The sequence below is a fragment of the Nonomuraea sp. WAC 01424 genome (genome assembly GCF_003947315.1).
In the GTDB taxonomy this organism is placed as follows: domain Bacteria; phylum Actinomycetota; class Actinomycetes; order Streptosporangiales; family Streptosporangiaceae; genus Nonomuraea; species Nonomuraea spiralis.
Genome location: NZ_QHHZ01000011.1, coordinates 227,340 through 282,283, shown reverse-complemented (window position 1 = coordinate 282,283; position 54,944 = coordinate 227,340). Strand labels below are relative to the sequence as shown.

55 protein-coding genes (2 of these 55 cut by a window edge) are annotated in these 54,944 nt (G+C 73.1%); 33 read left to right on the top strand and 22 right to left on the bottom strand.

Going from position 1 to position 54,944, the window contains the following annotated elements; genetic code table 11:
* The 3 genes from DMB42_RS29785 to DMB42_RS29775 all read right to left on the bottom strand — a co-directional run.
* A protein-coding gene (locus DMB42_RS29785; RefSeq protein ID WP_125638731.1) for a SpoIIE family protein phosphatase crosses the window boundary here: on the bottom strand, positions 1-137 show its start. The gene continues 1,984 nt to the left of window position 1, outside the view; the window shows 137 of its 2,121 coding nt (coding positions 1-137); its start codon is at positions 135-137; its stop codon lies off the left edge, out of view.
* 103 nt (positions 138-240) lie between these two features.
* On the bottom strand, positions 241-1,005 hold the full coding sequence (locus DMB42_RS29780) for an SDR family NAD(P)-dependent oxidoreductase (RefSeq protein WP_125638728.1): 765 nt from the start codon (positions 1,003-1,005) through the stop codon (positions 241-243).
* 110 nt (positions 1,006-1,115) lie between these two features.
* A complete protein-coding gene (locus DMB42_RS29775; protein WP_125638725.1) occupies positions 1,116-1,562 on the bottom strand; it encodes an ATP-binding protein in 447 nt (148 codons plus the stop codon).
* Between the two features lie 345 nt (positions 1,563-1,907).
* On the opposite strand from DMB42_RS29775, the gene DMB42_RS29770 reads away from it, so the two are divergent.
* Positions 1,908-2,288 (top strand): STAS domain-containing protein, encoded by a 381-nt coding sequence (locus DMB42_RS29770; RefSeq protein WP_125638722.1) that lies wholly within the window; start codon positions 1,908-1,910, stop codon positions 2,286-2,288.
* A 24-nt stretch (positions 2,289-2,312) separates the two neighbouring features.
* Here the strand turns inward: DMB42_RS29770 and DMB42_RS29765 are convergent, their stop codons facing one another.
* From DMB42_RS29765 to DMB42_RS29750, 4 genes are all read right to left on the bottom strand, one after another.
* Positions 2,313-2,705, bottom strand: a complete 393-nt coding sequence (locus DMB42_RS29765; RefSeq protein ID WP_125638719.1) for an STAS domain-containing protein — start codon at positions 2,703-2,705, stop codon at positions 2,313-2,315.
* A gap of 154 nt (positions 2,706-2,859) precedes the next feature.
* Positions 2,860-4,050 (bottom strand): alpha/beta hydrolase, encoded by a 1,191-nt coding sequence (locus DMB42_RS29760; RefSeq protein WP_125638716.1) that lies wholly within the window; start codon positions 4,048-4,050, stop codon positions 2,860-2,862.
* 23 nt (positions 4,051-4,073) lie between these two features.
* The gene (locus tag DMB42_RS29755; protein ID WP_125638713.1) at positions 4,074-4,871 is read right to left on the bottom strand and encodes an ABC transporter permease; all 798 of its coding nucleotides are present in this window, start codon (positions 4,869-4,871) and stop codon (positions 4,074-4,076) included.
* Positions 4,868-5,821, bottom strand: coding sequence for an ABC transporter ATP-binding protein (locus tag DMB42_RS29750; protein ID WP_125638711.1), 954 nt, complete (start codon positions 5,819-5,821; stop codon positions 4,868-4,870). Before DMB42_RS29750 ends, DMB42_RS29755 begins: the two co-directional genes overlap by 4 nt.
* A gap of 134 nt (positions 5,822-5,955) precedes the next feature.
* Here DMB42_RS29750 and DMB42_RS29745 point away from each other — a divergent pair, with 134 nt between their 5' ends.
* The 4 genes from DMB42_RS29745 to DMB42_RS29730 all read left to right on the top strand — a co-directional run bounded on the left by DMB42_RS29745 (position 5,956) and on the right by DMB42_RS29730 (position 9,078).
* Complete coding sequence (locus tag DMB42_RS29745; protein WP_125638708.1) at positions 5,956-7,287, top strand: sensor histidine kinase; 1,332 nt, start codon at positions 5,956-5,958, stop codon at positions 7,285-7,287.
* Positions 7,284-7,958 (top strand): response regulator transcription factor, encoded by a 675-nt coding sequence (locus tag DMB42_RS29740; RefSeq protein ID WP_125638705.1) that lies wholly within the window; start codon positions 7,284-7,286, stop codon positions 7,956-7,958. The genes DMB42_RS29745 and DMB42_RS29740 overlap by 4 nt, the downstream gene beginning before the upstream one ends.
* A 40-nt stretch (positions 7,959-7,998) precedes the next feature.
* Positions 7,999-8,595 (top strand): TetR/AcrR family transcriptional regulator, encoded by a 597-nt coding sequence (locus tag DMB42_RS29735; RefSeq protein ID WP_185844926.1) that lies wholly within the window; start codon positions 7,999-8,001, stop codon positions 8,593-8,595.
* Between the two features lie 120 nt (positions 8,596-8,715).
* Complete coding sequence (locus DMB42_RS29730) at positions 8,716-9,078, top strand: DUF1622 domain-containing protein (protein ID WP_125638700.1); 363 nt, start codon at positions 8,716-8,718, stop codon at positions 9,076-9,078.
* A gap of 48 nt (positions 9,079-9,126) precedes the next feature.
* On the opposite strand, the gene DMB42_RS53475 is transcribed toward DMB42_RS29730, so the two are convergent.
* Complete coding sequence (locus DMB42_RS53475) at positions 9,127-9,882, bottom strand: PASTA domain-containing protein (protein WP_185844925.1); 756 nt, start codon at positions 9,880-9,882, stop codon at positions 9,127-9,129.
* 121 nt (positions 9,883-10,003) lie between these two features.
* A complete protein-coding gene (locus tag DMB42_RS29720) occupies positions 10,004-10,756 on the bottom strand; it encodes a peptidylprolyl isomerase (RefSeq protein WP_125638696.1) in 753 nt (250 codons plus the stop codon).
* A gap of 174 nt (positions 10,757-10,930) precedes the next feature.
* On the opposite strand from DMB42_RS29720, the gene DMB42_RS29715 reads away from it, so the two are divergent.
* The 3 genes from DMB42_RS29715 (at position 10,931) to DMB42_RS29705 (ending at position 13,751) form a co-directional block, all read left to right on the top strand.
* Entirely contained in the window at positions 10,931-12,133 is a 1,203-nt protein-coding gene (locus DMB42_RS29715) for a sensor histidine kinase (RefSeq protein WP_125638693.1), read from the top strand.
* A gap of 18 nt (positions 12,134-12,151) precedes the next feature.
* The gene (locus DMB42_RS29710; protein WP_125638690.1) at positions 12,152-12,853 is read left to right on the top strand and encodes a response regulator transcription factor; all 702 of its coding nucleotides are present in this window, start codon (positions 12,152-12,154) and stop codon (positions 12,851-12,853) included.
* A gap of 385 nt (positions 12,854-13,238) precedes the next feature.
* A complete protein-coding gene (locus DMB42_RS29705) occupies positions 13,239-13,751 on the top strand; it encodes a DUF402 domain-containing protein (RefSeq protein WP_125638688.1) in 513 nt (170 codons plus the stop codon).
* Between the two features lie 818 nt (positions 13,752-14,569).
* Here the strand turns inward: DMB42_RS29705 and DMB42_RS29700 are convergent.
* On the bottom strand, positions 14,570-16,048 hold the full coding sequence (locus DMB42_RS29700; RefSeq protein ID WP_125638685.1) for an alpha/beta fold hydrolase: 1,479 nt from the start codon (positions 16,046-16,048) through the stop codon (positions 14,570-14,572).
* A gap of 175 nt (positions 16,049-16,223) precedes the next feature.
* Here DMB42_RS29700 and DMB42_RS29695 point away from each other — a divergent pair, with 175 nt between their 5' ends.
* Both DMB42_RS29695 and DMB42_RS29690 read left to right on the top strand, forming a co-directional pair.
* The gene (locus DMB42_RS29695; RefSeq protein WP_125638682.1) at positions 16,224-16,751 is read left to right on the top strand and encodes an adenylate kinase; all 528 of its coding nucleotides are present in this window, start codon (positions 16,224-16,226) and stop codon (positions 16,749-16,751) included.
* A 293-nt stretch (positions 16,752-17,044) separates the two neighbouring features.
* A complete protein-coding gene (locus DMB42_RS29690; protein WP_125638679.1) occupies positions 17,045-17,530 on the top strand; it encodes a hypothetical protein in 486 nt (161 codons plus the stop codon).
* Between the two features lie 148 nt (positions 17,531-17,678).
* Here the strand turns inward: DMB42_RS29690 and DMB42_RS29685 are convergent, their stop codons facing one another.
* The 4 genes from DMB42_RS29685 to pdhA all read right to left on the bottom strand — a co-directional run bounded on the left by DMB42_RS29685 (position 17,679) and on the right by pdhA (position 22,023).
* Positions 17,679-18,107: a GNAT family N-acetyltransferase gene (locus tag DMB42_RS29685; protein WP_260478023.1), complete on the bottom strand. Its 429-nt coding sequence runs from the start codon at positions 18,105-18,107 to the stop codon at positions 17,679-17,681.
* Positions 18,108-18,435: 328 nt separating this feature from the next.
* Complete coding sequence (locus tag DMB42_RS29680) at positions 18,436-19,902, bottom strand: dihydrolipoamide acetyltransferase family protein (RefSeq protein ID WP_125638673.1); 1,467 nt, start codon at positions 19,900-19,902, stop codon at positions 18,436-18,438.
* A complete protein-coding gene (locus DMB42_RS29675; RefSeq protein WP_125638669.1) occupies positions 19,899-20,915 on the bottom strand; it encodes an alpha-ketoacid dehydrogenase subunit beta in 1,017 nt (338 codons plus the stop codon). Before DMB42_RS29675 ends, DMB42_RS29680 begins: the two co-directional genes overlap by 4 nt.
* Position 20,916: 1 nt before the next feature.
* A complete protein-coding gene (pdhA, locus tag DMB42_RS29670; RefSeq protein WP_125638666.1) occupies positions 20,917-22,023 on the bottom strand; it encodes a pyruvate dehydrogenase (acetyl-transferring) E1 component subunit alpha in 1,107 nt (368 codons plus the stop codon).
* Positions 22,024-22,143: 120 nt separating this feature from the next.
* Between pdhA and DMB42_RS29665 the strand changes: the two genes are divergently transcribed.
* The gene (locus tag DMB42_RS29665) at positions 22,144-22,653 is read left to right on the top strand and encodes an Lrp/AsnC family transcriptional regulator (RefSeq protein ID WP_260478021.1); all 510 of its coding nucleotides are present in this window, start codon (positions 22,144-22,146) and stop codon (positions 22,651-22,653) included.
* A 42-nt stretch (positions 22,654-22,695) separates the two neighbouring features.
* Here the strand turns inward: DMB42_RS29665 and DMB42_RS29660 are convergent, their stop codons facing one another.
* Together DMB42_RS29660 and paaZ are read right to left on the bottom strand one after the other, a co-directional pair.
* The gene (locus DMB42_RS29660; RefSeq protein ID WP_125638663.1) at positions 22,696-23,487 is read right to left on the bottom strand and encodes an enoyl-CoA hydratase/isomerase family protein; all 792 of its coding nucleotides are present in this window, start codon (positions 23,485-23,487) and stop codon (positions 22,696-22,698) included.
* A gap of 1 nt (position 23,488) precedes the next feature.
* Positions 23,489-25,528 (bottom strand): phenylacetic acid degradation bifunctional protein PaaZ, encoded by a 2,040-nt coding sequence (paaZ, locus tag DMB42_RS29655; protein WP_125638660.1) that lies wholly within the window; start codon positions 25,526-25,528, stop codon positions 23,489-23,491.
* 91 nt (positions 25,529-25,619) lie between these two features.
* Between paaZ and paaA the strand changes: the two genes are divergently transcribed.
* The 7 genes from paaA to DMB42_RS29620 all read left to right on the top strand — a co-directional run bounded on the left by paaA (position 25,620) and on the right by DMB42_RS29620 (position 31,119).
* Positions 25,620-26,585 carry a 1,2-phenylacetyl-CoA epoxidase subunit PaaA gene (gene paaA / locus DMB42_RS29650; protein ID WP_125638657.1) on the top strand — a complete coding sequence of 322 codons (966 nt, stop codon included), beginning with the start codon at positions 25,620-25,622 and terminating at the stop codon, positions 26,583-26,585.
* Positions 26,582-26,875, top strand: coding sequence for a 1,2-phenylacetyl-CoA epoxidase subunit PaaB (gene paaB, locus DMB42_RS29645; protein ID WP_125638654.1), 294 nt, complete (start codon positions 26,582-26,584; stop codon positions 26,873-26,875). Before paaA ends, paaB begins: the two co-directional genes overlap by 4 nt.
* A gap of 15 nt (positions 26,876-26,890) precedes the next feature.
* Complete coding sequence (paaC, locus tag DMB42_RS29640; RefSeq protein WP_125638649.1) at positions 26,891-27,811, top strand: 1,2-phenylacetyl-CoA epoxidase subunit PaaC; 921 nt, start codon at positions 26,891-26,893, stop codon at positions 27,809-27,811.
* Positions 27,808-28,317, top strand: coding sequence for a 1,2-phenylacetyl-CoA epoxidase subunit PaaD (gene paaD / locus DMB42_RS29635; RefSeq protein WP_260478020.1), 510 nt, complete (start codon positions 27,808-27,810; stop codon positions 28,315-28,317). Before paaC ends, paaD begins: the two co-directional genes overlap by 4 nt.
* Before the next feature lies 1 nt (position 28,318).
* Positions 28,319-29,404 carry a 1,2-phenylacetyl-CoA epoxidase subunit PaaE gene (gene paaE / locus DMB42_RS29630; protein ID WP_125638646.1) on the top strand — a complete coding sequence of 362 codons (1,086 nt, stop codon included), beginning with the start codon at positions 28,319-28,321 and terminating at the stop codon, positions 29,402-29,404.
* Positions 29,405-29,527: 123 nt separating this feature from the next.
* Entirely contained in the window at positions 29,528-30,268 is a 741-nt protein-coding gene (locus DMB42_RS29625) for an enoyl-CoA hydratase/isomerase family protein (protein ID WP_125638643.1), read from the top strand.
* Positions 30,265-31,119: a 3-hydroxyacyl-CoA dehydrogenase family protein gene (locus DMB42_RS29620; RefSeq protein WP_125638640.1), complete on the top strand. Its 855-nt coding sequence runs from the start codon at positions 30,265-30,267 to the stop codon at positions 31,117-31,119. Before DMB42_RS29625 ends, DMB42_RS29620 begins: the two co-directional genes overlap by 4 nt.
* 7 nt (positions 31,120-31,126) lie before the next feature.
* On the opposite strand, the gene DMB42_RS29615 is transcribed toward DMB42_RS29620, so the two are convergent.
* Positions 31,127-31,756 (bottom strand): TetR/AcrR family transcriptional regulator, encoded by a 630-nt coding sequence (locus DMB42_RS29615; protein ID WP_125638637.1) that lies wholly within the window; start codon positions 31,754-31,756, stop codon positions 31,127-31,129.
* A gap of 136 nt (positions 31,757-31,892) precedes the next feature.
* On the opposite strand from DMB42_RS29615, the gene DMB42_RS29610 reads away from it, so the two are divergent.
* Positions 31,893-32,738 carry a PHP domain-containing protein gene (locus DMB42_RS29610; protein WP_125638634.1) on the top strand — a complete coding sequence of 282 codons (846 nt, stop codon included), beginning with the start codon at positions 31,893-31,895 and terminating at the stop codon, positions 32,736-32,738.
* A 13-nt stretch (positions 32,739-32,751) separates the two neighbouring features.
* Here the strand turns inward: DMB42_RS29610 and DMB42_RS29605 are convergent, their stop codons facing one another.
* The gene (locus tag DMB42_RS29605; RefSeq protein WP_125638631.1) at positions 32,752-33,492 is read right to left on the bottom strand and encodes a tyrosine-protein phosphatase; all 741 of its coding nucleotides are present in this window, start codon (positions 33,490-33,492) and stop codon (positions 32,752-32,754) included.
* A 163-nt stretch (positions 33,493-33,655) separates the two neighbouring features.
* Here DMB42_RS29605 and DMB42_RS29600 point away from each other — a divergent pair, with 163 nt between their 5' ends.
* The 3 genes from DMB42_RS29600 (at position 33,656) to DMB42_RS29590 (ending at position 36,465) form a co-directional block, all read left to right on the top strand.
* On the top strand, positions 33,656-34,810 hold the full coding sequence (locus DMB42_RS29600; protein ID WP_125638628.1) for an ROK family transcriptional regulator: 1,155 nt from the start codon (positions 33,656-33,658) through the stop codon (positions 34,808-34,810).
* A gap of 66 nt (positions 34,811-34,876) precedes the next feature.
* The gene (locus DMB42_RS29595) at positions 34,877-35,551 is read left to right on the top strand and encodes an alpha/beta fold hydrolase (protein ID WP_125638625.1); all 675 of its coding nucleotides are present in this window, start codon (positions 34,877-34,879) and stop codon (positions 35,549-35,551) included.
* Positions 35,552-35,610: 59 nt separating this feature from the next.
* Positions 35,611-36,465, top strand: coding sequence for a PhzF family phenazine biosynthesis protein (locus DMB42_RS29590; RefSeq protein ID WP_125639284.1), 855 nt, complete (start codon positions 35,611-35,613; stop codon positions 36,463-36,465).
* A 282-nt stretch (positions 36,466-36,747) separates the two neighbouring features.
* Here DMB42_RS29590 and DMB42_RS29585 read toward each other — a convergent pair whose 3' ends face one another.
* Both DMB42_RS29585 and DMB42_RS29580 read right to left on the bottom strand, forming a co-directional pair.
* Positions 36,748-37,965 (bottom strand): aminopeptidase, encoded by a 1,218-nt coding sequence (locus DMB42_RS29585; RefSeq protein ID WP_125638623.1) that lies wholly within the window; start codon positions 37,963-37,965, stop codon positions 36,748-36,750.
* Positions 37,962-38,522, bottom strand: a complete 561-nt coding sequence (locus DMB42_RS29580) for a transcriptional regulator (RefSeq protein ID WP_221762407.1) — start codon at positions 38,520-38,522, stop codon at positions 37,962-37,964. Before DMB42_RS29580 ends, DMB42_RS29585 begins: the two co-directional genes overlap by 4 nt.
* 125 nt (positions 38,523-38,647) lie before the next feature.
* Here DMB42_RS29580 and DMB42_RS29575 point away from each other — a divergent pair, with 125 nt between their 5' ends.
* The gene (locus DMB42_RS29575; RefSeq protein ID WP_125638620.1) at positions 38,648-39,676 is read left to right on the top strand and encodes an alcohol dehydrogenase catalytic domain-containing protein; all 1,029 of its coding nucleotides are present in this window, start codon (positions 38,648-38,650) and stop codon (positions 39,674-39,676) included.
* A gap of 24 nt (positions 39,677-39,700) precedes the next feature.
* Here DMB42_RS29575 and DMB42_RS29570 read toward each other — a convergent pair whose 3' ends face one another.
* Complete coding sequence (locus DMB42_RS29570) at positions 39,701-42,877, bottom strand: AfsR/SARP family transcriptional regulator (protein ID WP_125638617.1); 3,177 nt, start codon at positions 42,875-42,877, stop codon at positions 39,701-39,703.
* Positions 42,878-42,982: 105 nt separating this feature from the next.
* Between DMB42_RS29570 and DMB42_RS29565 the strand changes: the two genes are divergently transcribed.
* Positions 42,983-44,290, top strand: coding sequence for an FAD-binding oxidoreductase (locus tag DMB42_RS29565; RefSeq protein WP_125638614.1), 1,308 nt, complete (start codon positions 42,983-42,985; stop codon positions 44,288-44,290).
* A 23-nt stretch (positions 44,291-44,313) separates the two neighbouring features.
* Here the strand turns inward: DMB42_RS29565 and DMB42_RS29560 are convergent, their stop codons facing one another.
* Positions 44,314-44,760, bottom strand: a complete 447-nt coding sequence (locus DMB42_RS29560) for a hypothetical protein (protein WP_125638611.1) — start codon at positions 44,758-44,760, stop codon at positions 44,314-44,316.
* Between the two features lie 337 nt (positions 44,761-45,097).
* On the opposite strand from DMB42_RS29560, the gene DMB42_RS29555 reads away from it, so the two are divergent.
* The 9 genes from DMB42_RS29555 to DMB42_RS29515 form a co-directional block, all read left to right on the top strand.
* Positions 45,098-47,308: a fibronectin type III domain-containing protein gene (locus DMB42_RS29555; RefSeq protein WP_125638608.1), complete on the top strand. Its 2,211-nt coding sequence runs from the start codon at positions 45,098-45,100 to the stop codon at positions 47,306-47,308.
* 113 nt (positions 47,309-47,421) lie between these two features.
* Positions 47,422-48,537, top strand: a complete 1,116-nt coding sequence (locus DMB42_RS29550; RefSeq protein WP_221762406.1) for a GntR family transcriptional regulator — start codon at positions 47,422-47,424, stop codon at positions 48,535-48,537.
* 54 nt (positions 48,538-48,591) lie between these two features.
* A complete protein-coding gene (locus DMB42_RS29545; RefSeq protein ID WP_125638602.1) occupies positions 48,592-49,884 on the top strand; it encodes a sugar ABC transporter substrate-binding protein in 1,293 nt (430 codons plus the stop codon).
* Entirely contained in the window at positions 49,881-50,813 is a 933-nt protein-coding gene (locus DMB42_RS29540; protein ID WP_221762405.1) for a carbohydrate ABC transporter permease, read from the top strand. The genes DMB42_RS29545 and DMB42_RS29540 overlap by 4 nt, the downstream gene beginning before the upstream one ends.
* Complete coding sequence (locus tag DMB42_RS29535) at positions 50,806-51,618, top strand: carbohydrate ABC transporter permease (protein WP_125638599.1); 813 nt, start codon at positions 50,806-50,808, stop codon at positions 51,616-51,618. The genes DMB42_RS29540 and DMB42_RS29535 overlap by 8 nt, the downstream gene beginning before the upstream one ends.
* A gap of 34 nt (positions 51,619-51,652) precedes the next feature.
* Positions 51,653-52,660, top strand: coding sequence for a Gfo/Idh/MocA family protein (locus tag DMB42_RS29530; protein ID WP_125638596.1), 1,008 nt, complete (start codon positions 51,653-51,655; stop codon positions 52,658-52,660).
* A complete protein-coding gene (locus tag DMB42_RS29525) occupies positions 52,657-53,427 on the top strand; it encodes a sugar phosphate isomerase/epimerase (protein WP_125638593.1) in 771 nt (256 codons plus the stop codon). The genes DMB42_RS29530 and DMB42_RS29525 overlap by 4 nt, the downstream gene beginning before the upstream one ends.
* Complete coding sequence (locus tag DMB42_RS29520) at positions 53,424-54,863, top strand: beta-N-acetylhexosaminidase (protein WP_185844924.1); 1,440 nt, start codon at positions 53,424-53,426, stop codon at positions 54,861-54,863. Before DMB42_RS29525 ends, DMB42_RS29520 begins: the two co-directional genes overlap by 4 nt.
* A protein-coding gene (locus DMB42_RS29515) for an NAD(P)-dependent oxidoreductase (protein ID WP_125638587.1) crosses the window boundary here: on the top strand, positions 54,850-54,944 show its beginning. It continues 931 nt past the right edge of the window; the window shows 95 of its 1,026 coding nt (coding positions 1-95); its start codon is at positions 54,850-54,852; its stop codon lies beyond the right edge, outside the window. The genes DMB42_RS29520 and DMB42_RS29515 overlap by 14 nt, the downstream gene beginning before the upstream one ends.

The window sequence follows — 54,944 nt, the reverse complement described above, 5'->3', positions numbered from 1 at the left end:
CCCTCCTCGGCCAGGAGGAAGAGCACGCACACGTGCGCCTGCGCGGTGACGGCCGCGCCGAGCAGCAGCCTGTCCACGCGGGCGCCGCCGTCCGCGGGGCCGGGAGGTGGCGGCGGATGGCGGGGAACATCTCCCATGAAATCAGGCTATGAAGGCGCCTTGTACGGACATATTTACTCTCCGTAATGGATGAGCAAATTGTTCCTTGACGCTTCAGCCCGATCGTCGGACCGCCGGTGGTCAGACCAGCGGGCCGAGGTAGGTGCCGCCCGAGACGTCGATGGTCTGGCCGGTCACCCACCGCGCCCGCGGACCGGCCAGGAACCCGACCACGTCGGCGACGTCCTCGGGCTCGCCGAGCCGGCCGAGCGCGGTCATGGACTCCAGCCCGGCGACCACCTCGGGGATGGAGGTGTAGCCCGCCGTCATGTCGGTGCGTACGGCGCCGGGCGCCACGGTGTTCACGGTGATGCCGCGCCGGCCCAGTTCGTTGGCCAGCGTCGGGGCCATCGACTCCAGCGCCGCCTTGCTGATCGTGTAGCCGATCTGCGTGGTGACCGCGAACCGGCTGGCCGTCGAGCCCATGTTGATGATGCGGCCGCCGTCGTTCAGCAGCGGCAGCGCGCGCTGGATCACGAAGAACGGCGTGGTGACGTTGATCGACATCACCCGTTCGAACTCCTCCTGCGTCAGGTGCGCGACCGGGCTGGTCGAGGCGATGCCCGCGTTGTTGACCAGGATGTCCAGCCCGCGTCCGGCCAGTCCGGTGGTCAGGCCCTCGAACAGCCGGTCCACCGCGCCGTCCGTGCCGAACCTGGCCCGCACCGCGAACGCCTGGCCGCCGCCGTCCTCGATCAGGGCGACGGTCTGCTTGGCCGCCTCGTCGTCGCCGCCGTAGTGGACGGCCACCAGCGCCCCTTCGGCGGCGAGCAGCAGCTCCACCGCGCGGCCGATCCCCCGCGAGCCACCCGTCACCAGCGCCGTCCTGCCGTTCAGCATGCTCATTGTTCCGCTCCCCACCTGTGTGGCCTCTGCTCCGCGGTCGCGGAGACGGGTCAACAGTGGCGGGGGCCGCTCACCGCGCTCTCACCGGCGGCTCACCGGCCAGGGGGACGCTAGCTGACCGCGGGTGAGGAGTCGCCGCCCTCCCAGGGGCGCAGATGGGCGGCCAGGGGCAGGCGCATGCTCAGCCGCAGCCTGCTGCCTCCCTGCGGATGGTCGAGGCCGACCTCGTCGCACAGGTGGTGGATCAGCCACAGGCCGAGGTGCCGGGCCGAGGCCCCGGTACGGGTGAGGCGGGCGTCGGCCAGATGTTCGGGCCGCAGGCGGCCGGCGGCGTCGCAGACCTCGACCGTCAGGACGGCGGCGTCGGTGTAGGCGGTGACCGTGCCGCGGGCGCCGCCGTGCTCCAGGACGTTCGCGGCGGCCTCGTTGACGGCGAGCACCAGATGGTCGAGCCGCGTGCCGGACAGGCCCGCGTGGCGGGCGTAGACGCGGACCAGATCGCGGGTCAGCGCCAGATTGTTGGTGATGGTGCACCGCAGGTGGAAGGGTACGTGCATGCGCTGTCCCTACCTCGTACGGGGACGACGGCCGCGTAAAGCGCGCGAGCCGGGGCAGGGGGTAAGGCGACCGAGTAAACGAGCCGAGCCGGGCGCGCAGTGGGCGCACCCGATCAGATCACCGGCGGCCCCTGCCGCGGTGGCCTGACCGGTGACCGGCGGGGAAGGTTGATCGCCCGACATCTGTGTCTCCCCTCTGCCCGATGTGCCGACGCTGGACGGAAGCGCGGCGCGCCGGGCGCTCTTGTTTTCCGGCGATCTGTCAGGGACGCCCGTGCCCTCCCAATGACCGGTACGCGGCGTGGCTCGGCTCTCCCCTGAGACGACCGCATTGGTGTGAGAAACATGACCGACCGAACCGGCGGCCCTGCCGATGTGCTGCCCATGGTGCACCCCTTCGGCCTGCGCGTACGCGGCGAGCTCGACCACCATGGACGCCCCGCGCTGGCCCGGGCGCTGGCCTGGGCGTTACGCATCGGCGAGGCCGACATCCATCTGGACCTGTCCGAGCTTACCTTCATCGACGCCGGCGGGCTGCGGCTGATCATCGGGACGGCGACCGACCTGCCGCCGCCCCGCAGGCTGGTGCTCCAGCACGCCCCGGCCTCCGTGCGCGAACTGCTCGCGCTGCTCGGATGGCATCTGGGCCCCGGCCATCACCTGTATCCGGTGGCCGGCGAGTCACATCCGCACGGGCCCGACCCGGCGCCCTCGCCACCGTCCTGACGGCTCCTGAGGGGTCCTGACAGGTCAGCACGGCCAGCCGCGTGGCCTGGCTCTGGTCCTGGTCACGGCCCGGTCTGCGGCCTGGCCGGTGGCGTCGGCCGGGTCGGCGTCCGGCGGGAACAGGTGTGTCAGCCGGGTGAGGGTGAGCAGCCGCGCCAGCGGCCCGTGCACGCCCACCAGGCGGACCGTGCCGCCGCGCCGCTCGGCCTGCCGCCGGCCCACGACGAGGGCCCACAGGCCGCACGAGTCGCAGAAGTCCAGGTCGGTGACGTCGATCACGACCTTGGGACGGTCCGTCTCCAGGAGCCTCGCGAGGGTCCGGTCCAGCTGCATCCTGGTCACGCGGTCGAGCTCGCCGTCGAGGTGCACGACGTGACAGCCCGGCAGACGTTGGACGTTGATCGCTAACTCTGTCATGAGGGGATTCCAGAGCTCGGCGCCGCCCTGCCCACGTCCGGCACATCGACGGCGATATCGGACATCGCCCGTCCCTACCCCGCGACGACGCCCTTGTTCCTCCGTACGTCCGGGGTAAGCACGATGTGACCCCGCGGCGACATCTGGCGGTCGCTCAGGACCGGGGGGCGTGGAAGGCGATCTCGGGGTTGTCCGGCGTGGGCCCGTCGAGCAGCGGCCGCCTGCGGTCCTTGAGCTGCCGGTCGAAGAAGGCGGCGAGGTAGAGGCGGGTGAGCCCCAGGGAACGCCCCGGCGTCAGCATGCCCTCCCCCTGCCTGCCGAGTGCCTCCTGGATGACGGACAGGTCGGTGAAGCTCCCGTGGTTCGTACGGTCCATGGTCAGCCAGCGCTTCCAGCCGGTCATCCCGGACCAGCCCCGGTCCCACGTGTCGTCCTTGCCGGGGACGTGGTCGGCCTTGCTGCCCAGCAGCAGGAACGGACGGTCGAGCGTGACCTCCGGGTGGAAGGTGCCGTCCAGGTTCGCCCCCGCGCGTACGCGGCGGTCGGCGGCCATCGTGGCGGCGGCGGCGTCCCCGCCGAGGCTGTGGCCGGCCATGCCGATCCGGCGGGGGTCGATCAGGCGGGACCTCTTCCAGGCCGGGTGGCGGCCGGTCAGCTCGTCGATGACGAAGGAGACGTCCTTGGCGCGGCTGCGGGTGATGGTCGCCTGCCCGCCTTCCGGCGGTTTGGGCTGGTCGCACAGCGGGGCGCAGGTGATGGTCCGGCCGTCGGGGAAGGTCGTGCCGGAGGACTCGTAGGCGTGGTCGACCAGCGCGATGACGTAGCCGCGGCTGGCCAGGTCCTCGGCCAGGAAGGTGAGGCTGGCGCGGGGCAGGCCGAAACCGGGCGAGAGCACGATCAGCGGGAAGCGGCCCCGGCCGGTGGGGGCGTCCTCGCGGGCGTGCGTACGGATGGTGCTGACCAGCTCGGGCGGGACGTCGGCGCCGGGGGCCTTGCGCTGGAGCAGGGAGGCGGCCTCCGCGGTGGTCATGTAGGGGGCGGGGGCGCCGGTGGCCGAGCGGGCGGGGTAGTACATCGAGACCATCAGGCGGCGCGGGCCGCTCTCGGGCACCCAGGGGTCGGTGCGGGTCTTGTCGACCAGGTACAGGACGTCGCGGCCGACCGGCGCCGCGCCGGTCGGGCGGGGCAGCTCCAGCCGCCCGGCCGCGGGGCGCCCGGTGGCGGAGGCGGCGGGCGTCGGGGTGGCCGCGGCCGTGCTGGCGCCGGCCGTGGTGCAGGCGGGGATGGTCAGGGCGAGGCAGGCCGCCGTCAGCGGGACTGCGAGCAGGCGGGTGCGCTTGGTCATGGAGGTTCCTCTCATCGGTACGGTCACACGTCGCGGCGGCGTACGGCCACCAGGGTCAGGACGGCGGCGGCCAGCGGCCACGACGCGAACACCGCCCACGAGCCGGCCACCGTGGGCAGCGCCGGATCCTCGCGCAGCACCGGCAGGCCCAGGCACGTACGCCAGACGTAGAAGGGGACCAGGGCGTACAGGTCGTTGAGCCACTGGTGGACGGTCGGGCGGAAGAACGTCGGCACGACGACCAGCACCGCGCAGACGGTGACGACGGCGGCGGCGGTGTGCCGTACCAGGGCGCCGACGCCCATGCCGACCAGGGCCGACACCGGCGCGAGCAGCGCGTTGGCGGCCACGACCCGCAACACCGCCGGGTCGCCCGCGGCAACGGTCACGCCGCGGCCCGCCAGGATGGCCTGGCTGACGCCGAAGGCGGCGGCCGAGACCAGCGCGCCGGCCGCGAGCATGACGGCGCCCACGACGGTCAGCCGCGCGGCCACGACACGATGGCGGGCCGGGACGGCGATGAAGGTGGTGCGGATCAGGCCGGTGGCGTACTCGCCGACGATCGTCAGCGCGCCCACGCTGCCCGCGCCGATCATGAGCATGGTGCCGGTCAGGCCGCTGAACGCCTCGGTCAGCGGGGTGATCCTGGCCCTGTCCATCGGAGGGAGGTCGGGCCAGGCGTTGTAGTCCTCCAGGCTGCGCTGGACCGCGACGGCCACGATCGCCAGCGCGCCCAGGACGAGCAGCCGGGAGGTCGAGCGGAGGGACCAGAGCTTGATCCATTCGGCGACGAGCAGGTCGCGGAACCGGGCGCGCGTCATCCCGCCTCCCCCGTCGACACGCCGACGCGCACACCTTCCGCGTCCTCCGGAGTGGCGCGGTAGTCGGCATGGGCCGCGGTCAGGCGCATGAACGCCTGCTCCAGCGAGCCCGTGCGCGGCGCGAGTTCCCGGAGCTGGATGTGCCGTTCGTGGGCGAGCCGGCCCACGTCGGCGGCGCTCAGCCCGGTGACGGTGAGCGCGTCGCCGCCGTCCCGCCCTACGGCCGCGCCCTCCTGGGTGAGGACGGCGGCCAGCTCGGCGGGGTCGGCCGTACGCACCGAGACGGACGCGCCGCCGCCGCGCGCCGCGAACTCGGCCAGGCTCTCGTCGGCGATCAGCTCACCGCGCCCGATGACGACGAGCCGGTCGGCCGTGTGCTCCATCTCGCTCATCAGATGGCTGGAGACCAGCACGGTACGCCCCTCCCCGGCCAGCCGCCGGAACAGCCCGCGCACCCACCGCACGCCCTCCGGGTCCAGCCCGTTGACCGGCTCGTCGAACAGCAACACCGGCGGATCCCCCAGCAGCGCGGCGGCGATGCCCAGCCGTTGCCGCATGCCCAAGGAGAACCCGCCGACGCGGCGCCGGGCCGCCTCCGCCAGCCCCACCTCCGAAAGCACCTCGCCCACCCGTCCGCGCGGCAGCCCGTTGCCGGCGGCCAGCGCGGACAGGTGCGCCCGGGCGGTGCGCCCGGGGTGGGCGTCGCCGGCGTCGAGCAGCGCGCCGACGTGCCGCAGCCCGGCGCCGTGGCGCGTGAAGGGGACGCCGCCGACGGTGGCGCTGCCGCTGCTGGGACGGTTCAGCCCGAGGATCATGCGCATCGTGGTGCTCTTGCCGGCGCCGTTCGGGCCGAGGAAGCCGGTGACGTGGCCGGGCCGTACCGTGAACGTCAGGCCGTTCACGGCGGTCACGTCGCCGTAGCGTTTGGTCAGTGCGTTGACTTCGATCACCCGTCCAACGCTGTCGTGGCGGGGGCGGGCGGCACATCTGGCCGCGGGCCCGTTTCCGGCGCGGCGGGGTGGCCCGCGGGCATAGGCCCGCAGGCCGATGCCCGCCGCGAGCGGCCTTGACTACGATCTGCGGAATGCGCCACGAAACGCCCGAACCGCCCCTGACGCAGCGGCTGCCGCGCGGGGTGCGGACCGCGCTGGCCTGGTGCGCCGTCGCCGCGGGCCTCCCGCTGCTGTACGCCGCCACGATGGCCGACGGCGAGTCCCTGCTGCCGGTGGGCGGGGCGCACGCGGCGTTCGCCGTCGCCATGGCGGTCCCCCTGGTGTGGGCCAGGCGGTGGCCGGTCGCGGTGCTGGCGGTGCTGCTGGCCGAGACGGTCGCGGCCGTGGCGCTGGGCCAGCCGCACGAGCGGGCCTGGCCCCTCCTCCCGGCCGCCGACCTCGTCCTCTGCCTGCTCACCACCACCCGGACCCGCCTGATCAGACCTCCGGGAACGGCCGCCACGCGGACGGCGCGTACCCGCCTGGCCGAGGCCACCAGGACGGCACCCGCCGGTCTGGTCGCGGCGGTGGTGACGCTGGTCGTCCAGGAGGCCGCCTGGACCGCTGCCCTGCTGTCCCAGGGCCTGAGCGTCCTCGCACCGGGGTTCCTCGCGGTGTCGGTACTGCTCGGCCTGGGCGTACTCGCCGCCTGGACCGCGGGCACGGCCCTGCGCCAGCGGCGCGAGTACGGCGCCGCGCTGCGCGCCCATGACGCCCGGCAGGCCGTCACCGCCGAACGGCTGCGCATCTCCCGCGACCTGCACGACACGGTCGCCCATAGCATCGGCGTCATCGCCATCCAGGCGGGGGCGGGCGCCCGGGTGATCGGGAGCCGTCCCGAGCAGGCGCGCGAGGCGCTGACCGCGATCGAGGAGACCAGCAGGCAGACCCTCCGAGGACTACGCGACATGCTGGGCCTCCTCCGCGAACCGCCCCCTGCCGGCGACCCCGGACCGGGGGCCGCTGGGCCAGGAGCGGCAGCGCTCCTGACCGGACTGGGGGACCTGGACGGGCCGGGGGACCCGGACGGGCTCGGGGATCTGGACCGGACGGCCGGGACGGTCAGGGCGGCCGGTGTCGGGGTGGAGGTGTTGCGCCGGGGCCGTCCGCGCCCGCTGCCCGCCACCGTGGGCCGGTGCGCGTTCCGCATCGTCCAGGAGTCGCTGACAAACGTCGTACGCCACGCGGGCGCCCGCCACTGCCGGGTCGTCCTCGACTACGGCGACGCGGACCTGCGCATCGAGGTGACGGACGACGGCACCCCCACCGGCACCGGCACCACCGGGTACGGGATCATCGGCATGCGGGAGCGGGCCGCGCTGCTGGTCGGCGACCTCACCGCCGGACCATGTCCCGAGGGCGGGTTCCGTGTCGCCGCCACACTCCCCCTCCCCCTCCCCGCCGAGCGACTGGAGGCACGATGACCGTCCGTGTGCTGCTCGCCGACGACCAGCCGCTCATCCGCGCCGGCCTCCGCATGGTCGTCGAGGGCACGCCCGGCGTCGAGATCGCCGGAGAGGCCGGTACGGGCGCCCAGGCGGTCCGGCTCGTCCGGGAACTGCGCCCCGACGTCGTGGTCATGGACATCCGCATGCCCGGCATGGACGGCATCGAGGCCACCCAGGCCATCACGGCCGAGTCCGCGGACACCCGGGTGATCATGCTGACCACGTTCGACGACGACGCCAACGTCTACGCCTCCTTGCGGGCCGGGGCCAGCGGGTTCCTGGTCAAGGACATGGCGCTGGAGGACATCCTGACCGCCGTGCACGTCGTGGCGGCGGGCGACGCGCTGATCGCGCCCAGCGTCACCCGCCGTCTCATCGCCGACTTCGCGGGGTCGGCCCGTTCGGCCGGGGCCGGTCCACCGCCGCGCGAGCCGACCGGCGTGACCGTACGCGAGCGTGAGGTCCTGACGCTGGTCGGAGGCGGCCTGTCGAACGCCGAGATCGCCGCCGAACTCCACATCAGCCCCGGCACCGCCAAGGCCCACGTGGCGAGCCTGCTCGCCAAGCTGTCCGCCCGCGACCGGGTCCAGCTCGTCATCGCCGCCTACGACGCCGGCCTGGTCTCACCACGCGCCACGAACGGCTGATCGCGCGCGCGGGAGCCTTCGCCGACGTATAGTCAGTTGGGTGACTGACTCAACGAGGACACGGGCCCGGGGGGCCGACAAGCGGCGCAGGCTGATGGCCGCCGCTGCCCAGGTCCTGCACGAGCAGGGCGTGGAGCGGACGACCATCGCCGACATCGCCAAGGCCGCCGGCGTGCCCGTGGGGAACGTGTACTACTACTTCAAGACCAAGGACGAACTGGTCCTGGCCGCGTTGTCCGAGCACGCCGGGCACCTCGCCGAGCTGACGGCCGAGCTCGACCGGCTGCCCGACCCGCGGGCCCGCCTCAAGGCCATGGTCGAGGCGTGGGTGAGCCGGCGCGACGTCGCCGCCCGCTATGGCTGCCCCACCGGCACCCTCGCCGTCGAGCTCGACAAGCGCGCCGAGGGCGGCCTCGACGTCGAGGCGGGCCGGGTCGTCCGGCTGCTCCTCGACTGGTCCGAACGCCAGTTCCGCGAACTCGGCCTGCCGGACGCCGACGACCTCGCGCTCACCTTCGTGGGCGCGTACCAGGGGATGTCGTTGCTGGCCAGCGCCCTGCGGGAGCCGGAGATCATGAGCCGCCAGGGAACACGCCTGACCCGCTGGCTCGACTCCCTCGGCGACGCCCCCGCCTGAGGCCGGTACGAGAGGTCCCCCGAGGACCTGGGCAAAGAGCCCGGCCGGTCCGGCGTGTCGGGGACGCGCGCCGGGACGGCTGCCCCGATCCTTGCTGAAGGCGGGGCAAAGAGGGTGCTCATGGACTTTGCGCGGATCGTGGAGGCGGTCGGCCAGGCGGTCGATCTCGTGGGCGTGGCGATCATCGTGCTCGGCGCGCTGACGGCCACTGTGCTCTTCGTGCAGCGGCTGCGCGAGGGGGGAACGCCGCAGGAGGTCTACCGCTCGTACCGGCAGGGGCTCGGGCGGGCGATCCTGCTGGGGCTGGAACTCCTGGTGGCCGGGGACATCATCCGTACCGTGGCGGTCGCGCCGACGTTCACGAGCGTCGGCGTGCTCGCCCTCATCGTGCTCGTACGGACCTTCCTCAGCTTCTCGCTGGAGGTCGAGCTGGAGAACCGCCTGCCCTGGCAGGCGCGGCGCGGCGGCGACGCCGCGGGCTGAGCCCGCGCCGCCCGAAGGGCCGAACGCCACGGGCGGCGCGGGCCGGGGTCACTTGAGCACGCAGGGCCGCCCGCTCGCGTCCCTGCCGCTGGACTCCCTGAGGTTCACCGCCGAACCGCGCGGCACGGTCGCCCCCGCGCCGGGGCTGCTGAACAGCACGGTCCCGAAGACGTCGACGCAGGTGTTGTCGAACGTGACCGAGCCCACCGTCAGGCCCGCGCCGGCGATGGCGTTCCGCGCGCCGCCGTCGCCGAAACCCTGCACGTTCGGCACGGTGGTGAGGTCGCACTGCACCCGGAACAGCTCCCACGCCCGCGCCTGGGTCGCGTCGCTGTGCACCACGTCGGTGGTCCGGTTGCCGCCGCCCACGGCGGTCAGGAAGTGGCCGTCGACCGTCTGGATCGCGAACCCGTCGCCGCCCTGGCGTACCAGCGCGAACTTCTCCCACGCCCGCAGGAGCGTGGCGTCGGAGTGGAGGACGTCGGTCTGCAGGCCGCCGCCGTTCACGGCGGTGAGGTAGTTGCCGGTCAGCGTCTTGATGCCGACGTGCACGCCGTCGCCGGCGTCCACGAGTGTGAACCGCTCCCACGAGCGGGCCACGGTGGCGTCGCTGTGGATCACGTCGGTCGTCCGGCCTCCGCCGCCCACCGCCGTCAGGTAGTTCCCGGTGTTGACCGTCTGGAACGTACAGGTGGTGGGGGTGGCGAACGGCGGCGCGGCCCACGCGGGCCCGCTCAGCGCCGCCATGCCCGCGGCGGCCAGCGCCAGCCCGGCGACCGTACCCAGCGCTCGTCTGAGGTTCATGTGTCTCTCCCTGCTTCCGGCTCCTCGGTCGGAGTCCTCGTCCTGAGGGCGTTCCAGACCGTGCCGCCCCCGTTCCACCGGCGAGTGGTACGGGGGCGGGAGCGGGGAGAGAGCGCGGCGTCTACCTCCGGCAGACCTTGGCGTCCCGGATGTCGACCGGCAGGACGGGCTTGCCGTCCAGGGGCGGCGTGGGGCCGTCGGGCTCCGGCTGGATGCCTCCGGCGGCGATACGGTCGAGCGCGGCGAGCCCGGAGGCGTCCACCGTGCCGAAGACCGTGTAGTTGGGCGGCAGGCCGGAATCACCGTAGACCAGGAAGAACTGGCTGCCGTTGGTGTCGGGCCCGGCGTTCGCCATGGCCAGCACACCGCGCGCGTACGTCTTGCGCGTCCCGGTCGGGTCGCCCGGCCACGGCGGCAGGTCGGTGGGCAGCTCGTCCTTGTACCGGTAGCCCGGCCCGCCCTCGCCGGTGAAGCTGGGGTCGCCGCACTGCAGCACCTTCAGCCGGTCGTACGCGGTGAGCCGGTGGCAGGACGTGACGTCGTAGAACCGGTGGCGGATCAGGTGCACGAAGCTCTGCACCGTGCACGGCGCCTTGGCCGCGTCGAGGGCGAGCCCGATGTCGCCGTGGTTGGTCCTGAGCACCGCCGAGACCGGGCGGGTGGGGGTGCGGCGCGGGTCCGGCGGCAGCGGCACCTTGCGCACGGCCGGGTCGTCGGGGGTCTCGGTGTACGCGCACGGCCCCTTGGTCGTCCTCGGCGGCCGTTCCAGGGCCGTCGCGGAGGCCGGCATCGCGACGGCCGCGACCAGCGCGCCCGTCGTGACGGCGGATAACGCGGCGCGGGCCGCGAGTCGTACCAACGCTCTGCCGGACATCGTGTCCTCCACTGCGTGATGATCGCCGGGCTTCCTGTGGTCTAGTCGATCTGACCGGCCCAGTCAAGACCAAGGACCGCACGACTCCGGCGCCGCCGTTCTGCAACTTCCGCGGCAGTCGAAGTCCAACCCCGGGTTGATGCGCCGGGGGCGCCGCCGGGGTTAGCGTGACGGGTGCACTTCACCGCCTCATCCCTCGTCCGGCGGGTATTCGCGGTTCACCCCCTGCTGCTCGACGGCGCCCTGGCCCTGACCCTGGTCGTCGGCACCTGGCTGTGGGAGGCGTTCGAACCGGGCCGGGGCCGCCCCGGCGACGCCCTGTCGATGGCCCTGACCCTGCTGGTCAACGCGCCTCTGGCGCTGCGCAGGATGGCGCCGGTGGCCGTCCTGATGGCCTCAGTGGGCACGTCGCTGGTCTACCACGCGCTGGGCTACCACCTCGGGCTCAACAGCATCGGCCCGCTGGTGGCCCTCTACTCGGTGGCCGCCCACCGGTCGTGGGTGTGGTGCGCGATCGGCGCGGCGCTGGTCGTCACCGAATGGACCTACGCCTCCAGCCAGCAGCCGGGCATCGCCGTATGGTCGGCCACGGCGCAGTCGCTGGTGGTGGGGGCCTGGGCGGTGGGGGCCGGCACCAGCGTACGGCTGCTGTCGGAGCGTACCGGGCAGTTGGCCGACCTCGCCGCGCAACTCCACCGGGAGCAGGACGCGGCCGCCCATCGGGCCGTCACCCGCGAACGAGTGCGCATCGCCCGCGAGCTGCACGACGTCGTCGCACACCACATGTCGGTCATCTCCGTACAGGCCGGGCTCGGCCGCTACGTGGCGCTGACCGACCCGACCACCGCGCACGCCACGCTCGGCGTCATCGCCGACACCAGCCACGAGGCCCTGACCGAGATGCGCCGCATGTTGTCGATCCTGCGCATCGAGGCCCACGACGACGACGAGGGCCTCTACGCCACCACCCCCGGCCTGCTCGGCCTCGACCCGCTCGTCGAACGCATGCGCGGCGCCGGCCTGGCCACCGAGGTCACCGTGGAGGGGCGGGCCAGGCCGCTGCCACCCGGCCTCGACCTGTGCGCCTACCGCATCGTCCAGGAATCACTCACGAACGTGCTCAAACACGCCACCCCCGGCCGCGTCGACATCCACATCGGCTACGGCGCCAACACGCTGACCTTACGTGTCAGCAACGACGGCACGACCGCCGACGGGCACCACCCCGGCCCGGCGGGCCACGGGTTGATCGGCATGACTGAACGTGTCAGGCTCTACCAGGGTTCGATCACCGCCGGGCCGCTGCCGCAAGGCGGGTTCGAGGTGCTGGCGACCTTCCCGCTCTCCTCACCCGCCGAGGATGATCGGCCGCCGTGACGACCGTGAAGCAGGTGCATGATCAAAGTTCTCGTGGTCGACGACCAGGTGCTCATCCGCGCCGGTCTGGCCGCGCTCCTTCGCGCCGCGGGCCTGGAGGTGGTGGGCGAGGCAGCCGACGGCGAGGAGGCCGTACGCCTGGCCGTCACGCTCCGCCCCGACGTCATCCTGATGGACATCAGGATGCCCGGCATCAGCGGCCTGACCGCGACCGAACGCATTCTCGCCGCCGCACCCGACCCGCCGCCGAAGGTGCTCATCCTGACCACGTTCGACCTCGACGAATACGTCTACAACGCGCTGCGCCTGGGCGCCGGCGGCTTCCTGCTCAAGGACACGCCGCCCGAGCGCCTGATCGCCGCCATCCACACGGTCGCGGCGGGCGACATCCTGCTGGCCCCGGCCGCGGCGCGCCGCCTGATCGAGGCGTTCACCGAGCCGCCCGCCCCGCTCCCCTCCCCCTCCCTCGACCGGCTCACCGGACGCGAGACGGAGGTGCTGCGGCTGGTCGGGCACGCGCTGTCCAACAAGGAGATCGCCGAACGGCTGTCGGTGAGCGAGGGCACGGTCAAGACCCACCTCAACCGGCTGATGGCCAAGCTGGGGCTGAGCAGCCGCGCGCAGGTGGTGGTGGTCTCGTACGACGCCGGCCTCGTAAGACCCGGCCACTCCCATCCCACCGCCACCCCACCCCCCGACCCCGGCCCCACCCCCTCCTGACCCAGCCCCCCAGAACGCGCGCCGCCCCACTTCGCTTGTCCCGCAACTGCGCCTCGTGCTTGTGCGTCGCGGCCGTTGGCGGGTCCGTTCGTACGCCGGGTCGAAGCGCGGCATGTACGGGTGCTCTCGCGACGCTTGGCGGCGGCGATCACCCTGGCCTGGCGCTCGGCCCGCGACTCCAGCTCGTGTTCCGCGGCTGCCGCCAGGACCGCAGCTCGTGTTTCCGCGGCTGCCGCCAGGACCGCGAACCTGAAACGGCCCTCTTCGGTGGCGCCCAGGCCAACGTCCTCCGTCCAGTCGATGAGCAGAGCGCTCCCCTTCTTGGGGCGGGCAACGGCTTACCCCAATACGATCCATTTATGTGAGTGCGGACCAACCTCCTCAGGTGGAAGCGACCCCGGAGCGGATCACTGTGCTGCGCGGCGAGCTGCCGTGCCCGGGTGTCCGGATCGGCCGGGTCGCGGCGTACGAGTTCGACATCCCGGAAGGCATGTACGTTCGCCCGGACGCGGGACGCCGACAACGTGCCTTCCTGCTGCTGGACGAGTCGGTACAGCTCAACCAGCCGGTGGTGTTCAAACCGGAGCACGCCGGCTGGTGGTACATCGACCTGGTCGAGATCCGGGAGAGCGGCGACACGGTCCGCGTGACCGATCACTACGTCGACTTCATCGTCGGTCCTCCCGGACTTCCTTACCGGGTGCTGGATCTACACGAGTTGGGCGAGGCGCTGACGTCAGGCAAGCTCACCACGTCGCAGGTCGCGCACATCCTGGCCGCTACCCAAGCCTTCGCCGACAAGCACCTACAGGGCAAGGGACACCGAGGACAGCTGTGGCCGGACTTCCCACCGGCCGCGCTGGCGCCTGTACGCGAGATCGAGATTCCCGGCTTCTGACCGGCGACCGGCGAACCCTGGGTGCGCCGACGGGCATGACCCTTCGTGCAGGGGCTCGGCAACCTACAGCCGGCCAGCCGAGCGGAGACCGCCTACGGACGGGAGAGAAATGATCCTGCAAAGGGTGAGGGCCTCCGGCTCAGTGCAGATTGCGCCAGCAAGCACCGAACCAAAAGGCCCTCACGCCCAACCGTAACGCGCGATCGGCTCACCCCGTGTGCCTACGCTCAGATCCCTCGTAGCAGCTTTCCGTAACCGGCGCGCTTGCCTGATCCTCGAAGCCTGATATATCCAGATGTTTCCTGTCACCGGTCTCGCTCTGACATGCGGGACACCTGCCCCTCCAAGAGAAGACAGGGACGATGTGGGCCCGTACGGCCTCCGCCTGTGCAGCCTCTGCCCGTGCGGCCGGAACTGCCCTGAGGGGCCAACAGGTCTTGAACTTGCGCGGCCGTAGGCACCGCAACCTGGGCTCTCAGTCGGCTTGGGCCCAAGCCGGTTCACCCGGCGTCTTTCGACCCAAGGGGACGGATCTGCGTGGCACGGTGGCGCGATCAGTGAGTCGCCCATGCTCGCGTAGATGGACGTTCACATGGGGGGCGGCGGGGCACCTCGCCGAGGCCCTACGGTCCCAGACCGCGTACCCCGGACTACGTGGGGCCCAGGACGGCGCGGGGACCCGGACGACGCGGGGCCCGACAACTCGACCCCAGATGGCGCAGCTCCGGACAGTGCAGCTCCAGACGGTGCGGCTTCGGATTTTCGGCGGGCTGCTTGTTCGGTTCAGGGGTTGTGGGTCGCTGGGGTTTCTGTGGTTGTCAGCATTGGGTGTTTTGAGGCGGCATGGTTTGGTCGGTGAAGTAGCGGTTGATGAGGTCGCGGGCGCAGGGGTTGAAGCCGTAGAGGGTGTGGCCGGGGCCGTCGTGGCGGATGGTGGTGCTGCCGGGGACGGTGGCCAGGGCGCGTTGCACCGCGTCCGACTCGCCCCAGGCGCCCGCGCCCAGGATGGGCGGTACGCCCTTGGGGAGAGGGGCAGGCGGGTTGGTGACCGCTGCCGGCCAGCCGATGCAGGCGAGAGTCGCCGAGGCCAGCGTGTTGGCGGTGCCGGTCAGGGGGGCGATCTTGCGGAGGCGGGCGTCGGTGGTCGTCAGTTCTTTGAGGTTCGGGTAGCGCGGCCAGTCGAGGCATTCGGTGACGGGGGTGGACTGGTCCGGAAAGCGAAGGCCCTGGGCGGGGACGAAGTCGGAGGCGTCGCCCTTGTCGGCCTTGCGGATCGCCTTCGCCAGGGCGGGCCAGGACGGCGCTCCCTGGCGGGCCCTGAACAGGGCAAGGGACTGCAGGTCGCGGGTGTCGTATGCCACGTTGGCCGTCGTCGTCGGGATGGGCATGCGGCGGGCACGGTCGATGAGTTTGCGCCACAGGCCGGGTGTGTCCTGGCAGTCATGGGTGGCGCACCAGGTGAAGAAGCGTCGCATGGCCTCGTCGTTGGACTTCGCCATCTCCTCCAGTTCGCGCGGCCAGTCGGCGGTGCTGTGGTTCCAGGTGCCGTCGAGGACCATCGTGCGGATCTGGCCGGGGAAGAGGCGGGCGTAGTCCTGGCCGTAGAAGCCCGCGTAGGAGGCGCCGTAGTAGTTGAGTTTCGCGCCGCCCAGGGCCTTCCTGATCGCTTCCATGTCTCTGGCCTGGTCGGCGGAGCTCATGTTGGCGAACAGTTCGGGGTCTTTGCGGCGGCAGGGCTCGGCGTAGCCGCGGTCGGTGTCGGACAGGCGGCCGAAGTCGGCTTCGTCCTGCGGGGCTTCAGGGATGGGGAGGCGGGTCCAGAGGCACGCGAGGCCGGTGCTCAGACCGCCGAACTGCTCGCCGTAGCCGCGGGTGTCCCAGGTGACGATGTCCATGCGCTCGCGTAGCCGGGTCCACCAGTCGGGGACGGATTCGGTGGTGGCTATGCCGGGGCCTCCGGGGCCGCCGTAGGAGACCAGTACGGAGCCTTCGGAGGTGCCGGTCGCGTTCAGTTTGCCCAGCTTCAGTGTGATCTTGCGGCCGTCGGGCTTCTGCCAGTCCACCGGGACCTGGAGGTCGGCGCACGCCATGCCGATCTTGTCGTTGGGGCAGGGCTGCCAGGTCAGGGAGGATTTGGCGGGTGGGGTCGGCAGGGTGGCCGAGGAGGCGAGGGTTCGGCTCTCGCCCGTGATCGCGGTCCTGTCTCCGATCGTTGTTGTGCGGGGGGTGGTGGCTGCGGCGGGGTGGCCGTACGTGACCAGCACAGCCGTCAGGACGACGGCGAGAGGTTTCAGCATGCGGTCATGATTGCGGCGCGGGGGTCGGGAGCGCGTCGGACCAGGGGTTGGTCTTGAGGAGGTGAAGTCCTACCACGGGTTGTCAGACCGTGGTCTGTCAGCGCCGCAGGCTTCCGGGGGGCTGGGTGGGGCGGCGGGGAAGGGGGTCGGCTCGCGGGTGCGCTAGCCTGCGGAGATGCGTCGGATCCTGGTGGCGGGCATCAGCGGGGCGGGCAAGTCCACCCTCGCGCGGGCCCTGAGCAGTCGTCTGTCCGTGCCCTACCACGAGATGGACGCCCTGTACTTCGCCGGTCCCGGCTGGGCGGTGGACGAGACGTTTCCCGCGCGGGTCGCCGAGATCGCCGGGAGCCCGGCGTGGATCTTCGATTCCTTCGGCTATCCGGAGGTGCGCGACCTGCTGTGGGAACGTGCCGACACCGTCGTCTGGCTCGACTATCCGCGCCGGGTCGTCATGCCGCGTATTCTGCGGCGTTCGTTGCGCAGGACGCTTCTGCGCGAACCGGTCTTCAACGGCAATCGGGAGACGGTCGCGGGATGGTTCCGGGGTGACCATCCGGCCTGGTGGGCGTGGTCGCAGCACGCGGCCCGGCGGGCGGAGATCCGGCGGCGTGCTCGCGACCCGCGTTTCGCTCCCTTGCGGGTGCTTCGCTTCAGCAGTACGTATTCGTCGGCGGTCTGGCTGCGGTCGCTCAGGCAGGTCTGAGTCGGCGCAGGTCTGAGCCGGGGCTGGTTCTCGTCGCGTGGCTTCGGTACGTCGCTGACGGTCGCGTTCATGAGGGCAGCGGTTGCGGCGGGCCGGGCCGGATGGACCAGGAGCCCAAGATTCTGGACCTCTCGCTTCGCGCGGCTCGATGCGGCCGGGGGCAGGTCGGCAGAGTCGGGGGCATGGTTGAGATTTCGTCCGTGCAGGGCGAGGCGCAGGGGCGCCGTTCCCCCGTGGGTCGGGTGCTCATGGCCATTGCGCGTCGATGGCCGACCTGGCTTGGGCTGGCGTTCATGGGGTTCACCGTTCTGGACCTGAAGGACGGCCGGGATGCGGCTCTTGTGGTGTTTCTGGCCGCGCTCATCTATCTCGCCACGGCGGTGACGGGGAGGCCGGGCGTGGTCTGGCCGATGTTCGGGGCGTCGGTGGTGGCGGTGCTGGTGTTGCGGCTGCTCGACTTCGATCCGTGGCCGGGGCTGGTCGGGGGTGCGGTGTGCGTCGCGGCCGTGGGCCTGGGGGGCGGGCTGCTGCGAACGCCGTGGCTCAGTGCCGTGCAGGTTCCCGCCATGCTGGTCTTCGGCGCGGCGTCGGTGGCCGCGTTGTCCCTGTCGCCCGCGTTCGGCGGTTGTCTCGTCGCCGCCGCCCTGATCGGGCACGCCACGCTGGACGTGATCGTCTGGCGCAGGAACAAGGTGGTGGCTCGATCGCTGGCCGAGTTCTGTGCCGCACTCGACCTGCCGCTCGGTGTGGCGGTCCTGGTGTTGACGTTCACGGTCTAGGCAGGCGATGCGCGCAGCCATGAGCGGTCGTACCTCGTCGTTCGGCGCGGTGCGATCGGCCGCCGGGGGCGGGCGGACCGGCGGTGTTCTTCGGCGGCACGAGTGGGCCGCGTCGAACCCCGCCGGTCACGCTCGCCTGGTTCACCTGTCAGGCGGTTGTGAAGGAGATCCACACGTCCGGCGGGACGTCGGGGCGGTTCGGGACCGCACGGCGTTCCTCCGTCCACGCCTCGCCGGCGATCTCGGTGGCCACGCGCCTCCAGAACGCCACGGCTGCCTCGTTCGAGTCCTGGAAGGCGATCTTCCAGGGGCCGGGATGCCGGGAGATCACCTCTCGCACAACCGCCATCCCGATGCCGGAGCGGCGCGCTCCCCGTACGACGAAGAAGCTGTTCAGGACCCGCTCGGGGCCGGACAGCGCGCGCACGAACGCGAACCCGACCGGATGGTCGTCGCTGGTGAACAGGTAGGACGCCCAGTCGGCGTCCTGGAACGCGGCATGCAGGCGGTCACTGTGATAGGTGGCGTCAGGGGCCGGAAGGCCGCCCTGGAACTCCGACATGTCGTGGCGAAACATGAGCCAGAGTCGTTCGACTGTGGGGAGATCTGCGGCGCTCGCGGGCCGCACGGTTGCTTGCAGAGTGGTCATACAAGCAGCTTCCGGCCGAATCAACATCCGGCCGGAAGGTAAGAATAGCACTATTTGATCATCACAGAACGCAAGCTGGTGCACAGCGGTCAGGGGCCGGGTGTCTTCAGCGGGAAGGCGTTCGTGCTGGGCGTGGGGTGGGCGGATTCGCGGAGGGTCGGGAGGAAGGTGGCTAGCGGCTGGTCTTCGGTGCCGGGAAGTCGGTGGCGGGACGTACGCACGTGTCGGTTACCCCGTTTGCCGGGGTAACCGTGGACTACACGTGGGCGAGCAGGACGGCGGGGTTCTCCACGCAGTCGGCGACGAAGCGGAGGAAACCTCCGGCGGCGCCGCCGTCGCATACGCGGTGGTCGAAGGTCAGGGAGAGCTGGGTGACCTTGCGGGGCACGACCGCGCCGCCGTGCACCCAGGGGCGGTCGATGACGCGGCCCACGCCGAGGAGCGCGGCCTCCGGGTGGTTGATGATCGGGGTGGAGCCGTCCACGCCGAAGACGCCGTAGTTGTTGAGGGTGAACGTGCCTCCGGTCAGGGCCGCCGGTGGGAGGCCACCCGAGCGGGCCAGGGTGGTCAGGCGGGTGAGTTCGGCGGCCAGTTGCGCGGTCGTCATGAGGTGTGCGTCCCGTACGACCGGGACGACGAGGCCACGGTCGGTCTGGGCGGCGAAGCCCAGGTTGATGTGGCCGTGGCGGACTATTTCGGCTCTCGCCGTGTCCACCGAGGAGTTCAGTTCCGGGAAGCGTCGCAGGGCGGCCACGCAGGCTCGGGCCAGGAGGGCCAGCAGGCCGATGCCCAGGTCCGGGCTGGTCCGGCGGAGGGTGTCGCGGGTGGTGAGGAGGTCGGTGGCGTCCGCGTCTACCCAGGTGGTGGCGTCGGGGATCTCGGTACGGCTGCGGGTCAGCTTGTCGGCCACGGCTCGGCGCACGCCTCGGAGGGGGATGCGTTCCGCCGTCAGCGCCGTGAAGGCTCCGGGGTCCGTGGTGGTCGGGCCGGGGGGCGGCGTCGTGGGGGCCGCCGGGGTGACGGCTGCTGGGGCGGGGGTGGCGAGGGCGTGTTCGACGTCGCGGCGCAGGATCACGCCGTGCGGTCCGGTGGGGAGGATCGTGGTGAGGTCCACGCCGTGCTCGCGAGCCATCCGGCGGACCAGCGGCGAGATCACGCGAGCCGCACGCTCCGGCCCGGCCGAGGACGAAGGTCCAGTCGCGGGAGCGGGAGTGGGCGCGGGGGTGGGGGCAGGGGTGGGCACGGAGGTGGCCGCGGAGGCGGCGGGTGCGGAAGTAGGCGTGGGGGCGGGGGCCGGGGCGGAGGGAGAGGTGGGTTGGGGGGACTTGGGGTGGGGGGAACGGCGGCGGCGGGTGGGGGAAGCGGGGGCGGTGCCGTAGCCGATCAGGACGTTGCCCGAGCCGGCGCGTTCCTCCTCCCGGTATCGGGCCGCCGCGGGGTCCTCCCCCGTCGAGGTCCCGGGCGGTACGGTCGCGGAGCCGATCTCGATGAGGGGCTCCCCCACCGCCAGGACGGCGCCCGCGTCCGCGTGCAACCGCAGTACGGTCCCCGCGTACGGCACCGGCACCTCGACCGCCGCCTTCGCGGTCTCCACCTCCACCACGATCTGGTCGATCTCCACGGTGTCCCCGGGTGCGACCTTCCACTCGACGATCTCGGCCTCAGTCAGGCCCTCGCCGAGGTCGGGCAGCCGGAACACCTGCCGCGCGGCGGTCGCCGTCATGACGCCTCCCCGGCGAGGTGCAGCAGGTCGGGCTCGTCGTCGAACTGCAGCCGATCCACGGCGTCGAGCACGCGGTCGACGTCGGGCAGGTGCGAGTGTTCGAGTATCGGCGGCGGGTACGGGATGTCGAACCCGGTCACGCGCAGCACCGGCGCGGCCAGCGAGTGGAAGCACCGCTCCTGTACGCGGGCCGCGATCTCCGCCCCCACCCCGGCGAACCCCTGGGCCTCCTGGACGACCACGCAGCGGCCCGTCTTCCGTACCGAGGCGACCACGGTCTCGTCGTCGAACGGGACGATCGTCCGCAGGTCGACCACCTCCAGCGAGAGGCCGTCCTGGGCCGCGGTCTCGGCGGCCTGGAGCGCCACCGGCACGCTGGGACCGTAGGCGACCAGCGTGGCGTCGCGTCCCTCGCGGCGTACCACTGCCCGGCCGAACCCGGCGGCGCGGCGGTCGGCGGCCGACGTCTCGTCCTTCGACCAGTACAGCCGCTTGGGCTCCATGAAGATCACCGGGTCGGGGTCGGCGACGGCGTCGCGCAGCAGCCAGTACGCGTCGTCGGGCGTGGCGGGCGTGACGACCTTGAGCCCCGGCGTGTGGGCGTAGTACGCCTCGCTGGAGTCGCAGTGGTGCTCGACGCCGCCGATGCCGCCCGCGTACGGGATGCGGATCACCATCGGCAACGACAGCCGCCCGCGGGTGCGGTTGCGCAGTTTGGCCACGTGCGAGGCGATCTGCTCGAAGGCCGGGTAGGCGAAGGCGTCGAACTGCATCTCGATCACCGGGCGGAAGCCGCCCATGGCCAGGCCGACGGCCAGGCCCACGATCCCGGCCTCGGCCAGGGGCGTGTCGAAGCAGCGTTCCTCGCCGAACTCCCTGGTCAGGCCGTCGGTGACGCGGAAGACGCCGCCGAGCGGGCCCACGTCCTCGCCGAATACGAGGACACGCTCGTCCTCGCGCAGGGCGTCGCGCAGGGCGGCGTTCAGCGCCTGGGCCATGGTCATCGCGGTCATGTCAGTCCTCCCGCGCGGTCAGCTCGGACGCCAGCAGGGCCCGCTGCTCGTTCAGCTGGGGCGTCGGCTCGGCGAAGACGTGGTCGAACAGCTCGAAGGGGTCGGCCCGCGGGTCGGCGTTCATCTCGTCGCGGAGGCGGCCGGCGTACTCCTCGGCGGCCTTGTGGGCGGCGGCGACGTCCTCGGCGGCGAGCAGCCCGCGCCCGCGCAGGTACGTCTCCAGCCGGGCGAGCGGGTCGGCCGACTCCCACTGCTCGACCTCCTCGCGCTCCCGGTAGCGGGTGGGGTCGTCGGCGTTGGTGTGGGGGTCCATGCGGTACGTGTGCGCCTCGACGAGGAAGGGGCCGCCGCCGGCCCTGGCGTGCGTCACGGCGGCGGTCAGGACCGAGAGCACGGCGACGAGGTCGTTGCCGTCCACCTGCTCGGAGGGGATGCCGTAGCCGATGCCCTTGTACGCCAGCGCCGGGGCCGCGCTCTGCTTGGCCAGCGGCACCGAGATGGCGTACTTGTTGTTCTGGACGAGGAACACGACGGGCGCGCGCAGGACCGCGGCGTAGTTGAGCGCCTCGTGGAAGTCGCCCTCGCTGGTGCCGCCGTCGCCGATGAAGGCCATGACGACGCCGTCCTCGCCCTTGCGGCGCATGGCCTCGGCCATGCCGACGGCGTGGATCGTCTGGGTGGCCAGGGGCGTGCACTGGGGCGCGACGCGCGTGGCGGCGGGGTCGTAGCCGCAGTGCCAGCCGCCGCGCAGCAGGGTGAGCACCTCGACGGGGTCGAGGCCGCGGGAGACCAGGGCGACGGAGTCCCGGTAGGTGGGGAAGAGCCAGTCGTCCTCGCGCAGCACGAGGACGCCGGCGATCTGGCACGCCTCCTGGCCCCGGCTGGACGGGTACACGGCGAGCCGGCCCTGCTTGGTCAGCGCGGTCGCCTGGCGGTCGAAGCGGCGGCCCAGGACCATCCGCCGGTACGCCTCCACCAGTTGCCCGTCCGCGGGCGCCGAATAGCCGGCGGGCGGCTCGACGGCCGTGCCGTCCTCGGCGACGAAGCGTACCGGCAGGGGTGAGGGCAGCAGGTCGTCCACCGTCTGGGGACTCCTCCTCACGGACATGGCGACGCTCACTTTCTCTGGACGTTTGTGAGGGAAAGCGTCCGCTTCCGGAACCATCCGTTCAAGACATCGGGCATGATGAGCGACAAATGGCTTTATATCGGATTTCAGGAGGGCCAATTGTCGACCAACGAGGGTGCTGAAGGCGGCTGGCCGGGACGTTCGGCCGCACATCTGGACGGGGTGGACCGGGCGATCATCGCCGCGCTGCTGCGCGACGGCCGCATGTCGATGCGCACGCTCGCCGAACGCGTGCACGTCTCGCGCGCCAACGTCTACGCCCGGCTCACCCGGCTGATGGACGACGGCGTGATCACCGGCTTCACCGCCGAGCTGGCGCCGCACCGGGCGGGGCTGGGCACCAGCGCGTACGTGTCGGTGACGATCGAGCAGAACTCCTGGCGCCAGGTCACGGCCAGGCTGCGCGAGACCCCGTACGTGGAGCACTTCGCCATGGTCGGCGGCGACTACGACGTCCTGGTGCTGGTCAGGACGCCGGACAACGCGGCGCTCAGGCACGTCGTGCTGGAACGCATCCAGGACATCCCGGGCGTACGGGCCACCCGTACCTGGCTGGTGTTCGAGGAGGCCCGCGCGCAGGCGGCGGAGTGGGGGGCGCACGAGAGCTGACGCGGCGGCCCGGACGTCCCACGGGAGGGCGTCCGGGCCGGGTCAGCGGCCCTCGAAGACGGGCCTGCGCTTGGCGAGGAACGCCTCGACCGCGCCCGCGTGGTCGGCGGTCAGGCCCAGCCGGGCCTGGTCCTGGGCCTCGGCGGCGAGCGCCGCGCCGAGGTCCCGCTCCCACGACTGCGCGATCAGCCGCTTGGACGCGGCGTAGGCGGCGGTCGGCCCGGCCGCGAGCCGGGCGGCCAGCTCCCGTCCCGCCACGGCCACCTCGGTATGCGGGACCACCCGCGCCGAGATGCCCCACGCGGCCGCCTGCGCGCCGCTGAAGGGCTCGCCGAGCAGCACCAGCTCCTTGGCTCTCAACTCCCCGACCGCGCGCGTGAGCGTCACGGACAGGCCGGAGTCGCAGGTCAGCCCGACCCCCGTGAACGCCGTGGCGAGCACCGCGTCCTCGGCCAGGACCCGCAGGTCGCAGGCCAGCGCGAGGGCCAGCCCGGCGCCGACGCAGGCGCCCTCCACGGCGGCGACGACCGGTTTGCCCATCGTGGCGAGGAGCCGCACGACCGGCGCGTAGTCGGCCTCGACGGTGTCGAAGGCGTGGCCGGGGTCGGCGCGCAGGGCCTCCGCGTGCTCGGCGAGGTCCTGGCCGACGCAGAACGCGCCGCCCGCGCCGGTCAGCAGCACGGCCCGGACGGAGTCGTCGTCCGCGACCTCCTCCAGTGCCCGGCGCAGGGCGTTCTTGCACGCGGCGTCCAGTGCGTTGCGCCGTTCGGGACGGTGGAGCGTCACCACCGCCACGCCGCCGTCGTGTTCGAGCAGGACCGGGGTGTCGGTCATGTCAGTCCTCCGGCCAGGTCTTGGCCACGAGGGTCAGGACGTCGTACGTGGCGACGGGGACGTCGTCCTGGTTGGTCACGGTGGCGTCCCAGCGGACCTCGCCGTAGTCGGCGTTGCCGCGCGGCGTGATCTGCTTGACGGTCAGCGTGACGCTGATCGCGTCGCCGGCCTTGACGGGCGTGAGGAACCGCAGGCCGTCGACGCCGAAGTTGGCCAGCACCGGGCCCGGCGCCGGGTCCACGAACAGTCCGGCGGCCAGGGAGACCACCAGGTAGCCGTGGGCGACGATGCCGCCGAACAGCGGGTTGCGGGCGGCGGCCTCGGGGTCGGTGTGGGCGTAGAAGGTGTCGCCGGTGAAGTCGGCGAAGTGCTCGATGTCGGCGAGCGAGACCGTGCGCGGCGCGGAGGCGATCGTGTCGCCGATCCGCAGCTCGGCCAGCGACTTGCGGAAGGGGTGGACGCCGGACTCGGCGCGGGCCGAGCCGGTCGTCCAGCGTCCGGTGATCGCGGTGAGCTGGTCCGGCGAGCCCTGTACGGCGGTGCGCTGCATGTGGCTCAGGACGCCGCGTACGCCGCCCAGTTCCTCGCCGCCGCCGGCCCGCCCGGGGCCGCCGTGGACGAGGACCGGCAGCGGCGAGCCGTGCCCGGTGGACTCCTTGGCGTCGTCGCGGTCGAGGACGAGGACCCGGCCGTGCCAGGGCGCCAGCCCGAGCACGACGGACCGCGCCACCTGCGGGTCGTGGGTGGCGACGGAGGCGACCAGGCTGCCCTTGCCGCGCGCGGCCAGGGCGACCGCCTCCTCGACGCCGTCGTAGGCGAGCACGGTGGCGACCGGGCCGAACGGCTCCACGTCGTGCGCCTCGGCGGCGCCGGGACGGGCGCGCAGCACGAGCGGCGTCATGAACGCGCCGCGCTCGGGGTCGCCGTCGAGCAGGGACTTGCCCCGCGGGTCGCCGTAGACCACCTCGGCGCCGGCCCGCAGCGCCTCGACGGCCTTGCGCACCTCGTCACGCTGCCCGAGGCTGGCCAGCGGGCCCATCCGTACGTCGGGGTTGCGCGGGTCGCCGACGGTCACCGCCGACAGGCGCGCGGCCAGTGCCTCGACCACCTGGTCGGCCAGGTTCCCGGGGACGAGCACGCGGCGGATGGCCGTGCACTTCTGGCCCGCCTTGACCGTCATCTCGGTGACGACGCCCTTGACGAACAGGTCGAACTCGGGATCGTCGGGCCGTACGTCGGGGCCGAGGATCGAGCAGTTGAGCGAGTCGGCCTCGACGCCGAGGACGACGCCGCCGTCGAGCACGTTCGGGTGGCGGCGCAGGATGCCGGCGGTGTGGGCGGAGCCGGTGAAGGCGACGGAGTCCTGGACCCTCAGCTCGTCGAGCAGCCCGGTCGCGCTGCCCGCCAGGAGCTGGAGGCTCCCCTCGGGCAGGATGCCCGACTCGATGATCTGCCGGACGGCCAGCTCGGTGAGGTACGCCGTCTGGCCGGCGGGCTTGACGATCGACGGGAGCCCGGCGAGGAAGGCGGGCGCCAGCTTCTCCAGCATGCCCCAGACGGGGAAGTTGAAGGCGTTGATCTGCACCGCGACGCCCGGCCTGGAGGTGTAGAGGTGCTGGCCGGCGAAGGTGCCGCCCTTGCCCAGGCGTTCCAGGGCGCCGTCGAGGACGACGGTGTCGTTGGGCAGCTCGCGCGCGCCCTTGCTGGCGTAGCTGAACAGGGTGCCGATGCCGCCGTCCACGTCGACCATGGTGTCGCGGGCGGTGGCGCCGGTGCGCGTGGACAGGGCGTACAGGGCGTCCTTGTGTTCGAGCAGGTGCTTGGCCAGCGCCTTGAGCAGGGCGGCCCGCTCGTGGAAGGTCAGGGCGCGCACCGCAGGGCCGCCGGTGTCCCTGGCGTACCGGACCATGGCGGCGACGTCCAGCCCCCGGCTGGAGATCCGCGCGACCTCCTCGCCCGTCGCGGCGTCGAGCAGGGGTTCCCCGTCGTCCGCCGCCCGGAACCATCGTCCGGCGGCGTAACTCTCCAGCAGCGCGCTCACGCTGTCTCCTCTCTTGCGCGGAAGCCCCGACTCATGCAACCGTATTACTGACCGAGCGATAAGTAAATAAGACCGATGTCTCGGAGGGACGATGACCACGACGCCGGCGGAGCCGGACCAGGAGGAGCGGCTGCAGGCCGCCTTCGACGCGACCATCGCGGGTCACGACCGGATCGAGCCCCGCGACTGGATGCCGGAGGCGTACCGCAGGACGCTCGTACGCCAGATCGCCCAGCACGCGCACTCCGAGATCATCGGCATGCAGCCCGAGGGCGAATGGATCGGGCGTGCCCCGTCGCTGCGCCGTAAGGCGATCCTGCTGGCCAAGGTGCAGGACGAGGCCGGACACGGCCTCTATTTGTACTCCGCGTGCGAGACGTTGGGCGTCTCCCGCGCCGAGTTGACCGAACTCCTGCTGACCGGCAGGCAGAAATACTCCTCGATCTTCAACTACCCGACGCTGTCCTACGCCGACGTCGGCACGATCGGCTGGCTCGTGGACGGCGCCGCGATCTGCAACCAGGTGCCCCTGTGCCGCACCTCCTACGGCCCGTACGGGCGGGCCATGATCCGCATCTGCAAGGAGGAGTCCTTCCACCAGCGGCAGGGCTACGAGCTGCTGATGACGATGATGCGCGGCACCGACGCCCAGCGGGAGATGGTCCAGGAGTCGGTGAACCGGCTCTGGTGGCCCTCGCTGATGATGTTCGGCCCGCCGGACGAACGCTCCCCCAACAGCGAACGCTCGATGGCCTGGGGCATCAAGCGCAACTCCAACGACGAGCTGCGCCAGAAGTTCGTCGACATGAGCGTCCCGCAGGCCAAGGCGCTCGGGGTGACGCTGCCCGACCCCGACCTGCGCTGGAACGAGGAGCGCGGGCACCACGACTTCGGGCAGCCGGACTGGTCGGAGCTGGCCGCGGTCATCCGCGGTGACGGGCCGTGCAACGCCCAGCGGATGAACCACCGCCGGGCCGCCCACGAGGACGGCGCCTGGGTACGCGAGGCCGCCTCGGCGTTCGCGAGCCGGCCGGCCACCGAGGCGGGCGCCCGATGAGCCCCGACCGGCGGGAATGGCCGCTCTACGAGGTGTTCGTCCGGGTCAAGCGCGGGCTCAACCACGTCCACGTCGGCTCGCTGCACGCCCCCGACGACGCCATGGCCCTGCGCCACGCCCGGGACGTCTACACCCGGCGCAACGAGGGCGTGAGCATCTGGGTCGTCCGCTCCGAGGCGATCACCGCCTCCAGCCCGGACGAGAAGGACCCGCTGTTCGCGCCGAGCGGCGACAAGGTCTACCGCCACCCGACGTTCTACGACATTCCCGACGACGTCCCACACATGTGAGAAGGGCGGACCAGCGTGAACGATGACCACGGCAGCATCTTCGACGGCCTGGCCGGCGGAGACTCCGCGCAGTGGGCGTTCGGCACCGACTTCGAGGACCCGCTGGCCGGCGTGGACACGACGGTGCCCGAGGGCGTCGGCCACGCCGAGCTGGCCGCGTACTGCCTCATGCTCGGCGACGACGCCCTGATCATGTCGCAGCGCCTCACGGAGTGGTGCAGCCGCGCCCCCGACTTGGAGGAGGACATCGCGCTCGCCAACGTGGCGCTCGACCTGCTCGGGCAGGCGCGCCTGCTGCTCGCGCGGGCGGCCGCGGCCGACCCCGGCGTGGTGCCCGCGCTGCCCGAGGGCTCGCCGGTGCCCGCCGAAGACGCGCTGGCCTTCTTCCGCGACGCCGGGCAGTTCAGGAACGTATGGCTGGCCGAGGTGGCCAACGGTGACTTCGCGCACGTCGTCGTCCGGTTGTTGCTGTTCTCGACGGCCCGGCTGGCGTTGCTGGAGCGGCTGACCGGCAGCGTGGACACCGTGCTGGCGGCCGTGGCGGCCAAGGGCGTCAAGGAGGTCGCCTACCACCGCGACTGGGCGGGCCGCTGGTTCCTCACCCTGGCCCAGGGCACCGAGGAGTCGCGCCGCCGGCTCGACGCCGCGCTCGCCGGGTTGTGGCCGCTGCTGGCCGAGCTGGTCCCCCCGGCCGGCACGGCGCATCCCGTCGAGCTCGCGCTCGCGCGTTCGGGCGCCGGCGTCGATCCGGCCGCGCTGCGGGCCGACGTGGACGCCGTCCTCGGCCAGGTGCTCGCCGTGAGCGGCGTACCCCGCCCGCCCGGCGGCGACGGCTCTGTGGGGACCGGGCGGGACGGCGGGCACACCCCGGCGCTCGGCGACCTGCTCGCCGAGATGCAGTCGGTCGCCCGCGCACATCCGGGCGGCCTCTGGTGACCCCCCGCGAGCGGGCCGTCGAGGTGGCCGGGCGGGTGCGGGATCCCGAGATGCCGATGCTCACCCTCGCCGACCTCGGCGTGCTGCGCGGCGTCGAGGTGGAGCCGGGCGCGGACGGCGAGGTCGTCGTCGCCTCGATCACCCCGACGTACACCGGCTGCCCGGCCATGGCGACCATGCGCGACGACCTCGTGCACCGGCTGCGGGAGGCGGGGTTCCCGCGGGTCGAGGTGCGCGTCGTGCTCGACCCGCCGTGGTCGAGCGACTGGATCTCCGAGCGCGGCAGGGCCGCCCTGCGCGAGTCCGGGTTGTCGGCGCCCGGTCCGGCGCGCCGGGTGTCCGGGCCGGTCCCGCTCACGCTCGGGCCGGCGCGTCCCGCTCCGGCCTGCCCGCGCTGCGGCTCGCGGGCCACCCGGCTGACCTCCGAGTTCGGCGCCACCGCCTGCAAGGCGCTCTACGCCTGCGCCGACTGCCTGGAACCGTTCGAGCATGTCAAGGAGATATGAGATGACCACGCTCGCGCCCGCGCCGGCCCGGGCGCACGCCGCCTTCCACACGCTGACCGTGGCGGCGGTCGACCACCTGTGCGAGGACGCCGCGGCGATCACCTTCGCCGTGCCCGGGGAGCTGCGCGAGGCGTACGCCTTCCACGCGGGCCAGTCGCTCACCCTGCGCCGCTTCGTGGACGGACGGGAGGAGCGGCGGTCGTACTCGATCTGCGCCCCCGCCGGGGACGCGCCGCGCATCGGCGTACGGGAGATCCCGGACGGGCTCTTCTCCACCTGGCTGGTCCGCGACGTACGGCCGGGGACGCGGATCGAGGTGCAGACCCCGACCGGCTCCTGGCAGGCCGACCCCGGGCGCGGCGAGCGGCACCTGTGCGTGGCCGCCGGATCGGGCATCACGCCGATGTTGTCGGTCGCCTCGACGGTGCTGACCCATCCCGGCGCGCGGGTCTCTCTCCTGTATGGCAACCGCACCAGCGGCACCGTGATGTTCGCCGAGGAGCTCGGCGACCTGAAGAACCGGTACGGCCCCCGCTTCCAGCTCGTCCACGTGCTCTCCCGCGAGCCGCGCGACGTCGAGCTGTTCTCCGGCCGGCTGGACGGCGACCGGCTGCGCCGCCTGTTCACCGAGCTGGTGCCGATCGAGACGTTCGACCACGTCTGGCTCTGCGGGCCGCTGGGCATGGTCGAGGACGCCCGCCTGGTGCTGGCCGACCTCGACGTGCCCGCCGCGAACGTGCACGTCGAGCTCTTCTACGTCGATGCTCCCCCGCCGGTGCCCAGGCGGTACGAGGGCGTCCCGGCCGGCGCGACGACCGTGCTGACGACGGTGCTCGACGGCCGCCGGACGACCGCCACCGTCTCGCGCGAGTCGACGCTGCTCGACGGCGCCCAGAAGACCCGCTCCGACCTGCCGTTCGCCTGCCGGGGCGGGGTCTGCGGCACGTGCCGGGCGGTGGTCCGTGAGGGTGCGGCCGACATGCGCCGCAACTACGCGCTCGAACCGGCGGAGGTGGCCGCCGGGTTCGTGCTCACCTGCCAGACGTTCCCGGCCGGCGACCGTGTCACCGTGGACTACGACGCCTGACCGTACGCCACGACGCCTGACCGTGGACCACGACGCCCGATCCCGACGCCTGATCCCGACGCCTGATCCCGACGCAGAGGAGCCTTCCGTGACCGACGCCTTCGCTTCCCCGGTGGAGCGCCCATGACCCTCATCGTCGAGGAGGGCGCCGACCGGGTGGTGTGGCGGCTCAACCGGCCGCAGGTGCGCAACGCGATCGACCGGGAGCTGGTCGCCGCGCTGCACGAGGCGTGCGCCGCCGTCGAGGAGGAGCCGCGCGTCGTCCTGCTCACCGGCGAGGGCACCACCTTCGCCGCCGGGGCCGACATCGCCCAGCTCCGCGAGCGGGACCGCGGCGACGCGCTGCGCGGCATCAACTCCAGGATCTTCGACCGCATCCACCGGCTGCCGATGCCGACCGTGGCCCTCGTGGACGGCTATGCCCTGGGCGGCGGCGCCGAGCTGGCCTACGCCTGCGACTTCCGTATCGGCACGCCGCGCACCCGGATCGGCAACCCCGAGACCGACCTCGGCATCATCGCCGCGGCGGGGGCCGCCTGGCGGCTGGCCGAGCTGGTCGGGGAGCCGCTGGCCAAGGAGATCCTGCTCGCGGGCCGCGTCATGACGGCCGAGGAGGCGCGGGCGGTCCACCTGCTCAACGACGTCGTGGAGCCGGAGGACGGCCTGGACGCCGGTCACCGGCTCGCCGACCGCATCACGGCGCGGGCGCCGCTGGCGACCCGGCTGACCAAGGCCGTCTTCCACGCGCCGCGCGCCGCGCACCCGTTCGTGGACGACCTCGCCCAGGCGGTCCTGTTCGAGACCGAGGAGAAGCACGCGCGCATGACGGCATTCCTGGACCGGCGGAAGGAACGACGCTCATGACCCTGCCACCGAATCTGCCAGAGCTCGTCGGCGTCTTCGGCGGCGGGCGGATGGGATCGGGGATCGCGCACGCCTTCCTCGCCGCCGGCAGCCACGTGATCGTCGTGGAGAGCGACCCGGAGGCCGCCGGGCGGGCGCTGGAGCGGGTGACCGGCAGCCTGGCCAAGGCCGCCGAGAAGGGCAGACTGGGCCTGCCGCTCCAGGACGTCCTCGCCCGGCTGCGTACGACGGCCGACCCCGGCGAGCTGGCCCCGTGCGAGCTGGTGGTCGAGGCGGTGCCGGAGGACGCGGCGCTCAAGGCCAAGGTGTTCGCCCTGGTCGAACGGCAGGCGCCGGGCGCGGTGCTGGCCACGAACACCAGCAGCCTGTCGATCGGCGGGCTCGCCGCCCGCCTGGCCGCGCCGGAGCGTTTCATCGGGCTGCACTTCTTCAACCCCGTCCCGGTGAGCGACCTCATCGAGATCGTCGTCGGGCCGCGTACGGCTCCCGAGCTGGTCCAGCGGGCCCAGGAGTGGGCCGCGGCGCTGGGCCGCACGCCGATCACGGTCGCGGACTCGCCGGGCTTCGCCAGCAGCCGGCTCGGCGTCTGCCTGGCCCTTGAGGCGATGCGGATGCTGGAGGAGGGCGTCGCGAGCGCGGCCGACATCGACACGGCCATGACCCTCGGCTACCGCCATCCGACGGGCCCGCTGCGCACCACCGACGTGGTGGGGCTGGACGTGCGGCTGGCGATCGCCGAGCACCTGGCCCGCGAGCTCGGGCCGCGCTTCGAGCCGCCGCGCGTCCTGCGCGACCTGGTGGCCGCCGGGCACCTCGGCCGCAAGACGGGCCAGGGGTTCTACACCTGGTGAGCCCCGGTCAGGACGCGTGCCTGGCCAGGCCGTCGAACGCGATCGCGGTGACGGCGTCGGCGACCATCGCCCGGTCGTAGCTGCCGTCCGGGCGGTACCACTCCACCAGCGAGTTCACCATGCCGAACAGCAGCCGGCTCACCAGCGTCGGCGGCACGTCGTCGCGCAGGGCGCCCTCGGCGACGGCGTCGGCGACCAGTGCGGCCAGGCGGTCGTCGAGCCAGCGGCGCCGTTCCAGGGCCGCCAGCTCGACCTCGCTGTTGCCGCGCACGCGCAGCAGGAGCGTGACGGCGGGCTGGTGCGCGACCAGCACCTCGACGCTGCGCCGCACCACCTCGCGCAGCCGTTCGTGCGCGGTGCGGTCGGCGGCCTCGCCGGAGGCGGCGGTCACGGCGGCGGTGAGCTCGTCGAGCGCGTCGTCTAGGGCCTGGCCGAGCAGTTGCTCCTTGCTCGTGACGTGGTGGTAGATGGCCGGTTTCGTCAGGCCGAGCTCCTTGGCCAGGTCGCCCATGCTGGTGGCGTCGTACCCCTTGCGGTTGAACAGCTCGACCGCCGCGCGCAGGATCGCGGCCTGGTCGTAGCCTGGGCGGCCGCGCCCACGGCGCGGGGGCGGCCCGGCGGGCTCGGTCGTCGTCACGAATGCAGCATCTCACGGCAGATCAGACGACTTTCCCGATGCGCCACCCCGGGACGCGGCGGCCCCCGCGGGGTACAGTCGGTGATGATCTTCGCCTGATTCCCCCTGGAGCCTGATTCCCCCTGGAGTGAGTCCTGTGACGTTGCCTGCCGACAGCCATGTGCACAGCGAGTGGTCCTGGGACGCCCCGAACGGCGACATGGAGCGTTCCTGCGCGCGGGCGGTGGAGCTCGGCCTGCCCGCGATCGCCTTCACCGAGCACGTCGACCACACCGTCTGGACGGTCGCCCCCGGCGCCCTCGACGGCTACGACCACCTGCTGGCCCTGACCTCCCCGGACGGGCACCTCACTCCCCCGGCCTTCGACGCCGCCGGCTACCTCGCGGCCGTCGAACGATGCCGCGAACGTTTCCCCGATCTGCGCATCCTGAGCGGCCTGGAGGTGGGCGAGCCCCACCGGCACGCCGACGCCGTCGCCGGCGTGCTCGCCGCCGGAGGGTTCGACCGGGTGCTCGGCTCCCTGCACAGCCTGCCCGCCGGGGAGGGGTTCAGCGAGCCGCCCGGCCTGTACGCGAGCCGCCCCGCGGCCGAGGTCGTCCGGGACTACCTGGCCGAGATCCCCGAGGTCGTCGTGGGCAGCGACGCGTTCGCCGTGCTGGCCCACGTCGACTACCCGGTGCGTTACTGGCCGGTGGAGACCGCCGGGCCGTTCGACCCGAAGGCGTTCGAGGAGGAGTTCCGGCACGCGCTGCGGGTGACGGCCGGGTCCGGGCGGGCGCTGGAGATCAACACGGTGGTGCCGCTGCACGCGACCCTGCTCGGGTGGTGGCGCGAGGAGGGCGGCCAGGCGGTGACGTTCGGCAGCGACGCCCATGAGCCGTCCGTCGTCGCGCGCCGGTTCCGGGAGGCAGCGGACCTGGCGTGGGCGCACGGCTTCCGCCCGGGGCGGGACCCGTACGACTTCTGGGGCCGTACGGGCTGATCCCGCGCGGTCGTCACCGGTCGGTCAGGCGGGCGCGGAGCAGGTCGGCGTCCGCCGGTGGCAGGCCGCCGGCCAGCAGGTACGCCTCCGCCCCGCCGTGCCGGGCGTCCAGGTGGGCCAGGGCGGCGAGCATGGTGCCGGCGGTGATCTGGGCGAACAGGCGGCGTGACCGGTCCCGTACGTCCTCCTCGCGCAGGTCGGCGAGGTGGTCGTCGAGGCGCAGGCAGGCGGCGGTCACGGCGTAGTCGGCGGCCACGTCGTCGTGGGCGACGCCGGCCAGCGAGAGCGCGAGCGCCACCGCGAGGCCGGTGCGGTCCTTGCCGGAGTGGCAGTGGAGGAGCACGCCGCCGGGCGGCGCGTGCGCGATCGCCGACAGGACGGCGGCGAACCGATGGGCGCCCCGGTCGAGGATCACCCGGTAGATGGCGGGCAGGGTGTCGCCCAGCGCCTCCAGGACGGTGTCCTCGTCCCGCAGGACGGGCAGGTGGCGGCGGCCCGGCACGGGCGGGGGCGGGTCGGCCAGGCACTCGGTGGCCAGCCTGAGGTCGGCGACGAGCCGTACGCCGTGGGTCAGCAGCGCCGGGACGCTCTCCGCCCTCGGACGGTCGCCGCGCACCAGCGCGCCCCACCGGATCCGCCCGCCGTCCGCGGTGGGCAGTCCGCCGAGATCGCGCACGTTCGCGCACCCGGGCCACTCCAGCACCCGCGTACGGTCCTGGCGGCTGCCGCTCTCGCCGGCGTCGACGACCGACATCGGTCCCTCTTCTCTCTCAACTTCCGAAGGAATCTTTCATTAGTAGCATCGGCCCTTCCGGAGGGTCAACGGCCAGTTTCGTGGCGTGTGCGGGAGAGAAGACTGGCACGTCGACCCCTGGCATATCCTGGGGTTACAGAGGAAACCTACGTTAAGGACGGCGATGGCGGATCTACGCGGCGGCGACCTGTCCCGGTTGAGACAGCTCAACTCGCTGACCGCCATCCGGGCGCTGCGCGGGGCCGGGCCGCTCACCCTGTCGGCACTGGCCGAGCGTACGGGCCTGTCGCGGCCGTCCATGAAGGAGGTCGCCGGCGAGCTGATCGACCTGGGCTGGGTGGAGGAGGTGCCGCCGAGCCCCGGCACCATGGGCCGGCCGGCCCGCCGCTACCGCTTCCGCGCCGACAGCGGCTACCTGGTCGGCGTCGACGTGGGCGGGCACAACATCCGCGCCGCCCTGTCCGACCTCGACGGCGAGATCCTGGCCGAGACCCGGCAGCCGGTGTCGCTCGACGCGCCGCTGGAGGAGCGCCTGGCCGCGATCGAACGGGCCGTCTCGGGCTGCCTGACGCTCGGCCGCGTCGCGGTGTCCGACCTGTGGATGATCGCCGTCGGCACCATCGGCATGATCGACGTGGAGGGGCGGGTCATCTACTCGGCCGCGGTCCCCTCCTGGCGCGACCTCGACCTGGCGGGCCGGATGCGCGAGATGTTCCCGTGCCAGGTGCTGATCGAGAACGACAGCCGCCTGGCCGCCATGGCCGAGACCCGGCGCGGCGTCGCCCAGGGCGCCAAGGATGTCGTGTTCCTGCACGTCGGCAGGCGCATGGGCGCCGGGCTGATCATCGGCGGCAAGGTGCACAGAGGGTTCGGGGCGGCGGCCGGGGAGATCTCCATGCTGCCCGAGGCCCGCTGGTTCGACGCTCCCGAGCACCTCAACGGCTGCGCGGTCGTCCCCGAGGGCACGCCGCCGGAGGACGCAGCCGGTTTCACGCTGGCCGCCGCCAGGAACGGCGACCCGGTCGCACTGGAGGCCGTCGGGCGTTTTGTCGACGACCTGGCCCTGGGCGCGGCGGCCATGGTGCTCGTCCTGGATCCGCAGGTCGTGGTGCTGGGGGGTGGGTTCTCGCGGTCGGCGGACGTGTTGCTCGGGCCGCTGCGCGAGCAGTTGGAGCGGCGGTGCATGCGCATGCCGGAGGTGCGGGCGTCCACGCTGGGGGACGAGTGCGTGGTGGCGGGCGCGATCGACTACGCCGTCGACCACCTCGACGAGCAGCTCTTCACGCCGGAACGGGGTCCGCTGCCGCTCACGCGCTGAGATCGTACCGATCGGTTCGATTGCTGCTAGCATCAGCCGATCGACGAACGACGAGGAGGGCGGCCCATGGCCACGTACGTCCTGATCCCTGGCATGTGCCACGGCGGATGGTGTTTCGACGACCTCGCCGAGGGGCTGCGCGCGCACGGTCATCGCGTGCACGCCCTGACGCTGACCGGTCTCGCCGAACGCGCCCACCTGCTGCACGCCGGGGTCAACCTCGACACCCACCTCCAGGACGTGATCGCCTACATGGAGGCGTACGACGTCCGGGACGCGGTGCTGGTGGGCCACAGCTACGGCGGGATGGTGATCACCGGGGTCGCCGACCGCGTGCCCGAACGCGTGAGCGCGCTGGTCCACATGGACGCCATGGTCCCCGGCGACGGCGACTCCTGCTGGGGCCTGGTGTCCGACCGGGAGCGCGCGTGGTACGCCGACGTGGTGGAGAACGGCTACGGCGTGCGCCCGCTGCCGTTCTTCGACCCCCGCGCGACGCCGCACCCGCTGGCCTCGCTGCTCCAGCCGCTCCGGCTCACCGGCGGCCTGTCCGCCGTCCGGCGCCTGGTCTACGTCTACGCGGCGGCCTGGGACGGCGAGTCCCCCTTCACCCCCACCTACCTCCGGCTGCGCGACGACCCGGCCTGGACCGCCCACGCCCTGGATGGCGGCCACAACCTCATGCGCGACACCCCGGACGCCCTCCTGAAGATCCTCCTCCAGGCGGCCGCCCCGAGCTGACCACTCCGTCCGGCCCGGCCGAGGGGTGGCGCAAGGGGTCTCGGTAAGGTCATCCGGTGATGTCCGATCTTGCGGTGATCGTGCGTGCCTGTGTGCGTGACGGGGTCGGCGGGAGTCCGACCGCCGTGCTGGCGGACGGCCCGTTCACCGAGGACGAGCGCCGGGCGGTGCCGGTCGGATGCGGTACCTCGCACGCCGTGTTCGTGTCCGGGGACGGCGACGGGCCGGTGACGTTGCGGTTCTTCACCTCCGAGGGCGAACTGCCCGCCTGCGGCCACGGAACGGTGGCCGCGCTCGCGGTCCTGGCCGCCCGTACGACCCCGGACCACCGGCTCGCGCCGCACGCGGGCGACGCGGAGCGGCGGTTCGTGTTGCGGGCCGGGGGTCGGGTGTTCGGCGGGAGGGTCGTGCGGCGGGGCGAGGGGTTCGAGGGGGTGTTCGACCCGGGGCCGGTCGCGGTGCGGGAGACGACGGCCGCCGAACGCGACCTGATCCGGCCGCTCTTCCCCGCGCTCGCCGGGCCTCCCGTCGTCGCCTCCGTGGGACGGCCCCGGCTGCTCGTGCCCGTCGCGGGACGCGTCGAACTGGCCGCCCTGACGCCCGACCTGGACCGCCTGCGCGCGGCGTGCGACCGGCTCGGCCTGCTCGGCTGCTACGTCCACACCGTCCCCACGGCGGACGGGCGGGTCGCGGCCCGCATGTTCGCCCCCTCCATCGGCGTCCCCGAGGACGTCGCCAACGCCAACAGCACCGCCTGCCTGGCCGCCCACCTGGCCGGCCGGGGCCTGACCGCCCTCACCGTGGACATGGGCGACTCCCTGTCCCGGCCCGCCACCATCACCGCCACCGCCGAGGGCGGCCCGCAGGGCGTGAGCGTCGCCGTCGGCGGCCTCGCCCTGCTCGGCCCGAACTGAGCCGCTCGCCTCGGTCACAGAAGGCCGCCTTACATGAATCCTGCAATCGGTTGTTGCAGAAATAGCCACGCCACCAGGCAGAACGCCGAGCAGGTTTGCAGTTTTATCTGGACGTATTGACGTTTCCTCCACGTGAAGCCACTGTTACCGCAACCGGTTGTTACGAGCGCGCGCAGCACCTCCCTGATCCTCGAATCCGGCACACCTCCACGAAACGGAGCTGGACGTGCGTAAGAACCATCCCTCGGGAAGGCGGCCGGCGGTCGTGCTGACCACCGGCATTCAGACCTGCCATTCGTCGGCGCGCAGGAGCTCGACCTCGCCCCCGTCGTGGCCGATGCCGGTGACGGTGACCTCGGGGCCGCCCACCATGAAGTCGACGTGCACGCCGGAGACGTTGACCCCGGCGGCCTCCTGCGCGGCCGGGTCCAGGGCGCGCAGCGGGCCGGGCACGCCGGGCGGCAGGCCGGCTCCCCACGCCAGGTGGCAGGTGGCGTTCTCGTCCAGCAGGGTCTCCAGGTAGGTGACGCCCGAGCGGCCGACCGGCGAGGAGCCGTCCACGAGCGCCAGCTCGCCCAGGCGGGCCGCTCCGGCGTCGGTCGCCTGGTGGGTGCGGACGACGTCCGCGCCGCTGCTCGCCCGTACCTCGCTCACCACGCCGGCGGTGAAGGTCAGCTCCAGGTCGCGGATGACGTTGCCGTTGAGCGCCAGCGGCCGCGTGGCGCGTACGGTGCCCTCGACGCGGCGGTGGTCGGGCGTGGTGAACACCTCCTCCGTCGGCAGGTTGGCCTGGAAGACGTGGCCTTCGGGGGTCTCCAGCCGGGCGGCGGTCCAGTGGGCGCCGGGCAGCAGGCCGATGGTCAGGTCGGTGCCCGGCCCCTCGAGGCGGACGGCGTCCAGGCGCATGGCGTTCAGCGTCGCGGCGCGGGCGAGCAGCTCGGCGATGCGCTGCTCCCAGGCCGCCCTGGGGTCGGGACGGTCGAGGCGCAGGACGGAACGCAGGTGCCCCCAGAGCCGGTCCTCGTCGGGCTCCCCGAAGATCGCGCGCGCCCACTCCTCCGTCGGGCAGGGCACCATGACCCAACGGACCAGGTTGCCGAGTTGCAGGCGCTGCCGCGACGACAGGTACGGCATGCGGTCGAGGCCCGCCCGGACCTGGTCCTGACCGGCGAGCAGGTCGGGGGTGGCGGTGCCGCGCAGGTTGACCAGGACGCCGCCGTGCCGGGCCAGCTCCTCGTTGCGGGCGTCGAGCCAGGACGGCACCTCGCCCAGCGTGTCCGGGGCCGCGTGCCGTACCCGGGAGAGTTTGGCGTAGGGGTCGAAGTACCACACGTCCACGTAGCGGGCGCCCCGGGCGTAGGCGGCCTCCGCCAGGGCGCGGGCGAGCGGGGCGTGCTCGATCTCGGCGTTGACCAGCACGCGGTCGCCTGGCAGGACCGGTACGGCCACGTCGAGGACGAGGTCGGCGTACCCGGCCAGTTCGGATGGGGGGATGGTCACGGCTGTCTCCTCGGGTGGCCGGCCGGGGGAGGCCGGCGGTCGTCGTCGAGCTCCAGCAGCAGCGCGGTCATGCTGACCTTGATCCGGTCGCCGGTCCTGGGCGGTCCCGCGTGCTCGTGGACCAGGGTCACCGCCTGGTCGAGCAGGCCGGCGACCTGTTCCCAGACCGGGCGGTCGAGCCACACCTCGGCGTCCACGGACAGGCGCTGGGCCCTGGCCTGGGCCAGGCGGCGCGCGAGGTCCTCGTTCAGCGCCTCGTGGAGCAGCCGCCGGCCGTTCGCGCCGTCCAGGCGGGCGGCGTCGGCGAGGACGTAGCGGTAGCGCCGCCGGGGCCTGCCCTTGCCGCCGGGCGCGGGCGGGTCGTCCAGCGGCTCCAGGAAGCCCGCCTCGGCCAGCCGGCGCAGGTGGTAGCTGGCCGAGGCGTGGGCGATGCCCAGCTCCTCGGCGACCTCGGTGGCCGACATGGCGACGCCGGTGAGCAGCGAGACCATGCGGATGCGGAGGGGGTTGGCCAGCGCCCGCAACGGCACCAGGCCGTCGTCCTCTTCCGTGGACATGCCGGTGATCCTAGCTTTCCCAACAGGTATTGGGAAAGTACGTGGGGTAAACGGGGTGGAAGTGGAAAAGGTGGCCTTGTGAGGGTCTCCGGTGAGGCCGCCGCTTCCCGTACGAAGGAGACGCCATGCCGTCCTCCGCCCTGGAACGTTCCATCCAGGTCGCCGAGCCCGGCGGCGACCTGTCGCCGGTGTGGGCGGACACCCGCGACCCGGGCCCCGGCGAGGTACGGGTCACCGTCGAGGCGTGCGGGGTGTGCCACTCCGACGCGCTGATCATCAGCGGCGCGATCCGGGACACCACCTTCCCCGTCACGCCCGGCCACGAGATCGCGGGGCGCGTCCGCGCGATCGGCGACGGCGTCGCCGGCTGGTCCGTCGGCGACCGGGTGGCCGTCGGCTGGTACGGCGGCAGCTGCGGCCACTGCGACGCCTGCCGCGAGGGCGACGGCGTGTTGTGCCCCGAGCTCCAGGTGCCGGGCGCCGCCTATCCGGGCGGGTTCGCCGACTTCGTCGTGGTGCCGGCCGTGGCCCTGGCCGCGATCCCCGACGAGCTGACGGCGGTGCAGGCGGCCCCGCTGGCCTGCGCGGGCGTGACCGTGTACAACGCGCTGCGGCGCAGCTCGGCGCGGCCGGGCGACACCGTCGCGATCCTCGGCCTGGGCGGCCTCGGGCACCTCGGCGTGCAGTTCGCCGCGAAGATGGGCTTCGAGACGGTCGCGATCGCCCGCGGCCCCGACAAGGAGCCGCTGGCGCGCGAGCTCGGCGCCTCCCACTACATCGACGGCGCCGCCGGGCAGGTGGCCGGCGAGCTGCTGGAGCTGGGCGGGGCCAAGGTGGTGCTGGCCACGGTGACCAGCTCCGCGGCGATGTCGGCCACGATCGACGGGCTGGGCAGACGCGGCGAGCTGATCACCGTCGGCATCGACACCGAACCGCTGAACGTCGCGCCCCTCCAGCTCGTGAGCGGCGCCCGGCGGGTGTACGGGCACGCCTCCGGCATCGCCGTGGACACCCAGGACACCATGCGGTTCGCCGCCCGGAGCGGCGTGCGGGCGTGGACGGAGGAGGTCCCGCTGGAGGAGGCCGCCGGGGCGTACCAGCGGATGCTCGCCGGCCAGGCCCGCTTCCGCATGGTCCTGACCACCGGCAACTGAGCGTCCGGACGTCACGACCGGGACCTACGCGCGGGCGGCGGCCAGGGTGTGGGCGCGGGCGGCGTCCTCGGCGCCGAGGCGGCGGGCCAGCCGGGCCAGTACGAGGTGGGTGGAGCCCCAGCAGGCGGTGCCCATTCCGGCCACCACGAACTGGCCGGCGTACGGGAGCAGGCGGTCGTAGAGCGCGCGCGGGTCGGGCACGCCGAGCCGGGCGGCGACCAGCCCCCAGACCGGCACGAGGAAGTCGGCGACCCAGTCGTCGGGGACGTCGGTCCCCCAGCGCGCGATCAGGTCATGGGCCAGTTCCGGGCGGCCCGCCTCGGCGGCGGCCAGCACGGCGACCGGCCGCAGGGGCACGAGGTGCGGCTCACCGGCGGCGGCCACCAGCTCCTCCACGGTCTCGGCCACCCGCCCCTGCCCGCGCCGGCAGGTGAACGTGGTCACCAGCCGCCGGAACGTGCCGCCCCACACCGTCGGGCCGAACCGCATGTCGCCGTGCTCGGCGAGCAGGCGCTCGGCCTCCTCCCACCGGCCGTCGAGGGTGCTGCGGGCGGTCTGGGCGATGCGGACCATCGACTCCAGCTCCGGGCGCGGCGTCGCGGCCAGCAGCGCCTCGCAGCGGGCCAGCTCGCGGTCCCAGGCGGGCAGGTCGCCGTCGCGCAGCAGGCAGGACATGAGGAAGACCCGTGCCATCACCTCGCCGCTGACCGGCAGGCCGGGCAGTGCGGCCAGCTCCTCGGCCATGGCGCGCCGCTCGGCATTGCTGCCGGGGCGGAACGCGGCGAGCAGGTAGTTGTTCATCGTGCGGGCCAGGAGCGGCGTGTCGCCGGTTTTCCTGGCCAGGGCGACGGCCTCGGCGGCGTGGCGTTCGCCCTCGGCGCCGCGCGGGCCGTAGTGCAGCTCCAGGGCGAGGGTGCCGAGCAGGCCGGCGCGGTCGGCGTCCGGGAGCGGGCCGGCCAGCAGGTCTTCGATGACGGTGACCAGGTCGGTGTCCACGACGCCGTACGGGCGCCAGTTCCACAGGGCCGGGCCGCCCACGGCGGTGATCGCGGGGACGAGCGCGTCCCGGTCACCGGCCGCCCTGGCCAGGCGGATCGCCTCCTCCCAGTCGTGGCGCGCGTCCTCGGGGTGTCCGGCGGCGCGGTGGGCGTGGCCGAGCTCGGTGAGCAGGCGGGCGCGTTCGGCGTCGCGGCCGGGGGCGAGCGCGGACAGGGCCAGCGTCCAGAAGCCGGCCGCCTCGGTGTGGGCGAGCTGGGCGGCGGCGTGGCGGGCGGCGCGGGAGGCGTGCTGCACGGTCCTGTCCGCGTCGGCCAGGCGGCCGGCCTGGGAGAAGTGGTGGGCCAGCGTGGCCGACTGCGACTCGGGCAGGACGGGTTCGAGCGCCTCTCCCGTACGCAGGTGCAGGCGCGCGCGGTCGAGGCGGCTGAGCCCGGCGTACAGGGCCTCCTGGACGAGGGCGTGGGAGAAGCGGTAGTCGGCCCCGGTACGCGGCTCGACCAGCAGTCCGGTCGCGACGGCCGGTTCGAGGGCGGCCATCACCTGCTCGGCGGTGCTGTCCGTGACGCTCTCCAGCACGGCGGCGGAGACGTCACGACCGGCGACCGCGGCGGCGGCGAGCAGGTCGCGGGTCTCCTCGGGCAGGCGGGCGACGCGGCGCTCGATCACGTCCCGCACGCCGCTCGGGACCGTACGCTCGCCGCCGGGCAGGCGCAGGACCTCGCCCAGGTAGAACGGGTTGCCGCCGGTGCGGTCGAGCAGCGCCTCGACCAGGCCGGGCTGGTCGGCGACCCGCTTGGCCCGCAGGAAGGACGCCACGTCGCCCGGCGTGAACGGCGGCAGCTCCAGCCGCTCGCCCGAACGCGCCAGGCCGGCCAGCGTCTCGCGCAGCTCGCGGGGATGGTCGCCGGGCTCGGGACGGCAGGTGACCAGCACGAGCAGCCGGCGGCGGAGGGCGGACTCGGCGACGAACTCCAGCAGCCGCAACGAGGACACGTCGGCCCAGTGGAGGTCCTCCAAGACGACGGCCAGGGGCGTGTCGGGGCCGTTCAGGACGTCGAGGACCCGCTCGTACAGGCCGAACAGGTCCTGCTCGGGGGCGGGCGACCGGCCGGACAGCAGTCCGGAGGTGTCGCCGGCCTCGCGCAGGATCTGCGTCCAGGGCCAGAAGGCCGGGGCGGTACGGTCGGCGCAGCGTCCCCACGCGACCCGGAAGCCGCGCGCCGCGGCCAGGTCGGCGGCGGCCCGGACGAACCGGGTCTTGCCGATGCCCGCCTCCCCCGTGACCAGCACGGCTCCGCCCTCGCCGCGCCGCACGCCGCCCAGCCGCCGCGCCACGAGCTCCAGCTCGGCCGAGCGCGCGATGAGGCCGTCCTGCTCCGGCTCGGGCGCGGCCGGTACGAGGGCCGCCACCGGTTCGGGCACGGACGGCCGCAACTCGGGCGCCTGCTCGAACACCGCCCGTTCCAGCTCCCGCAGGTCGGGGCCCGGACTGAGCCCGAGGTCGGCCGACAACCGCTCCCGTACGCGGCGCAGCGCGGCCAGCGCCTCGGCCTGCCGTCCGGCCCGGTAGAGCGCGCGTACGAGCAGCGACCAGGCACGCTCCCGGTACGGCTCGGCCTCGACCAGCGCCTCCAGCCCGGGGACCAGGGGCGCGTCCTCGCCCAGCGCCAGCCGGGCGTCGAAGCGGTCCTCCAGCGCCGTGACGCGCGTCTCGGCGAGCCGGGCGGCCACGGGCTGAGCGAACTCCTGCCCGGCGAACTCCCCCAGCGGGTCGCCGCGCCACAACCCGAGTGCCCGGTCGAGCAGCTCGACGGCCTTGCCGGGTGAGCCGCCCGCCAGCGCCGTGCGGCCCTCGCCGGCCCAGGCGGCGAAGCGCCACAGGTCGATCTGTCCCGGCGCGACGGCGAGCAGGTAGCCGGGCTCGCGGGTCAGCAGGACGTGCGGGGGCGTGCGCGGCGGCCGGTCGGGTGCGAGGACGCGGCGCAGGTGGGCGATGTACGCCTGAAGCGTGCGGGTGGCCCCGGCGGGCGGCTCCCCGGCCCACAGCTCGTCGATCAGCCGGTCGAGTGAGACCACCCGGCCGGGCTCCAGGGCCAGCATCGCGACCAGGGCACGCTGCTTGCGCGTGCCGAGATCCAGCGCGCCTTGCCCGCCGCCGGTGACTTCAAGCGGCCCGAACAGCCGAAACTCCAACCCCGTCATGTCCGTCCCCACCCTACGGCACCTCAACTCGATCCCAGCTCGGCCCCAGCTCGCCCCCGGCACAGTAGAGCCATCGACCAGGAAACAGCGACGAAAGGCAAGAACATGGACATCAGGGACGAACTGCGCGGCGTGCTCCGCGGCACGGTGCTCACGGCCGGCGACGAGGGTTTCGAGCAGGCCAGGCGGCCCTGGAACCTGGCGGTCGAGCAGCCCGTACGGGCCGTGGTCGAGGCCGCCGACGCCGAGGACGTCGTCGCCCTGGTCCGGCACGCCCGCCTGGCCGGGCTGACCGTCGCCGCCCAGCCGAGCGGCCACGGGGCCACCGGCGACAACGACGGCGTGGTCCTGCTGCGCACCGGCCGCCTGGACGACCTGCGGGTGGACCCGGTCGAGCGGGTCGCCAGGGCCGGTGCGGGCGTCAAGTGGGGGCGCGTGCTGGAGGCGGCGAGCCCGTACGGGCTGACCGGCCTGGCCGGCAGCAGCCCCGCGGTCACCGTCGCCGGCTACACCCTGGGCGGCGGCCTGAGCTGGTTCGGCCGCAGGCACGGCTTCGCCTCGCGGAGCGTGCGCGCGTTCGAGGCCGTGGACGCCTCGGGCGAGCTCGTCCGGGTGACCGCGGACAGCGACCCCGACCTGTTCTGGGCGCTGCGCGGCGGCGGCGGCGACTTCGCCGTCGTGACCGCGATCGAGTTCGACCTGCACCCCGCCCCCACCCTGTACGGCGGCCGCCTGCTGTGGCCCGCCGCGATGGCCCCGGCCGTCCTGGACGCCTACCGCGAGGTCACCGCCACCGCGCCGGAGGAGCTGACCCTCTGGTACGACCTCCTGCAGTTCCCCGGCGCGGCTCCCCTGGTCGCGGTGGACGCCACGTTCCTCGGCGCGGGCGGCGACGCCGAGACGCTGATGCGCCCGCTGGAGAAGGTCGCGGGGCGGCTGTCCGACTCCCGCGCCGTGCTCCCGGTCGCCGAACTGGGCGGCATCACCGCCGAGCCCACCGACCCCGGGCCCGGCGTGTCCCGCGCCGAGCTGCTGACAGGACTGACCGACGAGGTCGCGGCGGCGCTGCTGGACGAGCCCATCGACCCGCTGCTCAGCGTCCAGCTCCGGCACCTGGGCGGCACGCTGGCCCGCCCGTCCGGCACCCCGGCCGGGCACCTGGACGAGCCGTACGCGTTGTACCTGTTCGGCATCCCCGGCCAGGACGGCGGCGCGGCCGTACGCGAGCGTATGGAACGGCTGACGGGGGCGCTGGTGCCGTACACGTCGGGGCGCAAGCCGTTCACGTTCCTGGCGCCCGGCGAACGCGCGGCCGCCGCCTTCACCCCGGCCGACCTGGCCCGGCTCCAGGAGATCAAGCGCACCCGCGACCCCCGCGACACCTTCCGCAGCAACTTCCCCGTCCTCGCCTGACCCCCGCCGGGGGCGGCGTGCGGCTACGGACGGCGGGGCGACGACAGGTAGGAACGGGCCGTCTCCAGGCCCAGGACGATCACGACGATCCCGGCGACCCCGTGGTACCAGCGCCAGCCGATGCCGATGCCGACGAAGCCGTCCAGGATCATGATGGCCGCGCCCCCGCCGACGGCCAGCAGCATCACGGCCAGCACGGCGAGCAACGGGCCCCTCGGGAGGCGGCGGCCCGCCGCGGTGACCGTGGCCAGGGCGACGCACGCGCGCAGCACTCCCGAGCCCGCCGCGAACCACTGCGCGAGGGACGGGTCCAGGAAGTAACCCGCGGCCTCGGCCGCCGGCACGGGCGGCCCACCGGGGAAGCCGAGCCTGCCCTGCGCGGCGAAGTCCGCCTTTCCGGCGGCGTACCCGAGCATCAGCGCCGCCAGCGCGTACGCCGGCCAGCGTCGCGGACGATGAATGTCAACCATGCCCGCGACGCTAGAGACCACCCGGCCACCCCCACTCCCCATCACGCGGGAACCCCCTCCCCCACCAGAGGGACCCGCGAAATCCCCGCACGCCCCCCACGACCCGCGCGGCCCGCGCGGCCCGCGCGGCCCCGAAGCCTCCTCCATGAGCCCCCCCGCACGAAGGCGGCCCCCAAAACCCCACCCCCTCCCACCCCGAGAACCCCCCGCGCAAGAGTGGCTGGAATTCATGCCATTTTTGTCGCCGGAATTCGGGGCTATGGTTTCGCCATCTCACGGATTTGATGTCCGGACTTATCCATTTCCGGCATTAATTCATTCCTATGGAGGTGGCTTCATGCCCGCAGGGCTGTGGAGAATCCCGGGCGCACTCCTGCTCGCCCTACCGCTGACCATCACGACGCCGGGCACGGCCCACGCGGCGGCGGACCCCCCGTCGGTGGTGATCGACTCCTCCGAGCCCGCCCCCGGCCTGGTACGGCTCACCGGCCGCTTCACCGGCGCCTACGACGTGACGCTCGTGGTGGACGGCGAGCGCGTCGAGCGGGCCACGGTCAGCGACCCCGACGCCGACGACAGCGGGACCTGGTCCTACGACCTCGACACCCGCGCGCTGGACGGCGAGATCGAGGTCTACGCCAAGGCGACCGCCGCCGACACCCGCTACGGCGCCTGGTCCCGGCCGCTGACCCTGCGCGTGGACAACCCGCAGGCCAGAGCGCCGCAAGTGGCCATCGCCGAGCCCGCCGACGGCGCCCGGCTCACCCGTCCCACGCCGGTCAGGGTGGACGTGACCGGCGCGGACGTGCGTACGGTCCGGGTGCGTGTCAACGGCGGCCCCTGGCAGCGCGCCGCCGGGGCGAGAGGCCGTTACGTCACGCTGGTGGACCCGGCGCGGTACGGCGACGTCATGGCGAGCCTGGAGGCGGAGACGGTCGACGCCCGCGGCCATGTGTCCAGGTCGTCCACCACGTACGTGGCGCTCGGCGCGGCGGCGAAGCGGCCTCCCGTGCCGCACCGGCAGGACCGGGCGATGTGGATCTGGGAGAAGGCGTCCTACAACCTGGTGCTCAACCCGGGCTCGCGCCGCCTGCTGGAGACCGTCCTGCCCGCCGGATCGACCCTCTATCTGGGCGTGGACACCTACGCGGGACGCGACCTGCTGGAGGACGCGCGTCCTGAGCTGCGCGACCTGGTGGCCTGGGCGCACGGCCGGGGCATGAAGGTGCACGCCACCGTGGCCGGTGGGACGCGGCCGCCGTACCTGGGCGCGCTGTCGCGTTACCGGGAGCGCGCCGTACGGGAGATGGAGCGGGTGCTCGACTACAACCTGTCCTCGAAGCCGGGCGCGCGGTTCGACGGGATCAACGTCGACATCGAGCCGTACAGCCTGCCCTGGTTCACCAGCGGCAAGCCCGACGTGCAGGTGCAGTGGCTGGACACGCTGCGCGCGATGATCGCGCGCCGGGACGCCTCCGGGCAGCCGCTGCTGTTCGGCCCGGCCGTGCCGCGCTGGCTGGACACCTCCGCCTGCTGCACCGGCATCCCGTACGGCGGGACGACCCGCACCATGGCCGAGCACATCCAGGACCTCAGCGACTACGTCGCGATCATGGACTACCGCGACCAGGCGGACGGCGGCGTCGGCATCATCGCGCAGGCGGCGGGCGAGCTCGCCTACGCCGAGCGCATCGGCAAGCCGCTGTCGGTGGTGGTCGGGGTGGAGACGCTGGACATCGCGACCAGCGGCGATCCCTCCAGCATCACCTTCCGAGAGGAGGGCAGGGACGCGCTGGAGACCGAGCTGGCCAAGGTCTCCCAGGCGTTCTCGGGCAGCCCGGCCTTCGCCGGGATCGCGCTGCACCACTACGACTCCTACCGGGAGCTGCCCACGGTCTGGGGCCCCTCGGCCCGGTGGCCGGAGCCGCCCGCCGACTCCGGGCCGCCCACCGGGGTGGCCTCGCCGCCGCGCGCCGTCGCGTTCGACCACGCCACGGTGGACCTGACGTACGGGCGGGCGCGCGACGACACCGAGGTCGCCTACTACGAGGTGCACCGCTCGGCCGAGCCGGACTTCACCCCGGGCCCCGGCACGCTGGCCGGTAAGGCGCGCGGCCTCACCCACACCGACGCCGGCCTACTGCCCGCCACCGCCTACCACTACCGGATCGTCCCGGTGGACGTGGCCGGGCACCGCGGCCCGCCCTCCGCGCCCGTCACCGTGACGACCGGTACGACGGAGCTGCGTCCCATGGTCGTGGAGTCGATGGCGGTGACGGTGGACGACGGCGTGGCCCGCGTACGGCTGCGCGTGGTGGACAAGGAGAGCGGGCAGCCGGTGGCCGCCACCGTACGCGGGCGCTTCACCTTCTCCGCCGGCCGGTACGTGACCGTGACCGCGGGCGCCGACGGCTGGGCCACCGCGACGTCGGAGGCGCTGAAGCAGCCGACCGGCGAGGTCGGCTTCGCCGGTCACCGCCTGACCGCCGCCGGCCGCTACTGGGCCACCGCCTACGACCGCGACAAGGACGTCACGGCCCGCTGGTAATCACTCTTGAGGAGTGAATTCATTCCTTATAAGCACCGAATAACGGAGTGAATTTAGGGTTGACAGTACTTCTGAATGACGAGAAGAATCTCGTCATGGAGCCACCTGAAGGAATGAATTCCCTCCCAAGGGGAAGGCGATTCCGCACCCTCGCGGCGCGCCTGCGGCAGGAGATCGTGCAGGGCCGCTGGCCGGTCGGCGGCAGGCTGCCGACCGAGTCGGAGCTGGCCGGGACGTACTCGGTCGGGGTGAACACCGTGCGCCGCGCGGTCGACCTCCTGGTCGAGGAGGGCCTCGTCCGGCGCCGGCAGGGGTCGGGCACCTTCGTGACCAGCTCCGTCACCCCGGGGGCCAGGCCGCGTCTCATCGGCGCGCTCGTCCCGTCGACCACCTACTACTTCCCGCAGGTCGTGCAAGGCATCGAAGGGGCGGCCACCGCCGCCGGCGTGCAGCTCGTGCTGGCCTGCTCCAACTACGACCCCGACGTCGAGGCCGGGCAGATCCAGCAGCTCGTCGACGTCGGCGTGGCCGGCCTGCTCCTGGTGCCCAACCTGCACCTCACCGCCGACCCCGACGCCCACCTGGCCGGCCTGCTGGGCCTGCCCGTGCCGTACGTGCTGGTGGAACGCCGGCCGGCCGACCCCCGCCCGGCCGACCCCACCTCCTACGTCTGCACCGACGTGCACGGCGGCGGCTACGCCGCGGTGCAGCACCTCAGCGGGCTCGGCCGCGGCCGGATCGGCTACCTCGGCCGGAGCGGCACCGCCAGCTCCGAGCAGGTCTTCGCGGGATACCGCCAGGCCGTCGCCGACCTCGGTCTTCCGGAGATCCCGGAGGCCGTGGCCAGGCAGCCCGTCTGGACCGGGCCCGACATGCTGGCCTACGCCAACTCGCTGGTCGCCGAGAAGGTGCGCGCGGTGGTGTGCCTCGGCGACCGCGAGGCCACCGCGCTCCTGCCCTACCTGCGCCGGGTCGGTCTGACCGTGCCCGACGACATCGCCGTGGTCGCCTACGACGACGAGGTCGCCGACCTGTCGGAGGTGCCGCTCACCGCGGTCTCGCCGCCCAAGGCCGAGGTGGGCCGCATGGCGACCGAACTGCTGCTGCGCCGGATCGAACTCGGTCCCGCCGCCCCGGTCTGCCGGGTCGTGCTGCAGCCCCGCCTGGCCGTGCGCGCCTCCTGCGGAGCCGCCTCCGGCACCCTGGTCGAGGTCCGCGTCCCGACGTGACGCCGGCCTCCCCCTCACCCCCTTCCCCCCTCTTCGTTCCTGTTGGAGGATCCAATGAGAGTGCGCGTGCTCGCCGCTGCCGCGGTGGCCGTCCTCACCGTGGCCGGCACGGCGTCGTGCGGCGGCCAGGCCGCCGACTCCGGAGCGGTCACCCTGAAGCTCGGCTTCTACGCCGCCGCCGGTGACCCGGCCGACACGACCATGCGGGAGCTCGTCAAGGAGTTCACGGCCGCCAATCCCTCGATCAAGGTGCAGCTTGAGGTCGCGCCGTACGTCAAGTTCTTCGAACGGCTAAGGACGCAGATCGCCGGCGGGCAGGCGCCCCAGGTGTGGTTGTCCGACGGCGTGCTCGTGCAGGAGTTCGCCGCCCGGGGCGCGCTGGCCGACCTGAGCGACCGGGTCAAGACCGTCAGCGCTGCCGACTATTCCGGCATCGACCTCAACCGCGACGCCCAGGGCCGGGTCTTCGGCTTCCCGCAGGGCGCCCAGACGCCGGTGCTGTTCTACAACAAGAAGCTGTTCGCCGAGGCCAAGGTCGCCGAGCCGACGGCCGAGTGGACCTACGACGACCTGGCCGCCGCGGCCAAGAAGCTCACCAAGGACGCCAACGGCGACGGCAAGCCCGACACCTACGGCTTCCGCGCGTACTCGCCGGGTTTCACCGAGAGCTGGTGGCCGATCGTCAAGGCGTTCGGCGGCGACGTCGTCACCGACGGGGGCCGCAAGGTGGTCGTCGACAGCCCGCAGTCCACGGCCGGGCTCGACTGGATGTTGCGCGCCATGGGCAAGGACGGCTTCGCCCCCGACTACGTGACCACCGAGGCCATGGGCAAGGGCGTCGTGCACACGCTGTTCGCCACCGGCCGGGTCGCCATGTCGTACGGCATCTACGCCCGTACGCTGCCGGCGGTGAGCGCGGGCGTCGACTTCGGCGTGGCGCCGCTGCCGAAGGGCCCGGCCGGGCGCGGCAACGTCGCGATCGTCAACTCGTGGGTGGTCAGCAAGGCCGCCTCCGCGCCGCAGGCCGACGCGGCGTGGAAGTGGATCACGTTCTTCTCGGGCGAGGGCCCGCAGCGCAAGTGGGCCGAGCTCGGCGAGGCGATCCCGATCAACAAGAAGGTCGCCTCCACGGCCCTGCCCGCCGACCGCGGCCCGGTCTTCCTGGAGTCGCTCGACGCGGCCACCGACCTCGGCACCAACGCCGTGTGGTCGGAGTACACCGAGGCCCTGGCCAAGCGCATGAACGAGGCCCTGTCGGGCGCCACGCCGGTCGCCACCGCGCTCCAGACCGGCCAGAAGGAGGCCCAGGAGGTCATCGACCGCTTCTACGCGGGGAAGACGCAGTGACGGTGCTCACCAGGCGTTCCGGACGGGTGGCCGCCGAGCCGCGGCCACCCGCGCCCAAGCGGCGCTCGGGCGAGCGGGCCTGGGCCTTCGCCTTCGCCTCGCCCTACCTCCTGCACCTGGTCGCGCTGGCCGCCTGGCCGCTGCTGGCCTCGCTGTTCTTCAGCATGACCGAGTACGACCTGATGTCCCCGCCGAGGTTCGTCGGGTTCGGCAACTTCACCCGCCTGTTCGGCGACCCGGTCTTCTGGCGCACGCTCGGCAACACCGTCTACTTCGCGGTGTTGTTCGTACCGGCCCAGACGGCGGCGGCGGCGGCCCTGGCGGTCGCGCTCAACCAGCGACTGCGCGGCATGGCGTTGTTCCGGGCGGCCTACTTCGTCCCGGTCGTGTCCTCGTGGGTGGTGGTCGCCTACGTCGCCGACGCGGTCTTCAACCCGCAGACGGGCATCGCCAACCAGGTGCTCGGCCTCCTCGGGCTGCCGGCCGAGAACTGGTTGCAGGATCCGGCGCTGGTGATCCCCACGCTGGCGGCGGTCGCGGTGTGGAAGGGCGTCGGCTACATGACGGTGCTCTTCCTGGCGGGCCTGCAGGCCATCCCCGAGGAACGCTACGAGGCGGCCAGGATCGACGGCGCGTCGGCCTGGAACCGGTTCCGGTACATCACCCTGCCGGGCATCTCCGGCACCACGTTCCTGGTGCTGGTGCTCACCTCGATCGAGACGTTGCAGTCGTTCGAGCAGGTCTTCGTGATGACCGACGGCGGGCCGCACGGCGCCAGCGAGCTGACCGTGCTCTACCTCTACCGGCAGGGTTTCCAGTTCTTCCAGATGGGCTACGCCTCGGCCGTGGCGTGGGTGCTGTTCGTGCTGGTGCTCGCGCTGACCCTGGTGCAGTTCCGGCTCCAGCGCAGGTGGGTGCACTATGCGTAAGACCGTCTCGTACGTGCTGGTGCTGGCGGGCGCGGCGGTCATGCTGCTGCCGTTCGCCGCGGCGCTGGGGAACTCGCTGAAGAGCTTCGCCCAGTACATCCAGGTGCCGCCGGTGTGGCTGCCCGACCCGGTCCAATGGGACAACTACGCCGAGGTGTGGCGGCGTACGCCGTTCGGGCTGTACCTGGTCAACAGCCTCGTGATCGCGGTGCTCGCGGTCGCCGGGAACGTGCTGACCAGCGCCATGGTCGGCCACTCGCTGGCCAGGATGCGGCTGCCGGGCAAGCAGGCGCTGCTCACGATGGCCCTGGGGACGATGATGTTGCCGACCGTCATCACGATCGTCCCGAACTTCCTGTTGTTCCGGTCGCTGGGCTGGCTGGACTCGCTGCTGCCGCTCATCGTGCCGTACTGGCTGGCCACGCCCATCGGGATCTTCCTGATGCGGCAGACGTTCCTCGGCATCCCCAAGGACTTCGAGGAGGCGGCGGGCCTGGACGGCGCCAACCCCTGGCAGGTGTTCTGGCGCATCCACCTGCCGCTGGCCAAGCCCGCCCTGGCCACGCTCGCGGTCTTCACCTTCACCACCTCGTGGAAGGCCGTGCTGGAGCCCACGATCTACCTCACCTCGCCGGAGAACTACACGCTGCCGGTCGGCGTGCTGAGCCTCAAGGGGCAGTTCGTCGGCAACGACCAGCTCGTGACGGCCGCGGCGATGATGAGCCTGCTGCCGATGCTGATCGTGTTCGTGCTGGCCCAGCGTTACTTCGTCCGCGGAACCATGTCCGCGGGTCTCAAGGGCTGAGATCAGGCCCTCCGTCCGATCCGGAAAGGAAATCGTGACCACAACATCCGGGCTGCGCCTGGGCGTCATCGGCGCGGGCACCATCGCGGAGTTCCACGTGGCCGCCGCCCGCCAGAGCGCCGGGCAGGTGAAGGTCACCGCGGTGTGCGACGTACGCGCCGAGGCGGCCGAGAAGCTGGCCGCCGAGGCGGGCGCCCGCGTCTTCACCGACCACCGGGCGATGCTCGACGCGGGCGGCCTCGACGCGGTCGTGATCACCGTCCCGCACGCGTTGCACGCCCCGATCACCCTCGACGCCGCCGCGGCCGGGCTGCACGTGCTCGTGGAGAAGCCGATCGCCACCACTCGCGAGGACGCCGTCCGCATGATCGAGGCGTGCCGGGCGGCGGGCGTCGTGTTCGCGGTCGGGCACGTCCTGCGCTTCGTCCCGATGTTGCGCGCGGCGGCCGGCTTCCTCGCCTCCGGCGAGCTCGGCCGGGTCGTGGTGGCCTCGGAGCGGCGTACCGCCGACTACGCCGACCCCTCGCGGCCCCGCTGGTTCCTCGACGCCGACATGGCGGGCGGCGGCATCGTGCTCAACGTCGGCACCCACAGCATCGACAAGCTCCAGATGCTCGTCGGCTCGCCGATCACCGAGGTCACCGCGCACGTCGCCGGTCCGGCCGACGCGGCGGTCGAGACCGAGGCGGTCGCCCTGGCCCGGCACGCCGACGGCACCCGTTCGGCGATCTCCGTCACCGGCACCGGCCTGCCGTTCACCGACGAGTCGGAGATCGTGTGCGGCGAGGGCGCGCTGCGCATCAGCCGGGGCGAGGGCGTCTGGTCCTTCCGCGGCGGCGTCGCCACCCAGGTCGCCGCGCCCGGCATCGGCGAGATGGCCACCGCGTTCGCCGCGCAGCTCGCCGACTTCGCGCGTGCCTGCGCCGGGCGCACGGCCCCCGAGGTCACCCCCGAGTACGCCCTGTCGGTCCTCGACGTCGCCCTGGCCGTCTACGAGTCCGCCCGCCGGGGTTCCACCGTCACAGTGAAGGGACAACCATGAACCCGCTCGCGTTCAGCACGCTCGGCATGCCGGGCGCCCCGGCCGAGGAGGTCATCGCCACCGCCTCCCGGTACGGCTGCGCCGCCGTCGAGCTGCGCTGCGCCGAGGGTGAGATCGTCGCGCCGGACACGCCCGCCGGCGAGCTGGCCTCGATCGCCCGTTCGTTCGCCGCCGCCGGGATCGGGATCGTCGCCGTGTGCTCCTACACCCGGGTGGCCCGCCCGGACGGCGACCCCGTGGCCGAGGTGCTGCGCCACGTCGAGATCGCCGAGGCGCTCGGCTCGCCGTTCGTACGGGTCTTCGGCGGGGTCGAAGGGCAGGACGACCCGGCCGCCGCCGCGACTCGGAGGCTCGCGGAGGTGGTCGGCCGGTTGCCGGACAACGGTGTGGACGTGCTGCTGGAGACGCACGACGTGTTCCTGACGGGCGCGGCGGTCGCCGGGGTGCTGGCCGGGGTCGGCTCGCCGCGGGTGGGCGCGCTGTGGGACGTGGTCAACCCGTGGCGGGCCGGTGAGAGCGCCGCGGACACCGCGGACGCGCTGGCGCCGTACCTGCGGCACGTGCAGATCAAGGACGCGGCCTCGCCCGCCGACCTGGCGCCGGTGTTGCCGGGCCGGGGCGCGGTGGGCGTGCCCGGCGTGCTGGCCGAGCTCGCCAGGCTCGGGTACGGGGGCTGCCTCGCCCTGGAATGGGAACGCGCCTGGTACCCCGACGCGGCGCCCGTCGGCGAGGCCCTCACCGCCTTCCGAACGGTGCTGGGCCGATGATCCCGCTGGTCGCCTCGGCGCATCCGGCAGAGGGAACGTTCCAGCCGGGCGTGCGCGCGCCCGTACGTGGGCCGCACGCCGCCCTGGCCAGGGAACTGCTCGGCCCGGCCACGCACGGCGACGGCCCGGAGGAGATCGTGTTGCGCCTGGTGGCCGACCCGTCGCTCGGTGCGGAGGGTTACACGCTCACCGTCACGCCGGAGCAGGCCGAGATCGCCGCCGCGGACCTGGCCGGGCTGCGCTGGGGTGTGCAGACGTTGCGCCAGCTCGACGGCCCCGGCGGCGTGCCCTGCGGGACCGTGCGCGACGTGCCCAGGTACGCCTGGCGCGGCGTGCTGATCGACGTGGCCCGCTGGTGGCGGCCGATGTCGTTCCTGCGTTCGTACGTCGACCTGCTGGCGCTGCACAAGTTCAACGTGCTGCACCTGCACCTGACCGACGACCAGGGCTGGCGGTTCGAGGTACGCGGCCACCCGCGCCTTACCGAGGTCGGGGCCCACCGCACCGAGTCCCCCGCCGGGCACGCCCGGGAGGGCAGGTTCGACGGCACCCCGCACGGCGGCTTCTACACCCAGCGCGAGCTGCGCGACCTGGTGGCCTACGCGGCGGCGCGCGGCGTGAACGTGGTGCCCGAGATCGAGTTCCCCGGCCACTCGCAGGCCGCCATCGCCGCCTACCCGTGGCTCGGTCACCCCTCCGCGACGCCCGTACGGGTGCGGACCTCGTGGGGCATCTCCTCCCACGTGCTCGGCGTCGGCGACCGGGTCGCCGGGTTCGCCCGGGACGTGCTCGACGAGTTGTGCGAGGTGTTCCCGTCCCCGTACGTGCACATCGGCGGGGACGAGGTGCGCGGCGCGGAGTGGGCGGCGAGCCCCGAGGCCGCGCGGCGCGTGGCGAGCGCCGGGCTCGACGGGTCGCAGGCGCTGCTCGGCTGGTGGGGCCGGCTCCTGGCCGATCACCTGCGCGGGCTCGGCCGGCGCGCGGTGGCCTGGGACGACATGCTCGACCACGACCCGCCCGAGGACATGGTGATCATGGCCTGGCGAGGCGTGGACCGGATCGAGGCGGCCCTGCGCGCCGGGCACGACGTGGTCGCCGCGCCGCACACGCACACCTACCTCGACTACGCCGAGTCCGACGGGCCGGGCGAGCCGGTCAGCATCGCCGGCCCGCTCCCCCTGGAGACGGTGTACGGCTACGACGCGGGCGAGTCCGTCCTCGGCATGCAGGCCCAGCTGTGGGGCGAGTACCTGCCCACCAGGGACCGCTTCGACTACAACGCCTTCCCCCGCCTGTGCGCCGTGGCCGAGGCCGCCTGGTCGGCGGGACGGGACCTGGGCGGATTCACCCGGCGGCTGGCCGATCACCTGCCGCTCCTCGACCGGCTGGGCGTGGCCTACCGGCGGCCTGAAGGGACTGCGCGTGTTCACCTCTGAACAAGAGCTTGAGGAGCGGCTGGCCACGCCTTCGGCCACGCTGGTCGCCGACGCCGCCCACCTGGACGGCGACCTCGTCGT

Excerpts from the sequence above, each read along its gene's own strand:
- DMB42_RS29780 (WP_125638728.1), bottom strand. The coding sequence starts at position 1,005 with ATGAGCATGCTGAACGGCAGGACGGCGCTGGTGACGGGTGGCTCGCGG.
- DMB42_RS29775 (WP_125638725.1), bottom strand. The coding sequence starts at position 1,562 with ATGCACGTACCCTTCCACCTGCGGTGCACCATCACCAACAATCTGGCG.
- DMB42_RS29770 (WP_125638722.1), top strand. The coding sequence starts at position 1,908 with ATGACCGACCGAACCGGCGGCCCTGCCGATGTGCTGCCCATGGTGCAC.
- DMB42_RS29765 (WP_125638719.1), bottom strand. The coding sequence starts at position 2,705 with ATGACAGAGTTAGCGATCAACGTCCAACGTCTGCCGGGCTGTCACGTC.
- DMB42_RS29760 (WP_125638716.1), bottom strand. The coding sequence starts at position 4,050 with ATGACCAAGCGCACCCGCCTGCTCGCAGTCCCGCTGACGGCGGCCTGC.
- DMB42_RS29755 (WP_125638713.1), bottom strand. The coding sequence starts at position 4,871 with ATGACGCGCGCCCGGTTCCGCGACCTGCTCGTCGCCGAATGGATCAAG.
- DMB42_RS29745 (WP_125638708.1), top strand. The coding sequence starts at position 5,956 with ATGCGCCACGAAACGCCCGAACCGCCCCTGACGCAGCGGCTGCCGCGC.
- DMB42_RS29740 (WP_125638705.1), top strand. The coding sequence starts at position 7,284 with ATGACCGTCCGTGTGCTGCTCGCCGACGACCAGCCGCTCATCCGCGCC.
- DMB42_RS29730 (WP_125638700.1), top strand. The coding sequence starts at position 8,716 with ATGGACTTTGCGCGGATCGTGGAGGCGGTCGGCCAGGCGGTCGATCTC.
- DMB42_RS53475 (WP_185844925.1), bottom strand. The coding sequence starts at position 9,882 with ATGAACCTCAGACGAGCGCTGGGTACGGTCGCCGGGCTGGCGCTGGCC.
- DMB42_RS29720 (WP_125638696.1), bottom strand. The coding sequence starts at position 10,756 with ATGTCCGGCAGAGCGTTGGTACGACTCGCGGCCCGCGCCGCGTTATCC.
- DMB42_RS29710 (WP_125638690.1), top strand. The coding sequence starts at position 12,152 with ATGATCAAAGTTCTCGTGGTCGACGACCAGGTGCTCATCCGCGCCGGT.
- DMB42_RS29700 (WP_125638685.1), bottom strand. The coding sequence starts at position 16,048 with ATGCTGAAACCTCTCGCCGTCGTCCTGACGGCTGTGCTGGTCACGTAC.
- DMB42_RS29695 (WP_125638682.1), top strand. The coding sequence starts at position 16,224 with ATGCGTCGGATCCTGGTGGCGGGCATCAGCGGGGCGGGCAAGTCCACC.
- DMB42_RS29690 (WP_125638679.1), top strand. The coding sequence starts at position 17,045 with ATGGGGTTCACCGTTCTGGACCTGAAGGACGGCCGGGATGCGGCTCTT.
- DMB42_RS29685 (WP_260478023.1), bottom strand. The coding sequence starts at position 18,107 with ATGTTTCGCCACGACATGTCGGAGTTCCAGGGCGGCCTTCCGGCCCCT.
- DMB42_RS29680 (WP_125638673.1), bottom strand. The coding sequence starts at position 19,902 with ATGACGGCGACCGCCGCGCGGCAGGTGTTCCGGCTGCCCGACCTCGGC.
- DMB42_RS29675 (WP_125638669.1), bottom strand. The coding sequence starts at position 20,915 with ATGACCGCGATGACCATGGCCCAGGCGCTGAACGCCGCCCTGCGCGAC.
- pdhA (WP_125638666.1), bottom strand. The coding sequence starts at position 22,023 with ATGTCCGTGAGGAGGAGTCCCCAGACGGTGGACGACCTGCTGCCCTCA.
- DMB42_RS29660 (WP_125638663.1), bottom strand. The coding sequence starts at position 23,487 with ATGACCGACACCCCGGTCCTGCTCGAACACGACGGCGGCGTGGCGGTG.
- paaA (WP_125638657.1), top strand. The coding sequence starts at position 25,620 with ATGACCACGACGCCGGCGGAGCCGGACCAGGAGGAGCGGCTGCAGGCC.
- paaB (WP_125638654.1), top strand. The coding sequence starts at position 26,582 with ATGAGCCCCGACCGGCGGGAATGGCCGCTCTACGAGGTGTTCGTCCGG.
- paaE (WP_125638646.1), top strand. The coding sequence starts at position 28,319 with ATGACCACGCTCGCGCCCGCGCCGGCCCGGGCGCACGCCGCCTTCCAC.
- DMB42_RS29625 (WP_125638643.1), top strand. The coding sequence starts at position 29,528 with ATGACCCTCATCGTCGAGGAGGGCGCCGACCGGGTGGTGTGGCGGCTC.
- DMB42_RS29620 (WP_125638640.1), top strand. The coding sequence starts at position 30,265 with ATGACCCTGCCACCGAATCTGCCAGAGCTCGTCGGCGTCTTCGGCGGC.
- DMB42_RS29605 (WP_125638631.1), bottom strand. The coding sequence starts at position 33,492 with ATGTCGGTCGTCGACGCCGGCGAGAGCGGCAGCCGCCAGGACCGTACG.
- DMB42_RS29600 (WP_125638628.1), top strand. The coding sequence starts at position 33,656 with ATGGCGGATCTACGCGGCGGCGACCTGTCCCGGTTGAGACAGCTCAAC.
- DMB42_RS29595 (WP_125638625.1), top strand. The coding sequence starts at position 34,877 with ATGGCCACGTACGTCCTGATCCCTGGCATGTGCCACGGCGGATGGTGT.
- DMB42_RS29590 (WP_125639284.1), top strand. The coding sequence starts at position 35,611 with ATGTCCGATCTTGCGGTGATCGTGCGTGCCTGTGTGCGTGACGGGGTC.
- DMB42_RS29580 (WP_221762407.1), bottom strand. The coding sequence starts at position 38,522 with ATGTCCACGGAAGAGGACGACGGCCTGGTGCCGTTGCGGGCGCTGGCC.
- DMB42_RS29575 (WP_125638620.1), top strand. The coding sequence starts at position 38,648 with ATGCCGTCCTCCGCCCTGGAACGTTCCATCCAGGTCGCCGAGCCCGGC.
- DMB42_RS29570 (WP_125638617.1), bottom strand. The coding sequence starts at position 42,877 with ATGACGGGGTTGGAGTTTCGGCTGTTCGGGCCGCTTGAAGTCACCGGC.
- DMB42_RS29565 (WP_125638614.1), top strand. The coding sequence starts at position 42,983 with ATGGACATCAGGGACGAACTGCGCGGCGTGCTCCGCGGCACGGTGCTC.
- DMB42_RS29560 (WP_125638611.1), bottom strand. The coding sequence starts at position 44,760 with ATGGTTGACATTCATCGTCCGCGACGCTGGCCGGCGTACGCGCTGGCG.
- DMB42_RS29555 (WP_125638608.1), top strand. The coding sequence starts at position 45,098 with ATGCCCGCAGGGCTGTGGAGAATCCCGGGCGCACTCCTGCTCGCCCTA.
- DMB42_RS29550 (WP_221762406.1), top strand. The coding sequence starts at position 47,422 with ATGAATTCCCTCCCAAGGGGAAGGCGATTCCGCACCCTCGCGGCGCGC.
- DMB42_RS29545 (WP_125638602.1), top strand. The coding sequence starts at position 48,592 with ATGAGAGTGCGCGTGCTCGCCGCTGCCGCGGTGGCCGTCCTCACCGTG.
- DMB42_RS29535 (WP_125638599.1), top strand. The coding sequence starts at position 50,806 with ATGCGTAAGACCGTCTCGTACGTGCTGGTGCTGGCGGGCGCGGCGGTC.
- DMB42_RS29525 (WP_125638593.1), top strand. The coding sequence starts at position 52,657 with ATGAACCCGCTCGCGTTCAGCACGCTCGGCATGCCGGGCGCCCCGGCC.
- DMB42_RS29520 (WP_185844924.1), top strand. The coding sequence starts at position 53,424 with ATGATCCCGCTGGTCGCCTCGGCGCATCCGGCAGAGGGAACGTTCCAG.